53 protein-coding genes and 1 pseudogene (1 of these 54 cut by a window edge) are annotated in these 56780 nt (G+C 71.7%); 20 read left to right on the top strand and 34 right to left on the bottom strand.

Annotated elements, in window-relative coordinates; translation table 11 throughout:
• Positions 1-201 carry the 5' portion of an HNH endonuclease gene (locus ACYU7L_RS21780; RefSeq protein WP_460800987.1) on the bottom strand. Its footprint begins 1308 nt before the window's first position, so only the first 201 of its 1509 coding nucleotides appear in the window; its start codon is at positions 199-201; its stop codon lies off the left edge, out of view.
• Positions 202-456: 255 nt separating this feature from the next.
• Between ACYU7L_RS21780 and ACYU7L_RS21775 the strand changes: the two genes are divergently transcribed.
• Complete coding sequence (locus tag ACYU7L_RS21775; protein ID WP_460800985.1) at positions 457-702, top strand: superinfection immunity protein; 246 nt, start codon at positions 457-459, stop codon at positions 700-702.
• A gap of 2 nt (positions 703-704) precedes the next feature.
• Complete coding sequence (locus tag ACYU7L_RS21770) at positions 705-1256, top strand: 2'-5' RNA ligase family protein (RefSeq protein ID WP_460800982.1); 552 nt, start codon at positions 705-707, stop codon at positions 1254-1256.
• Here ACYU7L_RS21770 and ACYU7L_RS21765 read toward each other — a convergent pair.
• From ACYU7L_RS21765 to ACYU7L_RS21735, 7 genes are all read right to left on the bottom strand, one after another.
• A complete protein-coding gene (locus tag ACYU7L_RS21765) occupies positions 1243-2634 on the bottom strand; it encodes an amidase (protein WP_460800979.1) in 1392 nt (463 codons plus the stop codon). The genes ACYU7L_RS21770 and ACYU7L_RS21765 overlap by 14 nt on opposite strands.
• Positions 2631-3320: an SRPBCC family protein gene (locus ACYU7L_RS21760; protein WP_460800976.1), complete on the bottom strand. Its 690-nt coding sequence runs from the start codon at positions 3318-3320 to the stop codon at positions 2631-2633. The genes ACYU7L_RS21765 and ACYU7L_RS21760 overlap by 4 nt, the downstream gene beginning before the upstream one ends.
• Before the next feature lie 8 nt (positions 3321-3328).
• On the bottom strand, positions 3329-5722 hold the full coding sequence (gene cutA, locus ACYU7L_RS21755) for an aerobic carbon-monoxide dehydrogenase large subunit (protein ID WP_460800974.1): 2394 nt from the start codon (positions 5720-5722) through the stop codon (positions 3329-3331).
• The gene (locus ACYU7L_RS21750; protein ID WP_460800972.1) at positions 5719-6288 is read right to left on the bottom strand and encodes a (2Fe-2S)-binding protein; all 570 of its coding nucleotides are present in this window, start codon (positions 6286-6288) and stop codon (positions 5719-5721) included. The genes cutA and ACYU7L_RS21750 overlap by 4 nt, the downstream gene beginning before the upstream one ends.
• Positions 6285-7190, bottom strand: coding sequence for an FAD binding domain-containing protein (locus tag ACYU7L_RS21745; RefSeq protein ID WP_460800970.1), 906 nt, complete (start codon positions 7188-7190; stop codon positions 6285-6287). Before ACYU7L_RS21745 ends, ACYU7L_RS21750 begins: the two co-directional genes overlap by 4 nt.
• 11 nt (positions 7191-7201) lie before the next feature.
• A complete protein-coding gene (locus ACYU7L_RS21740) occupies positions 7202-8650 on the bottom strand; it encodes a uracil-xanthine permease family protein (protein WP_460800968.1) in 1449 nt (482 codons plus the stop codon).
• Between the two features lie 266 nt (positions 8651-8916).
• Positions 8917-10218, bottom strand: a complete 1302-nt coding sequence (locus ACYU7L_RS21735) for a PucR family transcriptional regulator (RefSeq protein WP_460800965.1) — start codon at positions 10216-10218, stop codon at positions 8917-8919.
• A 79-nt stretch (positions 10219-10297) separates the two neighbouring features.
• Between ACYU7L_RS21735 and ACYU7L_RS21730 the strand changes: the two genes are divergently transcribed.
• From ACYU7L_RS21730 to ACYU7L_RS21720, 3 genes are read left to right on the top strand one after another with little or no spacing between them, the layout of a single operon-like run.
• Positions 10298-11110, top strand: coding sequence for an oxamate carbamoyltransferase subunit AllH family protein (locus ACYU7L_RS21730; RefSeq protein WP_460800962.1), 813 nt, complete (start codon positions 10298-10300; stop codon positions 11108-11110).
• Positions 11107-12603 (top strand): FdrA family protein, encoded by a 1497-nt coding sequence (locus ACYU7L_RS21725; RefSeq protein WP_460800960.1) that lies wholly within the window; start codon positions 11107-11109, stop codon positions 12601-12603. The genes ACYU7L_RS21730 and ACYU7L_RS21725 overlap by 4 nt, the downstream gene beginning before the upstream one ends.
• Positions 12600-14054, top strand: a complete 1455-nt coding sequence (locus ACYU7L_RS21720; protein WP_460800958.1) for a YlbE family protein — start codon at positions 12600-12602, stop codon at positions 14052-14054. Before ACYU7L_RS21725 ends, ACYU7L_RS21720 begins: the two co-directional genes overlap by 4 nt.
• 69 nt (positions 14055-14123) lie before the next feature.
• Here ACYU7L_RS21720 and ACYU7L_RS21715 read toward each other — a convergent pair whose 3' ends face one another.
• The 4 genes from ACYU7L_RS21715 to moeZ all read right to left on the bottom strand — a co-directional run bounded on the left by ACYU7L_RS21715 (position 14124) and on the right by moeZ (position 17606).
• Positions 14124-14450, bottom strand: coding sequence for an MGMT family protein (locus tag ACYU7L_RS21715; protein WP_460800956.1), 327 nt, complete (start codon positions 14448-14450; stop codon positions 14124-14126).
• Between the two features lie 9 nt (positions 14451-14459).
• Positions 14460-15323, bottom strand: coding sequence for a hypothetical protein (locus tag ACYU7L_RS21710; RefSeq protein ID WP_460800953.1), 864 nt, complete (start codon positions 15321-15323; stop codon positions 14460-14462).
• Positions 15324-15365: 42 nt separating this feature from the next.
• Positions 15366-16265: a serine protease family protein gene (locus ACYU7L_RS21705; protein WP_460800951.1), complete on the bottom strand. Its 900-nt coding sequence runs from the start codon at positions 16263-16265 to the stop codon at positions 15366-15368.
• A 123-nt stretch (positions 16266-16388) separates the two neighbouring features.
• Positions 16389-17606 carry an adenylyltransferase/sulfurtransferase MoeZ gene (gene moeZ / locus ACYU7L_RS21700; protein ID WP_460800949.1) on the bottom strand — a complete coding sequence of 406 codons (1218 nt, stop codon included), beginning with the start codon at positions 17604-17606 and terminating at the stop codon, positions 16389-16391.
• Between the two features lie 230 nt (positions 17607-17836).
• Here moeZ and ACYU7L_RS21695 point away from each other — a divergent pair, with 230 nt between their 5' ends.
• Together ACYU7L_RS21695 and ACYU7L_RS21690 are read left to right on the top strand one after the other, a co-directional pair.
• On the top strand, positions 17837-18424 hold the full coding sequence (locus ACYU7L_RS21695) for a TetR/AcrR family transcriptional regulator (RefSeq protein ID WP_460801738.1): 588 nt from the start codon (positions 17837-17839) through the stop codon (positions 18422-18424).
• A gap of 56 nt (positions 18425-18480) precedes the next feature.
• Positions 18481-18702: a DUF3107 domain-containing protein gene (locus ACYU7L_RS21690; protein ID WP_460800946.1), complete on the top strand. Its 222-nt coding sequence runs from the start codon at positions 18481-18483 to the stop codon at positions 18700-18702.
• A gap of 105 nt (positions 18703-18807) precedes the next feature.
• On the opposite strand, the gene ACYU7L_RS21685 is transcribed toward ACYU7L_RS21690, so the two are convergent.
• A complete protein-coding gene (locus tag ACYU7L_RS21685; protein WP_460800944.1) occupies positions 18808-19512 on the bottom strand; it encodes a ferritin-like fold-containing protein in 705 nt (234 codons plus the stop codon).
• A 303-nt stretch (positions 19513-19815) separates the two neighbouring features.
• Here ACYU7L_RS21685 and ACYU7L_RS21680 point away from each other — a divergent pair, with 303 nt between their 5' ends.
• Positions 19816-21306 carry a DEAD/DEAH box helicase gene (locus ACYU7L_RS21680; protein WP_460800942.1) on the top strand — a complete coding sequence of 497 codons (1491 nt, stop codon included), beginning with the start codon at positions 19816-19818 and terminating at the stop codon, positions 21304-21306.
• Positions 21307-21387: 81 nt separating this feature from the next.
• Here ACYU7L_RS21680 and ACYU7L_RS21675 read toward each other — a convergent pair whose 3' ends face one another.
• Positions 21388-22104, bottom strand: a complete 717-nt coding sequence (locus tag ACYU7L_RS21675; RefSeq protein ID WP_460800939.1) for a L,D-transpeptidase — start codon at positions 22102-22104, stop codon at positions 21388-21390.
• A 4-nt stretch (positions 22105-22108) separates the two neighbouring features.
• A complete protein-coding gene (locus tag ACYU7L_RS21670) occupies positions 22109-22903 on the bottom strand; it encodes a ParA family protein (protein ID WP_460800937.1) in 795 nt (264 codons plus the stop codon).
• Positions 22904-22962: 59 nt separating this feature from the next.
• Between ACYU7L_RS21670 and ACYU7L_RS21665 the strand changes: the two genes are divergently transcribed.
• Complete coding sequence (locus ACYU7L_RS21665) at positions 22963-23829, top strand: SDR family NAD(P)-dependent oxidoreductase (RefSeq protein WP_460800935.1); 867 nt, start codon at positions 22963-22965, stop codon at positions 23827-23829.
• Here the strand turns inward: ACYU7L_RS21665 and ACYU7L_RS21660 are convergent.
• Together ACYU7L_RS21660 and ACYU7L_RS21655 are read right to left on the bottom strand one after the other, a co-directional pair.
• Entirely contained in the window at positions 23826-24446 is a 621-nt protein-coding gene (locus tag ACYU7L_RS21660) for a MarC family protein (RefSeq protein WP_460800933.1), read from the bottom strand. The genes ACYU7L_RS21665 and ACYU7L_RS21660 overlap by 4 nt on opposite strands.
• Positions 24443-25351 (bottom strand): PHP domain-containing protein, encoded by a 909-nt coding sequence (locus ACYU7L_RS21655; RefSeq protein ID WP_460800931.1) that lies wholly within the window; start codon positions 25349-25351, stop codon positions 24443-24445. The genes ACYU7L_RS21660 and ACYU7L_RS21655 overlap by 4 nt, the downstream gene beginning before the upstream one ends.
• Before the next feature lie 177 nt (positions 25352-25528).
• Between ACYU7L_RS21655 and ACYU7L_RS21650 the strand changes: the two genes are divergently transcribed.
• The 4 genes and pseudogenes from ACYU7L_RS21650 to ACYU7L_RS21635 all read left to right on the top strand — a co-directional run.
• Positions 25529-27118, top strand: a complete 1590-nt coding sequence (locus ACYU7L_RS21650; RefSeq protein ID WP_460800929.1) for a sensor histidine kinase — start codon at positions 25529-25531, stop codon at positions 27116-27118.
• Positions 27100-27792, top strand: a complete 693-nt coding sequence (locus ACYU7L_RS21645) for a LuxR C-terminal-related transcriptional regulator (RefSeq protein ID WP_460800927.1) — start codon at positions 27100-27102, stop codon at positions 27790-27792. The genes ACYU7L_RS21650 and ACYU7L_RS21645 overlap by 19 nt, the downstream gene beginning before the upstream one ends.
• 135 nt (positions 27793-27927) lie before the next feature.
• Positions 27928-29484 (top strand): sugar transferase, encoded by a 1557-nt coding sequence (locus ACYU7L_RS21640; RefSeq protein WP_460800923.1) that lies wholly within the window; start codon positions 27928-27930, stop codon positions 29482-29484.
• Positions 29485-29907: 423 nt separating this feature from the next.
• Positions 29908-30636, top strand: a pseudogene (locus ACYU7L_RS21635) (AfsR/SARP family transcriptional regulator); the annotation flags it as partial.
• A 90-nt stretch (positions 30637-30726) separates the two neighbouring features.
• Here ACYU7L_RS21635 and ACYU7L_RS21630 read toward each other — a convergent pair.
• A complete protein-coding gene (locus ACYU7L_RS21630; RefSeq protein ID WP_460800920.1) occupies positions 30727-31362 on the bottom strand; it encodes a DUF6758 family protein in 636 nt (211 codons plus the stop codon).
• A gap of 83 nt (positions 31363-31445) precedes the next feature.
• Here ACYU7L_RS21630 and ACYU7L_RS21625 point away from each other — a divergent pair, with 83 nt between their 5' ends.
• Complete coding sequence (locus ACYU7L_RS21625; RefSeq protein ID WP_460800916.1) at positions 31446-32627, top strand: MFS transporter; 1182 nt, start codon at positions 31446-31448, stop codon at positions 32625-32627.
• A gap of 81 nt (positions 32628-32708) precedes the next feature.
• Here the strand turns inward: ACYU7L_RS21625 and ACYU7L_RS21620 are convergent, their stop codons facing one another.
• The 3 genes from ACYU7L_RS21620 to ACYU7L_RS21610 all read right to left on the bottom strand — a co-directional run bounded on the left by ACYU7L_RS21620 (position 32709) and on the right by ACYU7L_RS21610 (position 34753).
• Positions 32709-33242 carry a MaoC family dehydratase gene (locus ACYU7L_RS21620; protein WP_460800913.1) on the bottom strand — a complete coding sequence of 178 codons (534 nt, stop codon included), beginning with the start codon at positions 33240-33242 and terminating at the stop codon, positions 32709-32711.
• Between the two features lie 130 nt (positions 33243-33372).
• On the bottom strand, positions 33373-33558 hold the full coding sequence (locus ACYU7L_RS21615; RefSeq protein ID WP_460800911.1) for a DUF5302 domain-containing protein: 186 nt from the start codon (positions 33556-33558) through the stop codon (positions 33373-33375).
• Positions 33559-33637: 79 nt separating this feature from the next.
• On the bottom strand, positions 33638-34753 hold the full coding sequence (locus ACYU7L_RS21610; RefSeq protein WP_460800909.1) for a hypothetical protein: 1116 nt from the start codon (positions 34751-34753) through the stop codon (positions 33638-33640).
• Positions 34754-34937: 184 nt separating this feature from the next.
• Here ACYU7L_RS21610 and ACYU7L_RS21605 point away from each other — a divergent pair, with 184 nt between their 5' ends.
• Positions 34938-35987: an endonuclease/exonuclease/phosphatase family protein gene (locus ACYU7L_RS21605; RefSeq protein WP_460800907.1), complete on the top strand. Its 1050-nt coding sequence runs from the start codon at positions 34938-34940 to the stop codon at positions 35985-35987.
• 39 nt (positions 35988-36026) lie between these two features.
• Here the strand turns inward: ACYU7L_RS21605 and ACYU7L_RS21600 are convergent, their stop codons facing one another.
• The 13 genes from ACYU7L_RS21600 to ACYU7L_RS21540 all read right to left on the bottom strand — a co-directional run bounded on the left by ACYU7L_RS21600 (position 36027) and on the right by ACYU7L_RS21540 (position 51724).
• Positions 36027-36914 carry a glycosyltransferase family 2 protein gene (locus tag ACYU7L_RS21600; RefSeq protein ID WP_460800905.1) on the bottom strand — a complete coding sequence of 296 codons (888 nt, stop codon included), beginning with the start codon at positions 36912-36914 and terminating at the stop codon, positions 36027-36029.
• A 4-nt stretch (positions 36915-36918) separates the two neighbouring features.
• Entirely contained in the window at positions 36919-38055 is a 1137-nt protein-coding gene (locus tag ACYU7L_RS21595) for a hypothetical protein (protein ID WP_460800903.1), read from the bottom strand.
• Between the two features lie 25 nt (positions 38056-38080).
• Positions 38081-39082 (bottom strand): hypothetical protein, encoded by a 1002-nt coding sequence (locus ACYU7L_RS21590; RefSeq protein ID WP_460800900.1) that lies wholly within the window; start codon positions 39080-39082, stop codon positions 38081-38083.
• A 102-nt stretch (positions 39083-39184) separates the two neighbouring features.
• A complete protein-coding gene (locus tag ACYU7L_RS21585) occupies positions 39185-40378 on the bottom strand; it encodes an acyl-CoA dehydrogenase family protein (RefSeq protein ID WP_460800898.1) in 1194 nt (397 codons plus the stop codon).
• Positions 40379-40502: 124 nt separating this feature from the next.
• Positions 40503-41405 (bottom strand): glycosyltransferase family 2 protein, encoded by a 903-nt coding sequence (locus tag ACYU7L_RS21580; RefSeq protein WP_460800896.1) that lies wholly within the window; start codon positions 41403-41405, stop codon positions 40503-40505.
• Positions 41402-42451, bottom strand: a complete 1050-nt coding sequence (locus ACYU7L_RS21575) for a hypothetical protein (RefSeq protein ID WP_460800893.1) — start codon at positions 42449-42451, stop codon at positions 41402-41404. The genes ACYU7L_RS21580 and ACYU7L_RS21575 overlap by 4 nt, the downstream gene beginning before the upstream one ends.
• Positions 42451-42669: a hypothetical protein gene (locus ACYU7L_RS21570; RefSeq protein ID WP_460800890.1), complete on the bottom strand. Its 219-nt coding sequence runs from the start codon at positions 42667-42669 to the stop codon at positions 42451-42453. Before ACYU7L_RS21570 ends, ACYU7L_RS21575 begins: the two co-directional genes overlap by 1 nt.
• Entirely contained in the window at positions 42666-44003 is a 1338-nt protein-coding gene (locus tag ACYU7L_RS21565) for a DUF6752 domain-containing protein (RefSeq protein WP_460800888.1), read from the bottom strand. Before ACYU7L_RS21565 ends, ACYU7L_RS21570 begins: the two co-directional genes overlap by 4 nt.
• A gap of 19 nt (positions 44004-44022) precedes the next feature.
• Positions 44023-45528: a LicD family protein gene (locus ACYU7L_RS21560; protein WP_460800886.1), complete on the bottom strand. Its 1506-nt coding sequence runs from the start codon at positions 45526-45528 to the stop codon at positions 44023-44025.
• Positions 45529-45566: 38 nt separating this feature from the next.
• Entirely contained in the window at positions 45567-48533 is a 2967-nt protein-coding gene (locus ACYU7L_RS21555) for an RCC1 domain-containing protein (protein WP_460801737.1), read from the bottom strand.
• Between the two features lie 54 nt (positions 48534-48587).
• Positions 48588-49979 (bottom strand): phospholipase D-like domain-containing protein, encoded by a 1392-nt coding sequence (locus tag ACYU7L_RS21550; RefSeq protein ID WP_460800884.1) that lies wholly within the window; start codon positions 49977-49979, stop codon positions 48588-48590.
• A gap of 94 nt (positions 49980-50073) precedes the next feature.
• Positions 50074-50514 (bottom strand): hypothetical protein, encoded by a 441-nt coding sequence (locus ACYU7L_RS21545; protein ID WP_460800882.1) that lies wholly within the window; start codon positions 50512-50514, stop codon positions 50074-50076.
• A gap of 64 nt (positions 50515-50578) precedes the next feature.
• Positions 50579-51724, bottom strand: a complete 1146-nt coding sequence (locus ACYU7L_RS21540) for a hypothetical protein (RefSeq protein ID WP_460800880.1) — start codon at positions 51722-51724, stop codon at positions 50579-50581.
• A gap of 43 nt (positions 51725-51767) precedes the next feature.
• On the opposite strand from ACYU7L_RS21540, the gene ACYU7L_RS21535 reads away from it, so the two are divergent.
• The 5 genes from ACYU7L_RS21535 to ACYU7L_RS21515 all read left to right on the top strand — a co-directional run.
• Entirely contained in the window at positions 51768-53054 is a 1287-nt protein-coding gene (locus tag ACYU7L_RS21535) for a magnesium transporter MgtE N-terminal domain-containing protein (protein WP_460800878.1), read from the top strand.
• Between the two features lie 3 nt (positions 53055-53057).
• Positions 53058-53618 (top strand): DUF1003 domain-containing protein, encoded by a 561-nt coding sequence (locus tag ACYU7L_RS21530; RefSeq protein WP_460800876.1) that lies wholly within the window; start codon positions 53058-53060, stop codon positions 53616-53618.
• 25 nt (positions 53619-53643) lie between these two features.
• Positions 53644-54798, top strand: coding sequence for an Mrp/NBP35 family ATP-binding protein (locus tag ACYU7L_RS21525; RefSeq protein WP_460800874.1), 1155 nt, complete (start codon positions 53644-53646; stop codon positions 54796-54798).
• A gap of 3 nt (positions 54799-54801) precedes the next feature.
• Positions 54802-55140 (top strand): sec-independent translocase, encoded by a 339-nt coding sequence (locus ACYU7L_RS21520; protein WP_460800872.1) that lies wholly within the window; start codon positions 54802-54804, stop codon positions 55138-55140.
• A 102-nt stretch (positions 55141-55242) separates the two neighbouring features.
• Positions 55243-56780, top strand: a 1538-nt coding sequence (locus ACYU7L_RS21515; RefSeq protein ID WP_460800870.1) for a methyl-accepting chemotaxis protein, incomplete at its 3' end; no start/stop codon positions are given.

Raw genomic sequence — 56780 nt, 5'->3', positions numbered from 1 at the left:
CTCCCCGGCGATGGGCAGGCCACGGTCGCCGTACCCGTCGTGGACCAGCGCGGCATCGGCGAGGGAGTCGACCGAATGCATCGCGGCCCAGTCGACAGCGGCTTGAAGCTGCTCCGCCTCCGCACGATCAGCCATCGCGCGACGAACGCGCGCGACCTCCAGCACCGCGGCGGCGGTGTCGGGGGCGGCTGTCTGGGTCATGGATCTATTGGATCAGCGACCACCGACATTCCCAGGGCCAGAAGCAGGGCGACGCGCAGACTGTGGAGAACTTTCTTCGCGGGGTGGGTCTCGACGTCGGTTGCTGCGCAACCTGCTCGACCAGCGAGGGCCCGGGAGTCTCGACGTCGGTTGCTGCGCAACCTGCTCGACCAACGAACCGGCTGCGCAACGTGCTCGACCAAGGACGACGCTGAACCACCGACGGCGCTACCGGCTCGCGCGTAGCGTGGAGGCATGAGCCGGATCGTCACCGACCAGCGCGGGCGCCCTGTCAGCGCGCTGGTGAGCATCGTCGTCACTGTGCTGACCCTGGGCTACATGCTGCCGTGGATGGTCGCGGCGCTGCGGGGGAAGTCCAACGCCTGGCCCATCTTCTGGCTGACGCTGTTCCTGGGTTGGACCGCGATCGGCTGGGTCGTGGCGCTGGTGCTCGCGTGCATGCCGCACCAGGCCATCGCGGTGCGCGACCCCTACCGCTGAGCGTGCAGTCCCTCGAGCTGCTGCTGGACGCCGCGAGCGAGGAGCGGATCCGGCGTCAGTGGGAGCTGCTCGCCGAGGCGGGGCTCCCGAGCCTCGCCCACCACACCTCGGAGACCAACCGCCCCCACCTCACCCTCGACGCCCGCGACACCGTGAGCCCCGAAGCGGAGGCCCGGCTCCCCGAGGTGGCGGCGCTGCTTCCGGTGGAGGTGCGCATCGGTGCGCCGTTGCTCTTCCACAACCGTCGCGGTCACGTGCTCGTGCGTCACGTGCTCGTGACGCCGGAGCTGATGGCGCTGCACGCGCGGGCGCATGCCGTCCTCGGCCCCGGCGGCTCCCCGCTGAGCGCACCAGGGGCCTGGGTGCCGCACGTGAGCCTCGCGCACGGCCTTAGCAGCGCTCAGGTGGCCGCCGCCCTCGACCTGCTGACCGAGCACGCCCCGGTGCTGGCGACGGCGAGCAGGCTGCGCCGCTGGGACAGCCCCGGCAAACGCGCCTGGACGGTCGCGCCCGCCGTCGCCCCCACGGAGGCGAGCGACCTCAGCGCCCGCTGACCGCCTCGAACGCCGCCGCGATCTCGAGCAGCCGTCGTTCGCCACCGTGGGGCGCGACGATCTGGATGCCGACCGGGAGCCCGTCCGACGTCGTGCCGGCCGGTACGGCGATCGCCGGGCAGCCGGTGACGGTGATGAAGTAGGCCGAGCGCATCCAGTCGAGGTACGTCGCCATCGGGCGGCCGTTGATCGCCGACGGGAACTCCTGGTCCGCCGGGAAGGGCGGGACCTGCGAGACCGGCAGCACGAGCACGTCGTACGACTCGAAGAAGACCCGCATCCGCTCCGACAGGGCGGTGCGCTGGGTGTAGGCGCGCGCCACGTCGGCGCCGGTCAGCGCCTCCCCGGCCCGGATGTTGTCGGCCAGCGAGGGCTTGAAGGCGTCGGGGTTCTCGGCGAGCAGTCGGCCGAACTTCGCCTGGAAGTGCCACGCCCGCAGCGTGCGGAAGGTGTCGTCGGCCTCGTGCAGATCCGGGTGCGCCGAGGCGACGTGAGCCCCGGAGCGCGCGAACACCCCCGCGGACTCCTCGACGACCGAGGCGACCTCGTCGTCGACCTCGAAGGCGGCACCCAGGTCGACCGAGACGGCGACCCGGACCCCGGCGAGCGAGCCGGACAGGGGCGGCGCGAACGACGAACCGGGGTCGCCGAGGGCGTGGGGGGCCCGGGCATCAGGGCCGGCGAGCACGGACAGCAGCAGCGCGAGGTCGCCGACGTTGCGCGCCATCGGGCCGCCGACCGACGTGGTCTCCCACTGGTTGTAGAGCGGCCACTCCGGCACCCGCCCGAGCGAGGGCCGCAACCCCACGACCCCGCAGAACGACGCGGGGTTGCGCAGCGATCCGCCCATGTCCGAGCCGTCGGCCAGCGGCACCATCCCGGAGGCCAGCGCGCTCGCCGCTCCCCCGCTCGACCCGCCGGCCGAGCGCGAGGGGTCGTGCGGGTTGAGGGTGGTCCCGAAGACCTTGTTGAAGGTGTGCGACCCGGCCGCGAACTCCGGCACGTTGGTCTTGCCGATCAGCACCGCGCCCGCGCCGCGGATCCGCTCCACGAGGAGCTCGTCGCGCTCGGGGACGTGGTCGGCGAACAGCGGCGAGCCGTACGTCGTGCGCCAGCCCCCGACCGCGTGGGTGTCCTTGACCGCGAAGGGCAGGCCGTGCAGCGGGCCCGTCTCCGCACCGGAGGCCAGCGCCTCGTCGGCGGCCAGCGCACCGGCCCGCGCGCGCTCCTCGTCGAGCGACACGATCGCGTTGAGCTCCGGGTTGCGCTCGGAGATCCGGGTGAGGTGCAGCTCGAGCAGCTCGCGCGCCGAGACCTCCTTGGCCGCGACCGCCGCGGCCATCTCCCGGGCGGTCGAGTCGGTCGTGAGGTCGGTCATCGCCGACGGCCGAGCAGCGACCCGACGACCACGCCCAGGAGCACCAGTCCGGCGCCCAGGCCGACCCCCTTGAGGAAGTCCTCCTGCGATCCGGCTGCGGACGCCTTCGCCGGGGCGGTGAAGACCTGACCCGCGGCGGGGGCCGCGACGGCCCCGCCAGCGGCAGCACCAGCAGCGGGCTGGGCCGCGCCTGCCACGGGAGCGGTGCCTGCGGCGGGCGCCTCGGCGGCCAGCGCGGTCACGCCACCGGCGGCGATCACCTTCTCGACGTTGCCGAACATCTCGCCGGCCATCCGCCGCGAGACGCTGGTGAGCATCCGCTGGCCGACGCCGCCGACCATCCCGCCGACGACCGCGTCGGCGGAGAAGGCGATCAGCGTGGTGCCGTCGGCGGCGTCCGTGAACAGCACGTCCACGGTCGCGTCCACGGTCCCGGGCGCTCCGGCGCCGTCGAGCTTCATCCGCAGCGACTCGTGCTCGACGAGGTCCGACATCGTGCAGGCGCCGTGGTAGGTGCCACGGATCGAGGCGACGCCGGCGGTGACGGTCATCGCGTAGGCGTTCTCACCGGTCGCCTCGAGACGCTCGCAGCCGGGGATGGTCTGCACCAGCACCTGCGGGTCGAGCAGCGCGTCCCAGACGGCCGCCACGGGGGCGTGGAGGACGTGCTCTCCGGAGATCTTCATGGTGCTCCTTAGTCAGTGGGGGTGTGCGCGAGGCGCAGGTCGTAGAGCTCGGAGGGCGAGATCGGCATCGCGACGATGTCGAAGCCCTCGGCGTCCTCGATGGCGGAGGCGAAGACGGCGGAGGTCGGGATGACCCCGGCCTCGCCCGCGCCCTTGATGCCGAGCGGGTTGGACGGGGACGGCGTCTCGAGGTGGTCGATGGCGATGCCGTCGGGGATCTCGGTGACGTAGGGCATCAGGAAGTCCATGAAGGACGCGTTGAGCAGCTGGCCGTTCTCGTCGTAGGCCATCTTCTCGTAGAGCGCCCCGCCGATCCCCTGGGCGACACCGCCGTGGATCTGGCCCTCGACGATCATCGGGTTGATCAGGTGACCGCAGTCGTGGACCACGACGTACTTCACGATCTTGATCTCCGCGGTCAGCGGGTCGGTCTCGACGATCGCGGCGTGCATGCCCGCGGCGTACGTCGCGCCCGTGACGGAGTGGAAGTCCTTGCCCTCCAGGCCCGGCTCCTCGCCCTCGGCCACCGGCGTCTTGTCGGGGTCGCCGACCGAGAACTGGGTGGCCTGCTTGGAGGCCTCGTCGAAGGCGTAGCGCAGCGGGTTGGAGAGCACGGCGACCGTCCCCAGCGCGATCGCCGAGCCCGGCGAGCCCTTGACCCGCACCACGCCGCCGACGATCTCGAGGTCGGCCTCGGCCACCTCGAGCGCGTCCGCGGCGATCCGCAGCGCCTTCTCCTTGGCCTTCTTGGCGGCCTTGTGGATCGCCGAGCCGCTCATCACCGCGGCGCGCGAGGCGAACGTGCCCACGGCGTACGGCATCCGGCGGGTGTCGCCGGTGACGATCTCGACGTCCTCGAACGGCACACCCAGCTCGTCGGCGACGATCTGCGCGAACGCGGTCTGGTGGCCCTGCCCCTGGGTGGTCAGGCCGGTCGCGACCTTGACCTTGCCGGTGGTCTCGATGTGGACGTGGGCGCCCTCGTAGGGACCGACGCCCGTGCCCTCGACGTAGCAGGCCAGGCCGATGCCGAGCTTGCGTCCCTCGGCGGCTGCCGCGGCCTTGATCGCCGGGAACTCGTCCCAGCCGATCAGCGCCTTGGTCTTCTCCAGCATCTGCGGGTAGTCGCCGGAGTCGTAGATCAGCGGCCGGCCGTCCTGGAAGATCAGGCCCTGGTCGAAGGGGAACTCGTCGGGCTGGATGAAGTTGACCTCGCGCACCTCGAGCCGGTCCTTGCCGAGGTAGGCCGCGATCGCGTCCATCGTCCGCTCCATCACGAAGCAGCCCTGCGGGCGCCCGGCGCCGCGGTAGGGCGTGACGATCACGGTGTTGGTGTAGATGCTCTCGAACGTGACCCGGTAGGCCTTGGGCTTGTAGGGCCCGAGCAGCTGGGTCGACGCCACGATCGGCACGATCAGGCCGTACGGCGTGTAGGCGCCGTGGTCGTGCCAGAACATCACGTCGAGGCCGAGGATGCGCCCGTCGTCGTCGAAGCCGACGTCGACGTGGTGCAGCTGACCGCGCTCGTGGGCCGACGAGATGAAGTGCTCGCGACGGTCCTCGGTGAACTTCACCATCCGCCCCAGGGCGCGGGCCGCCAGCGGCACCAGCACCTCCTCGGGCCAGGGGTGGTTGATCTTCACACCGAAGCCACCGCCGGTGTCGGGGGTGATCACGTCGACCTGGCCGAGGTCGAGGCCGAGCTTGGCGGCGACCGCGGCCCGCACGCCGGTGGAGGTCTGGGTCGACGTCCACAGCTGCAGGCGGTTCTGGTCGGCGTCCCAACGAGCGACCGTGCCGCGCCCCTCCATCGGGGTGCAGGCGCTGCGCTCGATGCTCAGGTCCAGCGACAGCGTGTGCGGCGCCTTGGCGATCTCGGCGGGCGCGTCCCCGTTGTGCTGCTCAGTGCGCGCGGCCACGTTGCCGGGGACGTCCTCGTGCACGAGATGCTCGGCGGCGCGGGAGGTCTCGATGCCCACGACGGCCGGGAGCACGTCGTACTTCACCCGGATCCGGCCGACGGCGTCCTCCGCGACGTAGCGGTCCTCCGCCACGACGAAGGCGATCGCCTCGCCGACGTAGTTGACCTCGTCCTTGGCCAGCGCGTACTGCGTGCGGCCGTGGGTGAGCGTCGGGTGCGGGATCAGCAGCGGCAGCGGCTCGGCGGCCGGGCCCTCGAGATCCTCGTAGGTGTAGACGGCGTGGACGCCCTCGACCTCGAGCACGTCGGCGACGTCGATGTCGAGGATCCGGGCGTGGGCGTGCGGGCTGCGCAGCACCGCGGCGTGGAGCATGTCGGTGGCGCTGTCGACGCCGACGTCGTCGACGTAGCGGCCCTGGCCGCGCAGGAAGCGCTGGTCCTCGACGCGGGCGACGCGGGTCCCGAAGAGCTTGGTGGTCATGCCTGCTCCTCCTCCTCGGTCGACTCGGGAGTGGGGGCGGCGGAGCGCTCGGCGATGATCTCCGCCGCGCGCTCGACCGACTTGACGATGTTCTGGTAGCCGGTGCAGCGACACAGGTTGCCGGCGATCATGTCGCGGGCCTGCTCGTGACTGGGGCACGGGTTCTCGCGCAGTCCGGCGGTGATCGTGGTGAGGAAGCCGGGCGTGCAGAAGCCGCACTGCAGGCCGTGGCAGTCGCTGAACGCCTGCTGCACGGGGCTGAGCGACCCGTCGGGCTCGGTGAGGCCCTCGACGGTGGTCAGCTCGGTGCCCTGGGCGGAGACCGCGAACATCAGGCAGGCGCGGATGGGCGTGCCGTCCATCAGGATCGTGCAGGCGCCGCAGACGCCGTGCTCGCAGCCGACGTGGGTGCCGGTGAGGCCGAGGTCGTGGCGCAGCGCGTCGCTGAGCAGCCGGCGGGCCGGGACCTCGATCGCGTAGTCGTCGCCGTTCACGTTGAGCCGGACGGTGTGGAGCTGCTCACCGGTCTGGGGGTCGATCTGCTGCTCTGTCTGCTCGGTGGTCATGCCTGGTCCTCCTTCGCGCCGGCGCCCGCGTCGGCCGAGGCCGCGCGCTGCCGCGCATCGTCGTACGCCGCACGCAGGACGCGCGCGGTGAGCACCCGGGCCAGCTGGGCGCGGTAGGCGGCGGTGCCGTGGATGTCGTCGCCGGGGTCGAGCTGGGCCAGCGCGGTCTCGCCGGCGGCGGCCAGGGACGCGTCGGTGACGCCGCCGGCCAGGTCGGCCGTCAGGTCGACGACGGTGGGGACGTCGCAGACCGAGAGGTAGCCGGCGCGGGCCTCGACGAGGGTGTCACCCTCGAGGCGGACGACCGCGGCGACCCCGCACATGGCGTAGTCGCCGTGGCGGCGCGCGATCTCCTCGAAGGCGACGCCGGCACCGGGTGCAAGAGCGGGGAAGAACGCCTCGACGGCGATCTCGTCGTGGTGGAGCGTGGACTCCAGAGGGCCGAAGAAGAGCTCCTCAGCCGGGATCGTGCGGCGCCCGTTGACCGAGGCGACCTCGAGCGAGCCGCCCAGCAGCCGGAGCACGACGGGCATCTCGGCCGCGGCGTCGGCGTGGGCGATCGAGCCGACCGTGGTGCCGCGGTTGCGGATCGTGGCGTGCGCGACGTTGTCGAGCGCGAGCGCCAGCAGCGGCTGGACGCGCCGGGCGCCGGGGTGGGCGAGCACGGCGGCGTGTCGGGCCAGGGCCCCGACCCGGACCCCGTCAGCGTCGGCGCTGACGTGGTCCAGGCCGGGCACGGCGTTGATGTCGACCAGGGTGCTCGGTGCCGCCAGTCGCATGGACAGCAGTGGCACCAGGCTCTGGCCCCCGGCCAGCACCTTCGCGTCCGGGCTGTTCGCCAGGGTGTGGAGCGCCTCCTCGAGAGTGGCGGGACGGGCGTACGCGAAGGGTGCTGGTTTCACGGGACTTCCTGTCAGTGCTTGGTGTGGTGGTGCGGCGCCGCGTGGTCCTCGGTGTTGGTGCCGGGGCCGCCGACGACGATCAGGCTGCCGTCGGAGTTGCGGGGCGGGGACACCAGACGGGCCAGGTGGTAGCCGAGCACCGCGACGAGCGTGCCGAGGGCGATGCCGCTCAGGACGAAGTCGTCGGTGAACTTCAGCTGCGCGTCGCCGATGGCGATGATGATTCCGGCGGCCAGCGGCACGAGGTTGACCGGGTTGGCGAAGTTGACCTTGTTCTCGGTCCAGATCTTCGCGCCCAGCAGACCGATCATGCCGTAGAGCACCAGGGTGATGCCGCCGAGGACGGCGGGCGGGGTGGCGTTGACGATCGCGCCGAACTTCGGCACCAGACCGAGCAGGATCGCGACGAACGCGGCCACGAAGTAGGCGGCCGTGGAGTAGACCCGGGTCGCAGCCATGACGCCGATGTTCTCGGCGTACGTCGTGGTGGGCGAGCCACCCACGGAGGTGGCGATGACGGTGGCGATGCCGTCGGCGCCGACCGCGCGGCCCATGTAGGGGTCGAGGTCCACCTCGGTCATCTCGGCGACGGCCTTGACGTGGCCGACGTTCTCCGCGACCAGCGCGATGACGGCCGGCAGGACGAGCAGCGTGAAGGTGAGCGAGAAGCTGGGCAGGTGCCAGCCCACGGCGTCCAGGTTGCCGACCAGGGTCTGGTTGCCGACGAGTCCGTCCTCGGTCTTGCCCGGCAGGCCGAACCAGCTGGCGTCCTTGACGGCCGTCCAGTCGACGCGCAGGTGCTCGGTGGCCTCACCGTTGGAGCTGGGCGTGACCGACGTGATCTTGCCGAGCACCTCGTCGGCGAGCCAGGACAGGACGTAGCCGAAGACCAGCCCGAGGACGATCGCGATCCGGCTCAGGAAGCCGCGGAAGGCGACGGCCATGACGATGACGGCGGTCATGGTGATGATCGCGATCCACGGGTCGGCCGGCATGTACGTCTTGGTGGCGACCGGCGCCAGGTTGAAGCCGATCAGCAGCACCACCGCGCCGGTGACGGCGGGGGGCAGCACGGCGTTGACCACGTCGGAGCCGAAGTAGTGGATGACCAGACCGACCAGGGCGAGCAGGATGCCCGCCACCAGGATGGCGCCGGTCACGTCGGCCGGTCCACCGTCCTGGCTGTAGATAGCCGTCGCGCCGCCGACGAAGGCGGCCGAGGTGCCGAGATAGCTGGGGACCTTGCCCTTGACGATCAGCAGGAAGCAGATCGTCGCGATACCGCTCATCATGATCGCGAGGTTGGCGTCCAGCCCCATGACGATCGGGAAGACGAAGGTCGCCCCGAACATCGCGATCACGTGCTGGGCTCCGAGGCCCGTGGTCTTGCCCCAGCTCAGACGCTGGTGCGGGGCTACTGCCTCACCTGGCTTCGGGTCCACGAGATCCCATTTGAACATCGACACTGTGCTGCCTCCTTGCACGAGGACCGTGAGGGTCACGGTCCGGCCACACCCCATGTGGGTGCCGAACCTAGTCGTCCGGACGAGACCTGAGACACGGCGACTGTTGCCGAATGGAGCTCAGGACTCGTGGCAGACATTGTGTTGATGCCCGGGGCGCGCCGCAGGCGAATGCCTCGTTTCTTGCAGCCGTGACCGAACAGTGACCATCTCGCAGCCCTCCGGTGGTCGAGCAGGTTGCGCAGCAACCGACGTCGAGACCCTCAGTCCACGATCTCCAGCACCCGCAGCGCCACCGCCACGTCCAGCCGCAGGTGCGGGTCGGACGACAGCGGCCCCAGCAGGCGCTCGAGCTTGCTGACCCGGTAGCGCATGGTGTTGTAGTGGAAGAACTGCAGCCGCGCGGCCTCCGCCACGTTGAAGTTGGTGTCGAGCAGCACCTGCAGCGTCTCGCGCAGGTCGGTCGCCTCGGTGGTCGTGCCCGCCAGCGGGCCGAGGACGTCGCGAGCGAACGCGCGCAGCTCACCGGTGTCCGGCACCAGCGCGATGAGCCGGTGCACCCCCAGCTGGTCGAAGTGCGTGGTCGATCCTCCCCCGTGCACCCGGCGCCCGACCTCCACCGCCCGGCGGGCCTGGGCGTAGGCCTCCGGGAGCTGGTCCAGCGAGCTCACCACCCGGCTGACCCCCACGGAGAACGCGCGCCGGCCGCCGCCCTTGTCCCCGCGCACGCCCGTCACCAGGCGTTTCACGATCGCCTCCCCGCCGTCCTCGGTCTCGCCGCTGGCCGACAGGGGCACCGGCACGAGCGTGACGACCTCGGAGGAGAAGTCCACGCTCGGCGCCCCCACGTCGTACCCGTGGGCGACCTGGCTCCACGCCGACGAGAAGCGCTCCTGCCAGCGCCGCCGGACCCGGCTGGAGACCGGCGCCTCCTCCGGGCGCAGCGGATCGATCTCGGCGGCGATCACGACCATCGGCCGGTCCAGGTCCCAGCCGAAGCCCTCGGAGTGCTCGATCACGTAGTCGACGTCGCCGGCTCGACCGAGGAACACGTCGCGCAGGAAGTCGCCGCGGTACTTGTTCTCGACGGCGGTCACCGCCTCCTCGCGGGTGATCAGCAGCGCAGCCACCGCCGCAGCCCGCTCCATCGCGTGCACGTCGTCGGAGGAGATCTCCCCGTCCGCCCGGAAGCAGATCAGCCGGGCCAGGTCGGCCCCTCCTGCGACCACGCGCAGCATCCGGACCTGCCCGTCGCCGGCCGGCGCGCCGTACCCGCTCGCCCGCTCGACGCGGAAGCGACCCGTGGGGTCGAAGAGGTCCAGCTCCTCCATCGCGGCCCGCATGTCCGCCTCGAGCACCGCGGCGCGCTCGCGGCCGTCGGTGGAGGTGACGAGCACCCCGACGTCCAGCACGCGTGCGACCTCGGCGGCGATCTGGCTCAGGTTGCCGCCCTCGAGGACGATCTGGGTCAGCGCCGTGTGCAAGGCGTCGACGCGCGCCAGGGCCCAGGCGGCGTTCTCGGCCGTGGCAGGGGCGATGATGGGAGCGGCGGCGGGGGTTATCAACTTCTGCACCTCGATCGGGGATGGTGTTGGCACAACCTCACATCGGCAAACCGTAGCCTGCCCCACTAGCGTCGAACAGGTGAAACCCCTCGCTCTCGCCGTGGCAGCCCCCGAAAGGGTGCGGCTGCTGCTTGCCGTGAGCGACGGGCCGGCGCCGATCGTGCACCGCGGCCTCCATGCCGTGTACGTCGAGCTCGCCGGGCGCTGCGTCGGCGTCGTGTCCACCGGCGCGAGCGCCGTCCCCTGCGCCATGCGGGTCTCCGCCTCCGATGTGCGCGGGCTCTCCGAGGCACGCTCGGCGTGGCTGGCCTACGGCGCGCTCCGCTTCGACGACACGGTGCTGCGGGTGGGTCGGGTGCTGGACGTGGCCGCGCCTGCGGTCGATGCGGCGACCGTCGCCCACCTGGCCGAGCACCTCCGCCCGACCGATGTCGATCACGTGCGTCGTGCCCTCCCCGAGCGTGCGCTCGCCGACCTCGCCGCCGGCGACCCGCTCGCCGTACCGGCTCTGGTCGGTCTGGGAGACGGTCTCACCCCGCTCGGTGACGACGTCCTCTGCGGGTGGCTCGCGCTGCGCCATGCCGCCGGCGCGCCGGTCGCCGCCGTCGAGACCGCTGTCCGCGACTGCCTCGGGCGCACCACGCTCCTCTCCGCGACGCTGCTCGACTGCGCGGCCCAGGGCGAGGTCGTCCCCGAGTTCGCCGCCCTGCTGCGCGCCGCCGACCGGCGCGACGAGACCGGGCTCGGGACCGCCGCGGCGGCCCTGACCCGCGTCGGCCACACCTCCGGCGCCGGCCTGCTGCTCGGGGCGTCGCTGGCGGCCCACTCTCTTTCCACGCGATCCACTCGAACGAACCCCACCAGAATCTCCGAAGGGAGACGTTGCGCATGACCACCAGCTCTGTGGAGCCGAACGCACCTCACGTCGAGCTCAGGCGAGGCGCCTACGCGGACTCGGTCACCCTGCTCCAGGTGAGCCGGACCGTCGCCGCGATCGACGGGGTCGCCGCCGCTCAGGTCGCCATGGCGACCGCCCTCAACCTCGAGGTCCTCGAGCAGATGGGCTTCTCGGTGCCCTCCGACGCCACCGGGAACGACATGGTCGTCGCGATCCGGCTGGCGACCGACGCCGCCGAGGGCGCGCTCGAGGGCGCGCTCGCCGGTGTCGACGCCGCCCTGGCCGCCTCCTCGCGATCCTCGTCCTCGGAGGCCAGCGAGCTCGCCGCGCCGCGCACGACGCGCAGCGCCCTGCGCCGAAGCGGCACCGGTGACGAGGTCGTGCTGATCTCCGTGCCGGGCTCGGCCGCCCTGGTCGAGGCGATGGACGCCCTCGACGCCGGCCGCGACGTGATGATCTTCAGCGACAACGTCCCGCTCGACCACGAGCTGGCGCTCAAGAACACCGCGACCGAGCGGGGTCTGCTCGTGATGGGCCCCGACTGCGGAACGGCGCTCGTCGGCGGCCTCGGCCTCGGCTTCGCCAACATCACCGCGCCCGGACCGGTCGGCATCGTCGCCGCCTCCGGCACCGGCTGCCAGCAGCTGCTGGCGCTCTTCGACCACGCGGGCGTGGGAGTCACCTCCGCCCTCGGCGTCGGCGGCCGCGACCTGTCCACCGACGTGGGCGGCCTCTCCACCCGCACGGCGCTGCGCCGTCTCGACGAGGACCCGGCGGTCGAGATGATCGTGCTGGTCTCCAAGCCCCCGGCCCCCGAGGTGGCCGCCGCGATCACCGAGTTCGCCGCGACCCTGTCCACCCCGGTGGAGCTGGCGCTGCTCGGCGACGGTCAGCCCGACCTCACCGCCGCGGCCGAGCGGGTGCTCACCCGGCTCGGGCACGCCGTACCCACCTGGCCGACGTGGGGCGACCCGGCGATGGTGCCGTCCGGCCCGCTCCTGCGCGGGCTCTTCGCCGGCGGCACGCTGTGCGACGAGGCGATGCTGATCGCCACCGCCGAGCTCGGACCGATCCGAAGCAACATCCCCTTCTCCCCCGATCTCGCGCTGGGCTCGGACCTCACGGCCGACACCCACCTGATGATCGACTTCGGCGACGACGGCCTCACCCAGGGCCGGGCGCACCCGATGATCGACCCGACGCTGCGCCTGGAGCACCTCGCCCGGGCCGCGGCCGACCCGCGCACCGGCGTGCTCCTGCTCGACGTGGTGCTCGGTCACGGCGCCGAGGCCGACCCGGCCACCGCGCTCGCGCCGGCCATCTCCGAGCTCGGCAAGCCCGTCGTGATCGCCCTCGTGGGCACCGCCCTCGACCCGCAGGAGCTCGAGCGCCAGGCCGCGACGCTGGCCGCCGCCGGCGCCGAGGTCCACCTGTCCAACGCCGCCGCGGCCCGCCGCGCGGTCGAGCTGATCGGAGCCGCCCGATGACCACCTCTCCCTCCACCACCAGCACCCCGACCACCAGCACTCCGACCACCAGCACTCCGGGGCACGTCGTCGGCGCCGGCGTCGACCTCTTCGCCGACGCCGTCGCTGCCCAGGCCGTCCCGGTCAGCCGGGTCGACTGGCGCCCGCCGATGCCGGGCACCGAGGCCGACCTCGCCACGGTCGCCGCCGACCCGCTGCGCCACGCCGCCAACCAGAAGGCGCTGGCGGCGATGTTCGCCGTCCAGGCCGTGCTGGTCGACGTCGCCCCCGCCTCCGAGGTGCTCGGCCTGGAGCCCGGCGACTTCCTGCACGCCGGTCCGCCGATCGGCTGGGACACCGCCTCCGGCCCGCTGCGCGGGGCCCTGATGGGCGCCGCCGCGCTCGAGGGCCTCGTCGACGACCCGGAGGACGCGGTCGCGCTCTTCGAGTCCGGCAAGGGCTACACCCTCGGCCCGTGCCACCACCGTGACGCGGTCGGCCCGATGGCCGGCCTGGTCTCCCCCTCGATGTGGATGTTCGTGCTCGAGGACCCCGCCACCGGCAAGCGCACCTACTGCTCGCTCAACGAGGGCCTGGGCAAGGTGCTGCGCTACGGCGCCTACGGTCCCGACGTGCTCGAGCGGCTGCGCTGGATGTCGGGCGTGCTCGGCCCGCTGCTGCAGAAGGCGGTGCGCAGCACCGTCGACTCCAGCGGTCCCGTCGACGTGACCGGCATCCTCACCCAGATGCTGCAGATGGGCGACGAGGCCCACAACCGCAACCGCGCCGGAACGCTGATGATGATGCGCGACCTGGCGCCGGCGATGGTCGAGTCGGGCTTCCTGAACTCCGACATCGCGGACTCGCTGCGCTTCATCGGCGGCAACGACCACTTCTTCCTCAACCTCGCGATGCCGGCCTGCAAGCTGGCCCTCGACGCCGCCCGCGGCATCGACGGCTCGACGATGGTCGTGGCGATGGCCCGCAACGGCACGGAGTTCGGCATCCAGACCGCCGGCACCGGCGACGAGTGGTTCACCGGTCCCGCGCAGGTGGCCGACGGGCTCTACCTGGGCGATTACGGCCCCGACGACGCCAACCCCGACATCGGCGACTCCGCCATCACCGAGACCGCCGGCATCGGCGGCTTCGCGATGGCCACCGCCCCCGCGATCGTGCGACTCGTCGGCGGCACCGTCCCCGACGCGCTGGCCACCACCCGCCGGATGCACGAGATCTGCCTGGGCGAGAGCCCGCGCTGGTCGGTGCCGGTGCTGGAGTTCCAGGGCGTCCCCAGCGGGATCGACGTCACCTCGGTCTGCCGCACCGGCATCCTGCCCCAGATCAACACGGGCATGGCCGGCGCCAAGGCCGGTGTCGGCCAGGTCGGCGCCGGGCTGGTCAACCCGCCCGAGGAGATCTTCCCGAAGGCGCTGGCCGCCCTCGCGCGTCGTACCCGCGAGCGCGCCTGAGCCAGCACCGCCACGAGCCCCCGGCCGGATCCCTCTCGGATCCCGGCCGGGGGCTCGCGTCGTTCTCGCTCAGGCTGGGTCGGCTGGGTGCCAGAACGCCTGACGCAGGTCGATGCGGCCCGAGGGGCGCAGCGCGGTCCCCTCCTCCAGGTAGTGCTCGAGGGCCCGGCCCTCGTGGCACGCCGGCAGCGACCCGTCGGCGCGCACGACCCGCCACCACGGCACCGGCCCGCCGTACGACGCCATCACCGCGCCGACGGTGCGCGGCCCGCCGCCGCCCAGCTCGGCACCGACGACCTCCGCGATCGCGCCGTACGTCGTGACGCGCCCGCGCGGGACCCGCTCGACGCAGGTCAGCACCCGCTCGGCGTACAGCTCGGGGTCGATCCTGCTCATCCGCCCACGCTAGGGGGTGGGGGCGAAGGGCTCTGTCCCCGGGACCAGACGCAGGCCCTTGATCCCTGAGTGGCGCTGGGCGAAGCGCAGCTGGCGGCGCAGGTCGCCCAGGCCGTTGGAGGCGGGCAGCGGAGCCAGCGCGAGGGTGGAGAGGGTGGCGAAGGCCCGCCCGCGCGAGTCCAGGAAGCCGCTGCCGGAGTCACCGGGGATGCCCGGCGTCAGCGTGTAGGCGTCCCAGCCCCAGCCGCCGTAGGTCGACCCGAGCGACAGCCCGATCTTGGGGGAGAGCACCGTCGTGGGGCGCAGGCTCGACTGGCCCCACGAATAGACCACTCCCCCGGCCGGCTCCCCGTCGGCGTCGAGACCGACGGGCCCGCCCCAGAACGGAACGGACGGGTTGACCTTGTGCCGGTGCCTCGCACCGACCCGCACCAGGGCGAAGTCGTTGGCCGCGCACACGCGCGCGTCAGCGGTCCGCCGCTTCGCCATCGTGAGCCAGGAGCTGTAGACCAGCCGCCCGGCCCCCACCGTGGTCCCCTCGGCGTAGGGCGTGACGCCCCGCGCGAAGCGGACCGGTGTGCCGAGCGGCTGCGAGGCGGTCGAGCACCCGTCGGTGTCGGTGGCCTCACCCCGCCCGGCACAGTGAGCGGCATAGCCGACGAAGACGCGGCCGCGCCGGTCGGTGAAGACGAAGTTGCCCGTGCACTGGGCTCCCCGGGTGAGCATCTGCACGCCGGGGTGGATGGTCGCACGTTGCGCGGGCGCCCAGTCGCCGCTGGCGGCGGCTCGTGCGCCTGTCGAGGCCGTTCCCGCCCCGTGACCGGGAACGACGCTCGCCCAGCTCAGCAGCGCGGTCCCCAGGAGGACGCCCACGCAACGCAGCATCGACTTCTCGCTCTCGAGTCCTGGGTCGACTCAGAGGATCGGCGAGAAGGCCTCGGTGCCCGGCACCAGCGCGAGCCCGGCGATGCCGGAGTGCTGCTGGGCGTAGGCGAGCTCGTGTGCCAGGTCGCCCACGCCGTTGGAGGCGGGGAGCGGCGCCAGCGCCAGCGTCGACAGCGTGCCCAGCGCGTTGCCCTCGGCGTCGAGGAAGCCGGACCCTGAGTCTCCGGGCACGCCCGGCGTCATCGTGTAGACCGAGTGGCTCCAACCGTTGCCGGTCGCGCCCAGGCTGAGCCCGACCTTGGGCGACAGGAGCTCGATGCCACCACGCAGGCTGGAGTTGCCGAACGAGTAGACCTTGTCGCCCGCCGCGCTGCCGCCCGAGCTGACCGCCACGGGGCCACCCCAGAAGGGCACGGACGGGTTCACCTTGCTCACGTCTGCGGCGTCGACCTTGACCAGCGCGAAGTCGTTGTAGGCACAGGTGTCCGCATCGCTCTCGCCGCGCTCCTGCATGGTGTTCCAGCTGCTGTAGGCGAGCGTGCCCCCACCGACCGTGGTGCCGGCGCCCAGCAGCGAGCCGCCCTCGACGAAGTCGACCTTGGTGCCCAGCGGGAGCGACGCCGCGTCGCAGCCGTTGGTGTCGGTCGCCTCACCCAGCCCGGCGCAGTGCGCCGCGTAGCCGACGTACGTCGCGCCCGAGCCGTCGGTGAACACGAAGTTGCCGGTGCACTGGGCGCCCTCGGTGTACATCTGCACGCCCGGGTGGATCGCGGCGGAGTCGGCTGGCGCCCAGGTCGGCGCGGCGGACTTCTTGGGCGCGGCGGCGGCGGGCGGGGCAGTGACGAGGGCCGCGGCCAGGGCGGCAGCGCCGGCGAGGCCGACCACCGAGCGGGCGGTACGGCGGGCGGGGAGGGAGCGCAGGGACGTCATCGAGGGGCCTTTCGGGGGGTTCGGCCGGCACCCGAGCGCGCCGGCGCTTGTGACTCCCCTCTCAACGACGACGGCCCACCCGGGTTACGAGAACCGGGGTGGGCCGTGCGGTCGTGCGGTGGCTCAGTACGACGGCTGGCTGGGGTCGATCTGGTTGACCCAGGCCACGACGCCGCCACCGACGTGGACGGCGTCGGCATAGCCGGCGCCCTTCACGATCGCCAGCGTCTCGGCCGAGCGGACGCCGCTCTTGCAGTGCATGACGACCTGCTTGTCGGCCGGGAGCCTCTCGAGGGCGGAGCCGTTGAGGAAGTCGCCCTTGGGGATCAGCACCGAGCCCGGGATCTTGTTGATCTCGTACTCGTTGGGCTCGCGTACGTCGACCAGGACGAAGTCCCGCTCGCCGCTCTCGCGCTCCTTGAGCATCGTCTCGAGCTGGGTCACCGAGATCGTCGAGCCGGCGGCGGCCTCGGCGGCCTCGTCGGAGACCGCGCCGCAGAACGCCTCGTAGTCGATCAGCTCGGTCACCGTCGGGTTGTCACCGCACAGCGCGCACTTGGGGTCCTTGCGCACCCGCAGCTTGCGGTACTCCATCTCGAGGGCGTCGTAGATCATCAGCTTGCCGACGATCGGGTCGCCGATGCCGGTGAGCAGCTTGATCGCCTCGTTGACCTGGATCGAGCCGATCGACGCGCACAGCACGCCCAGCACGCCGCCCTCGGCGCAGGAGGGGACCATGCCCGGCGGGGGCGGCTCGGGGTAGAGGCAGCGGTAGCAGGGCGCCTCGGCGCTCTCGCCGTTCTCCTTCTCCGCGTGCGGCCAGAAGACCGACGCCTGGCCGTCGAAGCGATAGATCGAGCCCCACACGTAGGGGATCTTCAGGAAGTACGCCGCGTCGTTGACCATGTAGCGCGTCGCGAAGTTGTCGGTGCCGTCGACGATCAGGTCGTAGCCCTCGAAGACCGCCATGACGTTGTCGTTGTCGAGCCGCTCGCCGTGCACGACCACGTCGACGTAGGGGTTGGCCTCCTTGATGGAGTCGCGCGCGGACTCCGCCTTGGGGCGCCCGATGTCGGACTGGCCGTGGATGATCTGGCGCTGCAGGTTGGACTCGTCGACCTCGTCGAACTCGGCGATGCCGATCGTTCCGACGCCGGCGGCGGCCAGGTAGAGCAGGGCGGGGCTGCCCAGTCCGCCCGCCCCGATGACCAGGACCTTGGCGTTCTTGAGCCGCTTCTGCCCGGTCATCCCGACGTCCGGGATGATCAGGTGGCGGCTGTAGCGACGTACCTCGTCGATGGTCAGCTCGGCGGCCGGCTCCACGAGCGCGGGAAAGGACACGGCGTTAACTCCTCAGGGCGGACGATCGATGGTCCCGGCACAACACCGGCAACCCGTCTCATGTTCCCGCCCGACGGGGCCGCGACGCGCGGCATCCCGTCATCCGGACGGGGGTTACGGACCGGTAGGCTGCGCGCACAACGTGGGGCACAGACCCGCACCGGCCGAGGAGCACCGAGTTGACCGCTGACCAGTACGACGTGGACCGTCCGCGCCCTCGCGGCGCCCGGATGCCACGCCGTGAGCGTCGTGCCCAGCTGCTCGACTCCGCGCTCGAGGTCTTCGTCGCCCAGGGTTACCACGCGGCGGCGATGGACGACATCGCCGAGCGGGCCGGGGTCTCCAAGCCAGTGCTCTACCAGCACTTCCCGGGCAAGATGGAGCTCTACCTGGCGCTGCTCGACACCTCCTGCGACGCGATCATCGAGAACTGCCGGCTGGCCCTGCTGTCCACCGAGGACAACAAGCACCGCGTGCAGGCCGCGATCAACGTCTTCTACGACTACGTCGCCGGCGAGAGCGGCGCCTTCCGGCTGGTCTTCGAGTCCGACCTCACCAACGAGCCCGCCGTGCGCGAGCACGTGGAGCGGGTGACCACGGAGACCGCCGCGATGATCGCCGATGTCATCCATGACGACACCAGCCTGAGCGAGACCCAGTCGCGACTGCTGGCCGTCTCGCTGGTGGGAATGGCACAGGTCAGCGCGCGGTTCTGGCTCTCGGAGGCGTCCGGCATCACCCAGGACGACGCGGCCGCCCTGGTGGCCGGCCTGGCCTGGCGCGGCATCCGCGGCTACCCGCGCGCCGAGGACAGTTGAACGCCCACCCCGTAGCCTCAACCACACCGCAGCACCGAGAACTTCAGGAGGAGACCGTGGAGGTCAAGATCGGCATCCAGAACGCGCCGCGCGAGCTGCTCGTCGAGAGCGACGAGAGCGCCGAGGCAGTCGAGAAGCTGGTCGCCGAGGCGGTCAGTGGTGAGAGTGTCCTCGCCCTCACCGACAGCCGCGGCCGGCGCGTGCTCGTGCCCGGCTCCCGGATCGCCTACGTCGAGCTCGGCAACCCGAGCGCCAAGCAGGTCGGCTTCCGCAGCTGACCCGTCAGAAGATCGCGCTGACCCGGCGCAACATGCGACCTGACCCGTCAGAGACTCTCACCGAGGTGTGAGCTTCTGACGGGTCAGTCGCACTTTTCTGACGGGTCAGCTGTCGAGGCCGAGGTCGCCCATGCGCTGGTCGTGGCGGTCGGTCATCCGGGTGAACATCCGTCCGATCGCCGCGAGGTCGAGGCCGGGACGGTCGACGCCGCCGGCCAGCAGCGCGGAGAGCGCGTCGCGCTCGGCGACGACCCGCTGCGCCTGGGAGAGGGCCTCCCCCATCAGCCGGCGGCCCCACAGGGCAAGCCGTCCGCCGAGACGCGAGTCCTGGGCGATCCCGGCTCGGACCCGGTCCACCACGAAGTCGGAGTGGCCGGTGCTGCTCAGCGACGAGATCACCAGCTCCCGGGTCTCGGTGTCGACGAACGCCGCGATCTCGCGGTAGAAGTCGGCGGCGAGCCCGTCCCCGACGTACGCCTTGATCAGGCCCTCGAACCAGTCGGCGGGGGCGGTGTGCTCGTGGAAGGAGTCGATGGGCGTCCGGAACGGCGCCATCGCGTCGAACGGGTCCGCCCCCAGCTCCAGCAGGCGCTCGCGCAGCGGCTCGACGTGGTTGAGCTCGGTCGCGGCCATCGCGGCCAGGGCGTACTTGTCCTCCAGCGTGGGAGCGAGCTTGGCGTCCTCGGCGAGCCGCTCGAAGGCGGAGATCTCCCCGTAGGCGATCGCCCCGAGGAGGTCGACGACGGCTGCACGGTACTGCGGGTCCTGGGAGGCCAGAGGGACGTCCGGCCAGACCGGCGATTCAGTCATGCTCGCACCCTACCGATACAGTAGCCCCATCGAGCGCCGCCCACCGGGTCTACCGAGGCGGCCCGCGACCGGCGAGACGGTCCGCACTGTCCCTGACAGGTCCCCCAGCGACCGACACCGCCGAGTATGTGCGCGGCAGGCCCTGTCGAGACGAATTCGATCCCCTTTCGATGAGTCAGCCGCTCAGAAGCCACTCACGAAAGCGAAGAGACACTGACTACCTTCCGAGAGCTCGGGGTCCATCCCGAGATTTGCGAGGCGCTCGAGCGCGCCGGCATCACCACCCCCTTCGCCATCCAGGAGATGACGCTGTCGGTCGCCCTGATGGGCACCGACCTGATCGGCCAGGCCCGCACGGGCACCGGCAAGACCCTCGCCTTCGGCATCCCGGTGCTGCAGCGCAGCGTCTCGCCCAAGGACCCCGACTACGCCCAGCTCCCCCAGGGCAAGCCGCAGGCCCTGATCGTCGCCCCCACCCGTGAGCTGGCGCTCCAGGTGTCCAACGACCTCCACCTCGCCAGCAAGGACCGCGGCCTGCGCGTCCTCACGGTGTACGGCGGCGTCGGCTACGACACCCAGCTCGAGGCTCTCGAGGCGGGCGTGGACATCGTCGTCGGCACCCCGGGCCGGCTCAACGACCTGGCCAACCGCAAGGCCCTCGACCTCTCGCACGTGCACGCGCTCGTGCTCGACGAGGCCGACGAGATGCTGGACCTGGGCTTCCTGCCCGACGTGGAGCGCCTGCTGCGCGAGACGCCCGAGACCCGGCAGACGATGCTGTTCTCCGCGACGATGCCCGCCGCGATCGTCGCGCTGGCGCGCACCCACATGCGCCACCCGATGAACATCCGCGCCGAGTCGTCCTACGACACGACGCTGGTCCCCGCCACGGCTCAGTTCATCTACCAGGCGCACGACCTGGACAAGCCCGAGATCATCGGCCGCATCCTGCAGGCCGAGGGTGCGGGCAAGGTCATCGTGTTCACGCGCACCAAGCGCCAGGCCCAGCGTGTCGCCGACGACCTCGCCGAGCGCGGCTTCTCGGCCAGTCCCCTGCACGGCGACATGGCCCAGGTGGCCCGCGAGAAGGCGCTGGCGAAGTTCCGCGAGGACAAGATCCGCGTCCTGGTCGCCACCGACGTCGCCGCCCGCGGCATCGACGTCGCCGGCGTCTCGCACGTCATCAACTACACCTGCCCCGAGGACGACAAGACCTACGTCCACCGGATCGGCCGCACAGGTCGCGCCGGCGCCACGGGCATCGCGGTCACGTTCGTCGACTGGGGCGACGTGCACCGCTGGAAGATGATCAACAAGGCGCTCGACCTGCCCTTCGACGAGCCGCAGGAGACCTACTCGACCTCCGAGCACCTCTTCCACGACATGGGCATCGCTCCGGGCACCAAGGGCCGGATCGTCGACCCCGCCCCGCAGCCCCCGCGCGAGCGCTCCGAGCGTCCCGAGCGCGGTGGCCGCTCCGGCGGCGGGCGCCCCGAGCGCGGCGGTCGCTCCGAGCGTGGCGACCAGGGCGACGCCCCCCGTGAGGGTGATCGTCCCTCCCGCAACCGCAACCGTCGGCGCACCCGCAGTGGCGAGGCGGCGTCCGGAGGCTCCGGCGCCGAGGGCGCTGCGAGCACGGCTACGACGAGCACGGGCACGACGAGCACCGGTACGACGAGCAAGGCGGCGCCCGTGGCGGCGTCAGGTGACGACGACATGCGCCCCAGCCGCAACCGGCGCCGTCGCCGCACCGGCGGCGCGCGCGAGGCTGGCGAGAGCCCGACCTCCGACTGACCCGGATCTGCCGACGGCCCGCCGCCCCACCGGGGTGGCGGGCCGTCGTCGTCGCCCGTTCGCTCTTCCCGCGGGCGCCCCTCAGGCGGTGACGACGACGGTCGTGCCGACGGGAGCGAACTCCCACAGCGCGATGGCGTCACTGCGCCGCTGCCGGATGCAGCCGTGGGACAGCGGCGTGCCGAGCTGACGGAACGTCTGAACCCGCCTGCCGTCCTGCTCGGGAATGTCGTGGAAGCCGATCGCGGCGTTCTCGCCCCGGGTGAACCGGACGAAGTAGCGCATCGTCCCCGAGTCGTCGATGCCCCAGGCCTGCTCCGAGCGGGAGTAGACCTCGAACGTGCCGGGGTCGAGGTTGTCGTAGACGCTCCCCGACACCAGGTAGGTGCGCTGCACCCGGCCCCGGTCGCCGACGAGCCAGACCCGCTGGCGCGACTCGCTGAACACCACGCGGCGCCCCTCTCCGGAGTCGGCGGGGAGCGAGACGTCGTCACGGAGCACGGCGCTGCTGGCCACGGCCCCCTCGAGGACGCCTGCCACGGCGGATCTCAGGTCGGGGCCGTTCGTGGTCCGGGCTGCGTCCGCCGAGGCGTCGTCCGGCGGGGGCGACGACTCCCTCTCCCCCAGGGTGTTCCCCGCGATGTCCGCCGCCGCGGAGCGCGGCGGGTAGTCGTCGGAGGGCGAGGGCAGCACGCCGACGCCACCGAGCACGGCGACCGCGGTGATGCTCAGCGAGCAGGCGGCCAGCCCGATCCGCCCGTAGCGCGGACGGGTCCTGGCCTGGCGATGACGACCCACCGCCTCAGCCCTTCGACCTGACCCGCGGGCGCTCGGCGCGCACGACCAGGGCCGCCGCCACCTCGCGGTAGGCGCGCGCACCCTTGTTGGACCGGCTGGTCGCGAGGATCGAGCGGCCGGCCGCGGGCGCCTCGGCGAACTTGATGGTCTTCGGGATCGCCGGTTCGAGCACCTCGAGGTCGTAGGTCTCGGAGATCGTCTCCAGGACCGTGCGCGCGTGGTTGGTGCGTCCGTCGTACAGCGTCGGCAGCACGCCCCACACCTCGAGCTTGCGGTTGGTGAAGCGGCGTACGTCGTGGACGGTGTCGAGCAGTTGGCCGACGCCTCGGTGCGAGAGCGTCTCGCACTGCAGCGGGATCAGCACGCCACGGGCCGCGGTGAGCGCGGCGACCGTGAGCACGCCCAGGGAGGGCGGGCAGTCGAGCAGCACCCAGTCATAGCCGGCCTCGGCCTCGTCGAGCTCCTCCAGGACGCCCTTGAGCACGTGCTCGCGCCCTGTGCGGGTGAGCAGATCGGCCTCGGCCCGGGCCAACTCGATGGTGGCCGGCAGGAGGTCGATCCCCTCGTCGGTGGTCACGATGACCTCGGCGGGGTCGAGCCCCTGGGTCAGCACGTGGTGGACCGAGAGCTCGAGGTCCTCGGGGTCGATGCCGAGCGAGAAGGTGAGGCACGCCTGCGGGTCGAGATCCACCAGCAGCACCGAGTGGCCCAGCTCGGCCAGCGCGGCACCGAGCGAGGCGACGGTGGTGGTCTTCGCGACGCCGCCCTTCTGGTTGGCGACCGCCAGTGTCGTGGTCATCGCGCCCCATCATGCCCGACGCGCTTGCTCGCCGGCTGCAGACCCTGTTGGCTCCTGCCATGTCTTTTCCTCTGCGCCCCCACCTGAGCCCCGTCCTGGGGTCCGTCCTGGGGTACCTCGGCGGTCCGGCGGCCGACCCGATCCCCGTGGGCACCGCCCTCATCACCGGCCCCACCGCGGGCATCGGGCATGCCTTCGCACGCCAGCTCGCCGGTCGCGGGCACTCCCTCGTCCTCGTCGCCCGCGACCGCGACCGGCTCGAGACGGTGGCCGCCGGACTGCGCGCGTCGTACGGCGTGGAGGTCGAGGTGCTGCCCGCCGACCTGGCCGATCGCGAGCAGCTCGCGCGGGTCGAGGCGCGGGTGGCCGATCGGGAGCGCCCGGTGGACCTGCTCGTCAACAACGCCGGGTTCGGGCTCAAGGAGCGGTTCTTGACCAACAGCGTCGAGGACGAGCAGCGCATGCACGACGTGCTCGTCACCGCGGTGCTCCGGCTGACCCACGCGGCCCTGGGCCCGATGACCGAGCGCGGCCGGGGCGCGGTGCTCAACGTGTCGAGCGTGGCCGCCTTCCTGCCGCGCGGGACCTACAGTGCGGCGAAGGCGTGGGTGAACAGCTTCAGCACCTGGGCGGCCAACGAGTACCGCGACCAGGGGGTGCGGGTGATGGCGCTGTGCCCGGGGTTCGTGAAGACCGAGTTCCACGAGCGGATGGACGTCTCGCGCGAGTCGGCGCCGTCGTTCCTGTGGCTGGAGGCCGACGACCTGGTGCGCGAGGCGCTCGCCGACCTGGACCGCGGTGTGGTGATGTCGGTGCCGAGCAAGCGCTACAAGGCGATCGTGACCGGGGCGCGCGTCGTCCCGGGGCCGCTTCTCCAGCGCGCCCAGTCACTGGGTCGCCGAGGCGGGAGAGGCGACGGGGACTAGCCCTCGCCGGCCACGAAGGCCCGGACCGCGTCCGCGACCAGCTGGACGGCGATGGCGGAGAGCAGCAGTCCGGCGATCCGGCTGATCAGCAGGACACCGCTGTCCTTGATCACCCGCAGGATCGGCAGCGAGAAGCGCATGGCGCCCCACAGGAACAGGTGGACGCCGATGACACCGGCGCTGACCGCCAGGAGGTCCGCGCTGCCATCGATCTGCTCGACGAACAGCATGGTCGCCACGATGGCTCCCGGGCCGGCCATCAGTGGCGTGCCGAGCGGGACGAGGGCGACGTTGGTGCCCGTGGTCGCCGTCGGCTCCTTGTCCTGCTTGCCTGTGAGCAGCTCGAGCGCGACCAGGAGCAGGAGCAGACCGCCGGCGCACTGCAGCGCGGCCAGTGAGATGTGCAGATAGCTCAGGATCTGCTGCCCGAAGAGCGCGAACGCGACGATGACCGAGAACGAGACCGCGACGGCCTGCCAGGCCGCGCGCCTGGCTGTGTCCGCGGCGCGCCCCGAGGTCAGCGACAGGAAGATCGGCACGGTGCCGATCGGGTCCATGATCACGAACAGGGTCACGAAGACCTCGGTGACCAGGACCAGGCTGATCCAGTCGTTCACGGCGCCACGACCGGCTGCGCGCCCCGTCCGGCGCGGGCCGCGGAGGCCGCCGCCAGCTCGAGGAGGCGGGCGAGCTCGTCCGGGTGCGTGGTGTTGCAGCCGAGGTCGTGGTCGATCTTGCCCGTGCCGTGATAGTCGCTGGACCCCGTCATCAGCAGACCCAGATTGCGCGCGATGGCGCGCAGCCGCTCGCGCTCGCTCGGGTCGTGGTCCTGGTGGTCGACCTCGATCCCGGATAGACCGATGCCCTGCAGTCGCGCCAGCTCTTCCTCCCCCAGCCCCTCGGGACGATGGCGCCCCCACGGATGGGCGATGACGGCGACCCCACCAGCCTCCACCACGAGACGCACCATGTCGTCCAGGGAGGCGGCGTAGCGGTCGACGTAGGCCGGTCGCCCCGGGTTGAGGAAGGTCCGGAACGCCTCGGTGCGATCGGCGACGACGCCGAGGTCGACCAGGGCGTCGGCGATGTGGGGACGCCCCATCGCTGCTGTCGGACCGGCGAGCAGCGCCACCCGGTCGTGCTCCAGCTCGATGCCCAGTCCGGCGAGCGCGGCCAGGATCGCCGGCACGCGGTCGTTGCGGCCGTCCAGGACACGGACGAGGGCAGCGGCCAGGGGCGGGTACGTCGGGTCGGGCAGGTAGGCGAGCAGGTGGACCCCGCGCCGGCGCTGTCGCGGCCCGGTCCCAGGCTCCGCCTCGAGCTGGGTGCTGATCTCCATCCCCGGCACCAGCGTCAGTCCCAGCTCTCGGGCCGTCTGCTCGGCCTCGGCCCAGCCGGCCGCGGTGTCGTGGTCGGTCAGGGCGACGACGTCGAGACCGGCGGCGGCCGCGGCGCGCATCACGTCGGCGGGCGGCTCCGTCCCGTCGCTGACCTGCGAGTGGGTGTGGAGGTCGATGCGCACGGCGCTCAGCGTAGCCGCGCGAGCAGATCTCCACCGACTCGACACAGCCGCCCCTCACCCCGACAACGACACGCAGAGTTCTAGACCGCTTCTGAGCGGAAACGACGCAGATTTTGCGGTCATTTCACGTTCGGTTGAGTAAAACCGTCCCTACTTGTGGTGAGAAGGGGGGACCTCATGAACCTACAGAACGCGGCCAGAGGGTCCGAGATGATCACGGCGCAGGCCCGCCGAGGCACGGGGCATTTCACGCTCCTGTTCCTGGGGGTCGTGCTCGCGCCACCCCTGGTCACCTCCCTGGTGCTGCTGAGCGACGGTGCCCCGTTCGCCTCCGTGCAGGTGATCAGCCGGGCGCTCGGCCAGGTCCTCCTGGGCGCCGCGGGTGTGGCCCTCTACCTCCACTGGCGGCTCGGGAAGCGCGACGTCAGCGGCTGGCTGGCGGCCGCGGTCTTCGCGGCGGCGACCTACGGGATCCCGTTCGCGCTGCTGGATCTCGCCAGTGCCCGGACGTCGGCGACCCTCACCCTGCCCGGCACGGCCGACCTGCTCAGTTCCCTGGCCTCGCTGACCCTCGTCCTGGCGGCGGCACGTCGGGTCCGCGTCCCCGTCTGGCTCGACCCCCTGGCCCTGGGCATGGTGCTCGGGCTCGGGACAGTGGTGCTCCATGTCATCCTGATCTCGGTAGCCGGCGGCATCCAGACGTACCCCGGGTCCTCGCCGATGTTCCAGGCCGCCACGATGGTGGTGGGCCTCGCCATGGCCGCCTCGCTGGCGACGATGCGGGGTCTGCCCCGGTTGGCGCGAGCCCAGCTCAGCATCGGTGTGGGCTTCATGGTCGTGACCGGCACGCTGGCCCCGTCCGTCGGAGGCGGCCCGGTGCTCGGACTCCCGCTCGCCGTACTCCACATCGGCGGAGCCGCCCTCGGCGCCTGGACCGCCGTGACGCTCTGCCGGACCCTGCCCGGCCTGGGCGGGTCGCCGCAGGTCGCGTCCTTCACGCCCCAACGCAGCCTGCCGACCCTCGACTGGGGAGCCGCCCTGGCGGCCGAGGTCCGACACTACGAGGAGACCATGCACGAGCTCCGCTCGACGGTCGCCGGCCTGTCGGCCGCGTCACGCATCCTGCACGACGCGCAGTACGTCGTCCCCGCCGCGGACCGGGCCCGACTCGAGCGGATGCAGGCCGAGGAGATGGCACGTCTGGAGCGGCTCCTCGCCGGGGAGGCCGACGAGCCGCTGCGGGCCGTCGAGCTGGACGACGTCGTCCAACCGGTCGTCACCTCGGTGCGCGCCCGGGGTCACCAGGTCCGGTGCGAGGCGTCGGGGGTGCACGCCCTGGGCCGTCCCGACCACATCGCCGAGGCGGTACACATCCTGCTCGACAACGCGGCGCGACACAGCAGCGGCTCGGGGGTCAGCCTCGAGATCACCACCGTCGACCACCTGGCTCGGATCACGGTGAGCGACGACGGTCCAGGTGTTCCCGACCACCTGGCCGACGCGATCTTCGAGTGGGGCACCCAGCGACCCGACTCCCGGGGACGCGGTATCGGCCTCCACATCGCCCGCCGCCTCGTCGGTGAGCTCGGCGGCACCCTCGAGCTCGATCGCAACCACGGTCCTCGCGGCGCGGCGTTCGTCATCGACCTGCCGCTCATCACCCAGCCGCTCATCACCCCGCCGCTCATCACCCAGCCGAACGGTCCCCGACCGCACGACCCCCGGCAACTCATCACGCAGGAGGCACCATGTCACGCCGCGCACTGACCCGAGTGGTCCTTGTCGAGGACCACCAGCTCTTCGCCGAGTCTCTCGACGTGGCCATGACCATCGAGGGCTACGACGTACGACGGATCGCACCGCCGGACTCCTCAGCCCACGCCCACTCCCTGCTTCCGGCGATCCTGCGCGCGCAGCCCCGCATCGTGCTCCTCGACCTCGACCTCGGCCGAGCCGGCAGCGCCATCCCGCTGATCGAGCCGCTCGTCCGCGCCGGGGTCGCCGTCGTCGTGGTGACGGGCAGCCAGGACAAGGTGCGCTGGGGTGAGTGCCTGCGCCACGGTGCTCGGATCGTCCTCAGCAAGACCGCGCCCCTCAACCGGATCCTCGCCACCGTGCGGCTGATCAACGAGGGGCGATCCGTGCTCTCCCACAGCGAGCGCGAGGAGCTGCTGCGTCTGTTCCACAGCGAGCGCCAGGACGTGCAGGAGATCCGTCGGCGCCTCGACACGCTGACACCGCGGGAGTCGGAGATCCTCGGGCGTCTGATGGCCGGCAACAACGTGCGCGACATCGCAGCCAGCTCGGTGGTCTCGGAGGCCACAGTGCGCACGCAGGTGAAGTCCATCCTGGCCAAGCTGGGGGTCTCCTCGCAGCTGGCAGCCGTCGGGATCGCCCACCGGGCGCACTGGGAGGTGCCCGCCTGGCGCGCCGGCGCCTGAATGCCCAGATTGCGGCATGCGTCACCGCAGCACCCTTCCTAGGGTCAGAGACAGCGTTTCCCCGGAAGCGCAGCACCTGGAAGGAGCCTGGCCGATGACCTTTCTGACACCCGCTCTCACCGGGGACCACGCGCCATGAGCACGGTGCCTCTGGGCGCCCCGGGGAGCACCCCTGGCGCGGTGGGCAGGCAAGGGGCGCTCGTGGCGCTGCCCGGCGCCGGCCGTCCGGCCACCGCCGCACGGCGCATCACCGGAGCCGCTGCCGCGGGCCTCCGGGCCGACACCTGGCTGGGTGGCCGTTGGCTCGGTGCCACCTGTGACGTCGCAGCCGCGACCGCGGGGCTCATGCTGGTCCGAGGCACGCCGTCCGTCGGTCTGCTGGACGGGCTCGTGCTGGCGGTCGTGTGGACGCTGCTGCTCGGAGCCGCCCGGGTCCACGAGACCCGCGGGACGAGGTTCGGCCTGGAGGACGTCCGCCGTGTCGGTCGGGCAGGCGTCGCCCTGGCCCTGCTCGGGTGGGCCGGACTGGCGCTCCTCCCCCAGGCATCCCCCGGCGCCGCACCATCGGCCGATGCGCTCTCGCTGGCCATCGCCACGACGGCCCTGACCGTGGCCACGCGAGCTGTCGTCATCCGCGGAGTCGCACCCCGGCTGCCCCGTCTCAGCGGCGGGCGCACCCGCGTCGTCGTGGCGGGTCATCCGGGCGACGTCGGACAGGTCCTCGCCGCGCTGCGCCGTACTCACGGCCACGGCTTCGAGGTCGTGGCAGCCTGTGTCACCCCGAGCCCACACCGCGACTCTCGAGACCGGTTCGCGGACGCGGACCGCGACGCGGAGTGGGGAGTGCCCGTCATCGACGGTCTTGACGACCTCGACGACGCCGTCTCGGCTCACCGCGCCCAGGGCGTCATCGTGCTGCCCTGCCCGCAGCTGGGCGCCGCGACCGTGCGCCGGCTCGGCTGGAAGCTCGAGGCCGCGGGTCGTCACCTGTTCATCGGCCCCGGACTGGTCGACGTCGAGGTCTCCCGGACCACCCTGGCGCCCGCGGGCGGAATCCCGCTCGTGCACGTGCGCCCCGCAGACCTCCACGGCGTACGACGCCTGGTCAAGGGGTGCCTCGACCGGCTGGTCGCCGCCGCCGCCCTGGTGCTGCTGGCTCCGCTGCTCCTCGGGCTCGCCCTCGCGGTCAGGGCCGACTCCCCCGGCCCCGCCTTGTTCCGGCAGGTGCGCATCGGACGCAGTGGCCGTCCGTTCCGGATGCTCAAGCTGCGCACGATGAGCACGGACGCCGAAGTCCGCCTCCACGGCCTGCGGGACGACGACGAGGGCGCCGGCCTGCTCTTCAAGATGCGGACGGATCCCCGGGTCACGCGGGTCGGCCGCGTCCTGCGCACCTATTCGCTCGATGAGCTGCCCCAGCTGGTCAACGTGGTGCGTGGCGAGATGTCGCTGGTCGGTCCGCGGCCGTCGCTGCCACAGGAGGCCGCTGCCTACGACGGCGACACCCACCGTCGGCTCGCCGTCAAGCCGGGCCTGACCGGGCTGTGGCAGGTCTCGGGGCGCTCCGACCTCCCGTGGGAGGAGGCCGTTCGGCTGGACCTCAGCTATGTCGAGAACTGGTCCTTGGCACTGGACGCGCGGATCGTCTGGCGGACGCTCGGCGCGGTGCTGTCCCACCGCGGCGCGTACTGAGCCGATGAGCCACCCGCGGCCCAGAACCCCTGTATTGGGGATGCCCGGCGGCTCTCAGTCGATGATCGTGGTCATGTCGGGCTCGGGCACGACGCAGTGCCCCGGCTCACCAGCCGTGCCGCTCGGGGTCGCGCGGGCCACGTCACCTCCAGGCCGCTCCGGCGGCCAGATGGCAGACGCTCGTGCACCCCGACGTCCGCCTGTCCCGTCCCCCGACGGGCGGTCACAGCGACACCCAACGGCTGGTGAGCCGGCCACTCATGGGCTGGCTGACGGCCGACCCAGGCTGCAGTCCGAGCCGGACTGCTCCCGACCACGCGACAGAGCTAGGCGCAGGAGGTTACCGTGACAGTGGCATCCCATCCGACGCTTCGTCTCGGGCCCCGTCGCGTCGGGTTGAGCGAGGAGGAACGAGGGGCGCAGATGCACCGTGAGCCGTGGGTCCGGGTCTTCGTGCTCGGCGACTTCGTGGTGCTCCGGCATGACGGTACGTCGATCCCCGAACATGAGTGGCGCACCGGCAAGAACCGGGATCTACTGCGGCTGCTCGCGCTGCAGAACGGCTCCCCGGTGCGGGTAGCAGGCATCATCGACAAGCTCTGGCCCGACGTCCCCGAGGACCGAGCCCGGGCCAGCCTGCGGACGGCGGTCAGCCACCTGCGTCGGGTCCTGGGCCCGCAGTGCATCAGTCGCCGGGACGCGGGACTCGTGCTCGCCCACGCCTGGGTCGACGCCGCCGCCTTCGAGACCCGGGCCACGCAGGTGCACGCCGCCTGGCGTGAGGGGGACTTCGAGACCGCTCTGGCCCTGGCCGAGGCCGCCGAGCACCTCTATGCCGACGACTTCCGCGCCTCCAACGACGACAGCGACTGGGCGGCGCGGGCCCGTGCCGGGCTCGTGAGGCGGCGCCATGACCTGTTGGTGGACGCAGCCGAGGCGGCCCTCGAGCTGGGTCGGTTCCGCCATGCACTGGACCATGCCCGCGCAGCCGTCATCCTCGACGCCACCGCCGAGCGCGCTCAGCGTGCGCTGATGCGCGCCCACGCCGAGCTGGGCGAGGTGGGCAGTGCCCTGCGCGTCTTCGAGGTCTATCGCACCAGCCTCGCCGAGGAGCTCGGCATCGATCCCTCCCCTCAGACCCTCGACTTGCACGTCCAGCTGCTGCGGGGCGCCGGCATGACGAGCCCCGCGGCGACTCCTCCACGACCCCCAGGCCCCGACAGCCGGCCTCGGACCGCACCGTCACAGGACCGGTCGCCGTCCTCCGTAGGGGAGATCGACCAGGGGCGCACCGACCCCGGACACGTCGTGGAGCAGCCAGTCTCCCCGCAGGAGCAGCAGCGCGGACGCGGGGTGCACGATGATCCACAACCACCGTCCCCCCGCCTCTCCGACGAGAACCGAGCGGTCGACTTCACTGGTCCCCGGCCCCGCCGGCACCCACCACAGCGGGACGGACTGTGAGTCGACCCGGACCCGGGTGATCGGCGGTCCCTCGCCCACGTTCGGCCCCGGGTCGTGGCCGGGCATTCCCGCACACCGGGCACCCAGGCCGACTCCCGCCTCCTCGGCGACCACGTAGAGGTCCACCGGCCCGTCCGGCTCGCTGCTGCCCGAGCAGCACATGAGCGTCGCCAGGACCCGCTCGGTCGACTCCGAGACGACCCCGAAGTCCGTGATCGACCAACCGGGGCTCAGTGGCCACGACAGGTAGGTCGCGAACCCGTTCGCAAGGCGCAGGTGCGCCGTGAACGCGTCGTACGACACCTCGTGGGGGCGCCACAGGGGTGGAACCGGCCCGTGCTCCTCGCACGACCAGATGCCTTCCCGCTCCGACACCGGCAAGGCACATCGGGGACACGCGGCTGCGAGCGGCATGGACCTACGGTGCGCGGAGACCGAGGGCGCGTCAAGGGCGCAAAGTGACCCCGAGCGACCTCGGGTCCTGGCACGATGCCTGCGTGCGCGACGAGCCGGATCCGACCACCCGCCTGGGGCGGGCGCGCCTGGCCACCGCGTCGGCGTTCTTCACCCAGGGGCTGGTGTTCATCAGCCTGACCACGCGCCTGCCGGAGGTGAAGGACCGCTGGTCGGTGGACGAGACCGGGCTGTCGCTGCTGCTGCTGATGATGGTGCTGCTCGCCGGCGCCGGCTCGGTGATCAGCGAGCGGCTCTCAGCGCGGCACCCGAGCGCGTCCGTGCTGCGGGGCGGCCTGGTGCTGATGGCACTGGCTGTCCCTGTCCTGGCGCTCGCGCCCACCTTCCCGGTGTTCGTCGCCGGGCTCGCGGCGTACGGCGTGGCTCTCGGTGTCGTGGACGCCTGCGGCAACATGCAGGCCGTCGCCATCGAGCACCTGGCCGGACGTCCGATGCTGCCGTCCTTCCACGGCGCCTGGACCTGGGGCGGTGTCGTGGGTGCGGCCGGCACGCTCGCGCTGGGGGACGCCGGCCTGCGCGTGGTGGCTGTGCTGGCCGTGGTCCCTCTGATCGCGTCACTGGGACCGCTCCTGCCACGGGTGGGCGACCCGGTCGACCCGGCGGTCGCGGTCCCGTGGCGACCGGTCCTGCTCGTGGGTGTCGCCCTGGTGCTCTTCTACATGGTCGACACGGCCGCGGCGACCTGGGGGCCGACCCACCTGGAGGAGACCTTCGGCGCCCCGGATCGCTGGGTCGCGATGGCCACGCTGCCCTACCTGGTGGCGACCGGCGTGATGCGCACCGTCGGAGACGGGCTCGTCGCGCGGCACGGCCCGGTGCGGGTGCTGCGCGCCGGAGCACTCGTCGCCGCCGGCTCCCTCGCCATCGTGGTGCTGGCGCCGACCTGGCAGCTCACGGTCGTCGGCTTCACCCTGCTCGGCCTGGGCGTCGCGGTGATCGCGCCCCTCTCGTTCTCCGCCGCCGCGGCCATTGCCGATGACCCGGCCCTGGCCCCTGCCGAGCGGCGGGCGCGCGTCGACGCGGTCATCGCCCGCTTCAACCAGTTCAACTACGTCGGCGCCCTGCTCGGCTCGGTGCTCACCGGCCTCGTCGGCGCCGGCTCGCTGCGCGTCGGCTTCGCCGTACCGATGGTGCTGATCCTGGGCCTGGTGCCGCTGGCGCGGGCGTTCCGGGTGGGGCCGTCCATTTCACGAGTTAACTCGTGAAATGGGCACTTCCCACGTGAAGGTTCACGTGGGAAGTGCGCGTTTCACGAGTTAACTCGTGAAACGAGAGACGGGTGGGACTCAGTCGGCCTTCACGCCGGGCCAGTTCTTGTCGGGCTGCGGGACGGGGCGGCCGGGCTGCTCGCCGCCGCGGGCGGTGAGGTAGCTGTCCTTGGGGACCATCACCTTGCGGCGGAAGATGCAGACGACCTTGCCGTCCTGGTTGTAGCCGATGGTCTCGACGTGGACGACGCCGCGGTCGTCCTTGGACTTCGACTCCCACTTGTCCAGGACCGTGGTCTCGCCGTAGAGCGTGTCGCCGTGGAAGGTCGGGGCGACGTGGCGCAGCGACTCGATCTCCAGGTTGGCGATGGCCTTGCCGGAGATGTCGGGGACGCTCATGCCGAGCAGGATCGAGTAGACGTAGTTGCCGACCACGACGTTCTTGCCGAACTGCGTCGTCTCCTCGGCATAGTTCGTGTCGAGGTGGAGCGGGTGGTGGTTCATGGTGAGCAGGCAGAACATGTGGTCGTCGAACTCGGTGACCGTCTTGCCTGGCCAGTGCTTGTAGGTCGCTCCGACCTCGAACTCCTCATAGCTGCGGCCGAACTGCACGACGTACTCCTCCTGCTCGACGAACGCCCGCCTCCCGGGCTGGGCCCATCGTGCCGAATGATGGGGCGCAGCGGGAGACGGGACGTCCGTGCGTTATCTCACGCGGGGTCGGGACGGGCTGTCGTCGGGCTCAGGACCCACCGCCGCCGGCCTTGCGGCGGTGCATCTTCGGAGCGCCGCCGATCACCTCGGAGCCGTGCGCCTTCTCCGGCGCCCCCGCAGAATGGTCGACGCCGCGGTCGTTCGCCTGCTTGCGCTCCAGCGCCTCCCGCATCTTGGCCTTGAGGTCGTCGTTCGGGCCGTCGGTCTCAGCCATGGTTCCTCCTCGATCGGGGTGCTTTCCCCCACCCTCCCACCTGGGATGCCTCACCGCACTCGAGTTGGTACGCCGTGGGTCAGCGCCGCCCGACCCGTCGCAGCAACGGCCACCGGCCCGGCCCCCGCTCCTCACCGGCCGTCCGCTCCGCCTTCGCGCGCCGGGGGCCACCACCTCGCGGCATCGGCTCGGCGGCGAGCGCGAAGGCCAGCGCGTCGACGGCGACCCGGGCGACGTCGGCGTCGGAGACCTCGGGCACGGGGGTGAGTCCCACCTCGGCGCGGACCAGCAGGTCCTCGGTGTCGCCGACCACGTGATAGCCGCGACCCACCAGCTCGTCGAGCATCGCGCGGCACTGCTGTCGACACCACTCCACGTGCTCCGGGGGGAGCGGCGCCGAGGCCCCGGAGCGACGCCGCATCGCGCCACCGAGCAGCAGGCGCCGCGCCGCGGGGCGATACTCACGCTCCACATCGCCCAGGCGGTCACCGAGAGCGAGATTCACCCGGCGCAGTGTCTCCGCCTGCTCGTAACCCAGGGAGTTGTTCCGCGGCTTCGTCGAGCCCAGCACGTCCGGGTCGAAGCCCACGACATCGGCGAAGAGCCGGAAGCTCGCGCGCGGGTCCGGGGTCGCCGGCGGTACGGCGATCACGTGCACCCGGTCCGGCGCCAGCCCGGCACCCCAGCGCTGGGCGATCGCGGGCACGTCCTGGCGCTGGAGGAACCACCCGGCTCCGTCGCCCCCGTCGCGGATCTCCCGGACGAAGTCGTGGTACGGCGTGGTCAGCCGCGCCTTGACACCCTGCTGCCACTCCGAGGGGATCTGGCGGGCCCAGTCACGAGCCGTGACGACCACGTGCACGTCGAAGTCCCGCAGGGCCTCGCGCAGGACCGCGATCGCCTGCTCGTCGAGCTCGGCGAGGTCCTCCAGGCTGAGCAGCAGCCTCTCCCCCTCGGCCTGCGCGAGGACACCCTCCAGCTCGCTCATCCGCTGCTGGACCTCGGGGGCGTCACGATCGAGGTCCGGGCCCGCCAGCGGCGTGTAGAGCAGACGCATCTGCTCGGGTCTCGAGGGCAGGGGCAGCCCGACGCCCTGGCGGAGCAGCCCCTCGCGCGACTGGTACACGGACTGCTGCAGGGAGGTCGTCCCCGACTTGCTGCAGCCGACGTGCAGGTACAGGGGGCGTCGCGACACCGGGTGTTCCTCCTGGTCCCTCGGGGACGGGCTTCCTCGAGTGGGCAGGAGCCTACGCGAGAGCGGGGAGGCCCCAGCCGGGGCGTTTCGCTCCCCCCGCGGTGGGAAGGACCCCTGAACCCGCCCAGCAGGTACCGTGGAGGGGCACGCCCGGATCACGACGCGACGAGGAGCACCCCCGCACATGCCCCGACCGACTGAGGTGCTCCCGGTGGTCGCGCTGGTCGCCGCTCTCGTCGGCCTCTTCACGCTCACCAGCGTCGACTCGTGGGACACCGGCACCCCCACGAGCGCTCCGGCTCCCTCCGCGTCGTCCGCACCGATCGTTCCGGGCACCACGCTCGCCCCGGAGGACGAGCCCACCGCGGCCCCCTCAGCGAAGCGCAACAAGCCATCGGCCGAGCAGCGCCGCAAGCAGACCCCGCCGATGGCGAAGACGGCGCGCAAGGCCGAGGAGGCAGCCCGGACCTGTCCTCCTGTCTACGAGGCGACCGAGCTCGACGTCATCACCTACAACATCAAGGGCGGCCGGTCGCGCCACGGGGCGGCCTACAGCATCGACCGGATCGCCGCCGAGCTCGCGGTCTGGGACGCCGACGTCGTCCTGCTGCAGGAGGTGGACCGCTTCCGCAAGCGGTCGAGCCTGCACGACCAGCCCGCCCTGCTGGCCGATCGCCTCGGCATGGACTGGGCCTTCGGAGCCAACGTGACCTTCGGGCCGGCGCGCCGGGATCTGCCACGCCAGGAGTACGGCACGGCCATCCTCTCCAAGCTGCCCATCGTCGAGCACGGCAACCAGTACCTGCCCAACATGCGCGGTCACGAGCAGCGCGGCATGCTGAGCGCCACGGTCGAGACTGCCGGTCGCGAGGTGGAGCTCGTGGTCACCCACCTGCAGCACAACAACGAGCAGGCCCGGGTCAACCAGATCTCCACCATCAAGGGCCAGCTCGCCGGCTCCGACCACCCCTTCGTGTTCGGTGGCGACCTCAACGCCGGACCGAACTCCCCCGTCCTCGGTGTGGCCCGGAGCTTCGCCATCGACACCTGGCTCACCTCCGGCTCGGGCTCGTCGGCGACGATCCCCGGCAAGGACAAGGGACGCATCGACTACCTGATGCACAACACGCAGATCACGCCGGTCATCGCGAAGGTGCTGCCCTCCGGTCACTCCGACCACAACGCCCTCTGGGCGACGTACCGGGTGGAGCCGCTGCCGGCGGCGCCCTGTTGATTCGCTGTCTCCGGCGGGCTGCTGACCCGCCGCCGCGGGTCAGACCATCCCGAGGAAGCGGCTCGGCACCCGCACCAGCGGCTGATCGACCATGGCCTGGAGCTGCCGGGGCCCGGTCGCCGCGTGGCAGCCGTCCCGCTCGCGGACGAGCTCGTTCACGTCGACCTGCCGAGGATCGAACTCCGGCACGTCACCGCTGCCCGCGAGGAACGAGCGGAACTGCTCGACGAGGTCCTGCCCGCTCTGCGCCCAGGCGCTGCGCTCAGTGAGGCCCGCCTCCTCGCGCACGGCGTGCCGAAGGTCGGCGGTGTGGCGCAGGAGGTCGATGTCGGCGAACTTCAGGTGCACCATCAGCAGCCCGGGGTCCGGCACGTAGGGCGCCCGGATGCCGTGGGACGCCTTGACCCAGTCGGCGTCGACGCGCTTGAGCGACGGCTTGCAGATCTTGCTCACGAACTTCGCGTACTGCCGCTGGCCGAGGACCGGCTGGTCCGGCGCGAGTGCCGTCTCCCGGTCCAGGTGGTGGACGACGTTGAGCCCGAGCCCGGCGGCGACCTGGAGCTCGGGGCGCTGGGCCACGAAGTCACGAAGGCCGTCGTAGGAGTCGGGATCGGCCAGCAGGAACTCGTCCGCGTCGCTGAAGACGACTGCGTCGTGGTCCTGGAGCAGCTCGGCGGCGAGCCGGCTGACCAGCACCATCCGAGCCTTCTCGAACCTCCCCTCCGGGAAGCCGTCGTGCTGGATCACCCGACAGGGCAGGCCCGCGGTCGACCCGTCGGTCGAGCGGTCGTCGACCACCACCAGGTTCTCCACCCCGAGCTGGTCGCCGTAGTAGCCGACCCAGCGCGGCAGCATCGCCGCCTCGTCACGCACCACCGTGACGGCCGCGATCCGAGGTCCGGATGCGCGTCGCCGAAAGAGCCTCACCCCGTCACCGTCGCAGCCGACCCCGCCAGCCCGACGTCGACGCCACGGGCTGGTCGTCCGGCGGCCGAGCCTCGTCGGCGGCGAGCGGTGCCACGGGCGGCGCCGCCTCCTCGAGCATCCGGCGGGTCATCTCGGCGAACCTGGCGATCGTCTCGACGGAGGCCCGCGCCACGTCCGCCTCGTCGGCGGGCACCCACGGCTGGGTCCGCGACGGTGAGGGCAGCAGCCCGCCCGGGTCACCGAGCACCCGGAGGCCACGATCCCCCAGCGCGGCGACGACCTCGCGCGCCCGCTCCTGGACCCACGCGAGGTCGGTGTCGGGCAGCAGGATCCGGGGGCTCGCCTCGGTCGGGAGCACCCCCCTGCTGAACGGCAGCCGGATCAGGTCGCGGTAGGCGTCCGCATAGCCGTCGAAGGTCGTCGGCAGCGCATGGTTGACGCGTCGGAACACCTCGGCCTCGACCACGCCGTGGGAGGTGTTGATCGCACGATCGGGGCGCTGGATGAGCGCAGGGTCCAACCCGACCGCCTCCCCCATCAGGCGGAAGACGCCCTCGGGGTCCACGGAGTACGACGGCACCACGATGAGGTGGGTCCGCGACCGGTCGACCGCGCTCCAGCGATCGAGGATGTCCAGGGGGTCCTGGCGGCGCCAGAAGTGCTCCCCCCAGCGTCCGCGGCGCTCTCGCACCTGGGCGATGAAGTCGGGGTAGGTCTCGGTCATCCCGTGCCGGAGGAACTGCTGGTACTCCGACGGGATCTGCTGGGCCCAGTCGCGCAGCGTGACGACGAGCTGGAGGTCGAGGCCGGCGCCGGCGGCCAGCTGCAGGAGCCGGTCGACCGCGTCGGAGTCGAGCTCGACGAGGTCCTCGTTGCTGATCAGGACCCGGTCGCCGGTCGCCTTGCGCAGCCGCCTCCCGGTCCTGGCGAGCGCGTCCTCGTCCCAGGCGTCGACGAACCCCTTCGCCGGGTGCCAGCCGAAGGGGTCGAGCAGGCGCTGGCGATGCGGTCGGCGGCCCACGAAGGGCACCCCCACCCCGGCCTCACCGAGCGCGGGGGCGGACTGCCAGAGGCCGGCCTGGAGCGCCGAGGTGCCGGTCTTGCTGCACCCCACGTGCGCGAAGAGCGGCCGGTTCGTCACGCGGGCGAGTGTACAGCCGGTCGGCTCAGGCCTCGTGGCCGATGCGGTCGGCCACGAGCCCGGCGAGCCCGGACACCGCGGCCGCCGCGATCTCCGCGGGATCCACCTCCGCCGGGTCGATCCCCGGCACCGCCGTCGGCTCCAGGTCGGACCACTCCCCCACCATCCGCAGCCCCGGAGCGGCGCGGAGCTCGTCGAGCGTGGCGGCCGACTGGCGTCGTACCCAGTCAGGCACCGCGAGACCCACGGCGGGCTCGGCGCGGCGCCGCTCGGCCAGGATCGTCTTGGCGAGGACGCCCTTGCGCAGCTGCTGCCCGGCGGGGAAGCGCAGGCCCGCCTCGTCGAGGAGCTCGTTGACCCGGCGCAGCACCTGCACCGAGGCCGCGCCCAGCGACTCGTTGGCCGGGGGCACCGGCGCCATGCCCGAGAGGTCGATCCCGCTCGCGGCCGAGAACCGGCGGTCCAGCTCGTCGCGGTCACCGCCCGGCGGGGGCAGCGTCACCAGCGACACCCGGTCGACGTTCGCGTCGGCGCCCCAGGTGCGTACGACGCGCGCGGCGTCCTGCTGCCGCCAGAAGGTCCCACCGGCTGTCGACCGGTCGACGACGGGATCGGGCCCCGAGGGGCAGCGACGCTGCACGTCCGCGACGTAGTCGGCCCAGGTCCAGCTCCGGCCGTTCTGGATGGTCTCCTGCCACATCGAGACGATGCTGCGGTTGAGGTCGCGCACGGTGAGCACCACGTGCACCTCGCGCCCCGGGAACGAGCCGGCCACCCGTGCCACCGCGCGGGGGCCGGCCGGTCCCAGGAACTCCATCGACACCAGCGAGGTGCCGTCGTGGGCCTGCACCTGCTCGACCAGCGCCTGCCACCGCGAGCGGGGCTGGTCGTCGGCCGGGCGGAGCACGTCGCGCACCGCGCGCACCTGATGTGCCCAGGACTCGCCCGGGACGAGCACCCCTCGCGCGGCCAGCAGTCCCCGGTTGGCGAAGACCAGCGACTGGAGGTGGCTGGTCCCCGACTTCATCAGACCGACGTGCAGGACGACGCGGGGTCTGGTGACAGAGGACGGGATGTCAGGCGGCTGGATGTCAGATGAGTGGGCGGATCCGGGCATGACAGGTCCGACTCAGAGTCGGTAGTCCTCCAGCAGGCGACGACCGATGATCATCCGCTGGATGTCCGCGGTGCCCTCGCCGATGAGCAGCATCGGGGCCTCGCGGTAGAGGCGCTCGATCTCGTACTCCTTGGAGAAGCCGTAGCCACCGTGGATGCGGAACGAGTCCTCGACGACCTGGGAGCAGTACTCGCTCGCGAGGTACTTGGCCATGCCGGCCTCGAGGTCGTTGCGCTGGCCCAGGTCCTTGGTGCGCGCCGCCTTGACCATCATCTGGTGCGCGGCCTCGACCTTGGTGGCCATCTCGGCGAGCCGGAACAGCACCGCCTGGTGCTCGGCGATCTTCTTGCCGAAGGTCTCGCGCTGCTGGGCGTAGGCGACGCCCAGCTCGAAGGCCCGGTTGGCGACGCCGCAGCCGCGGGCCGCGACGTTGACGCGGCCGACCTCGACGCCGTCCATCATCTGGTAAAAGCCCTTGCCGGACTCACCGCCCAGGATCTGGGTCGCGGCGATCCTGTGGCCCTCGAAGATGAGCTCGGTCGTGTCGACGCCCTTGTAGCCCATCTTCTCGATCTTGCCCGGGACGGTGACGCCCTGGGCCGTCTCGCCGAAGCCGGACTCCTTCTCGACCAGGAACGTGGTCATGTTCTTGTAGACCGAGCCGCCACCCTCGTCGGTCTTGACGAGCACCGCGACCAGGTTGGCCGAGCCGCCGTTGGTCAGCCACATCTTCTGGCCGTCGATGGTGTAGTCGCCGTCGGCGCCCTTGGTCGCCTTCGTCTTGATGGCGGAGACGTCCGAGCCGCAGCCCGGCTCCGACATCGAGAAGGCGCCCCGGATCTCGCCGGTGGCCATCTTCGGCAGGTAGTGCTGCTTCTGCTCGTCGGTGCCGTGGTGCATCAGCATCCACGCGACGATGAAGTGCGTGTTGATGACACCGGAGACGCTCATCCAGCCGCGGGCGATCTCCTCGACCGCCAGCGCGTAGGTGAGCAGCGACTCCCCGAGACCGCCGTACTCCTCGGGGATCATCAGGCCGAACACGCCGAGCTCCTTGAGCCCGTCGACGATCTCCTGGGGGTATTCGTCCTTGTGCTCGAGCTCGGTGGCGACCGGGAGGATCTTCTCGTTGACGAACTGACGGATCGTCTTGAGGATCTCCTCCTGGATGTCGGTGAGTCCTTCGGTCTCGCAGAGGCGACCCATGGGGGAACCCTTTCGGCGTGGAGGTGCAGAGGACAGAACGGGAAACAGAACTGGGCGGTAACAAAACTGGGGCGAGTCTAGGCTCCCCGCGACCGCTCATCCGGGCGAGCGACCATGAAAGAGGTCACACGCGACCGATGAACGCCTTCGGGATCCGCACCATCGGGCGGTTGCGCATGGCGGCCACCTGACGGGCCCCGCGCGATCGCCAGATGCCGTCCTCCTCGCGCGGGATCTGCGGGAGCTTGTCCAGCGGCGGCGAGAAGCGTCGTACGTCGTCGAGCACGACGTCGCGCGAGATCTCGTCGAGCAGCGCCACCAGCTCATCGGGACCGTGCCGCCAGTTGGTCGCCTTCGCCCGGCCGAGCTGCTCGACCATCTGCAGGCGATGGTCGGCCACCTCCTGGAGGTGGTCGCGGTCGGCGAACTTCATGTGGAACATGTAGAGGTCGGGGTCCAGCGCGTACGGCGTCTTGATGCCGTGCGAGGCCGCCACCCAGTCCGCGGCGACGAACTTCATCGACGGCTTGCACATCAGCGGCAGGAACTTCGCGAGCTTGCGCTGCCCCAGGATCGGCTTGGTGGGGTCCAGCGGCGGCTCCTGACCGACATGGTGGACGACGTTGAGCCCCAGCACTCCGATCGCGCCCAGGTCCGGCGTCTGACGGGCCGCGACGAAGTGGCGCAGGCTCTCGTGCCGGTCCGGGTGGGCCATCACGAACTCGTCCGCGTCGGTGAACATCACCGCGTCGTAGGCCTCGAGCAGCGCGGCGGACAGCCGGCTGAGCATCGTCATCCGAGCCGGCTCGAACGGCTGCTTCGAGAGCGGCGGGATGCGCAGCACCGGGCAGGGCAGATCGTCCGTGGATCCGTCGTCGGAGTTGTCGTCGATCACCACGAGGTTCTCAGCGCCCACCTCCCGGGAGTAGTGCGCCACCCACCGGGGCAGCATCCGCCCCTCGTTGCGGGCCATGGTGATCACGGCGACGTGCGGCAGGCCCTGGCGGGGCTGACTCGCGAGGCTCATCGGGTGCCCTTCTTCGATCTACGGTTCGCATGGTCGGTCTCCGCCAGCAGCCGCACGGCGCGGGCCAGGCCGTCGACGGCAGCCTCGAGCTGGAGCGAGACGTCGATGTCGCGGGTGTGCACGCCGGGCACGGGGCGCGGCGCCAGCTCGGCGAGGTCGCCGACGATGCGCAGGTCGAGGGCACGCAGCGCGTCGATCTCGCGGTTGCCGCGTCGCTGCACCCACTTCTCGTCGAGCCCCAGGGTCGGCTCGGCGCGCTGACGCGCTGCCAGCCCGCGCTTGGCGAGGGCGTGCTTGACGAAGTTGTGATAGTCCCGCTTCGAGAGCGGGTCGGCGGCCAGCGCCTCGTTGAGCTCGCGCATCACCATCGCGGAGGCGGCCCCGATGGAGGGGTTGGCCAGCACGTCGAGCGAGCAGCTGCCGGGGTCGATGCCGGCGACCTCGGCGAAGCGATGCCACAGCAGGTCGTGCGGCGCCCCCTTGGGGGGCACGGTGATGAGCGTGAACCGGTCGCGGCCGACGCCCTCGACCCAGCGCCTCGCCAGCAGCGAGACCCGCTGGTGCTTCCAGAACCACTTGGCCGGCCCCGGCTTGCCGTCGTCGGCGCGAACCGCCGCCAGGAACTGGTCCCAGGTGACGACCGAGCCGTTCTGGACCGACTCCTGCCACATGGCGGGGATCGAGCGAGCCAGGTCGCGGACCGTGAGGACGACCTGGAGCTCGGTGCCGGGGAACGAGTCGACGACCTGCTGGATCTTCTCGGGCCCGCGCGGCCCCAGGAACTCCATCGAGATCACGGCTGTGTCGGACCACTCCCGCACCTCGGCGGCCAGCCTGTTCCAGGGCCCGTCGGGCGCCATCGGCTCCTGGTCGGCACCGCCGCGGGCGATCAGGTCCTGCACGGCACTGACCTGGGTGCGCCAGCGAGCGCCCGGGAAGAGAACGCCCTGCTCCAGCAGCAACTCGCGGTTGCCGGCGAGCACGTTCTGGATGAAGCTGGTGCCGGACTTCATGGCGCCGACGTGCAGCACGAGTCTGCGCGCCATCAGGCGGTCCTCTCCGCAAGGGCCCGGGCCACCAGCCGCGCCACGACCTGTTCGAGCTCGGCCACGTCTTCCTCACTGCGTCGATTGATCCAGGTGTCCTCGTGGACGGCCTCGGCGAGACGGTCGACCTGCCGGGTGAGCTGCTCGACCGTGCTGCGCCCCGAACTCTCCGCGAGCCGGCCAGACAGGCGGCCAGACAGGCGGTCTGCCAGGCTCACAGCGTCTCCCGGCGATAGGTCTCGAGGCCGGCCCGCAGGGTCTCCTCGTCCCGCGCCCCGTCGGGGAGCAGCAGCTCGGAGACCAGGTCGGTGACCATCGCCAGCCGGGGCTGCAGGGCGCGGCTGCGGGCCAGCTCCGCCTCGAGCTCCTCGACTCGTCCCCTGAGCTCGTCGACTTCGCTGCGCACCCGCGCGGCGTAGGCGCCGGAGACGAGGTTCTTCCCGCGCCCCAGGAGTCCCGCGGGCGGGTTCGCGGCCCCGCCCGGTGCCGCCGCCGGTGAGGACAACGTCTCGTCACCGCCGGCACCTGCGGCTCCGGGTGCGTCTGCCCCCTCACGCAGGCGGAGCAAGACGTCGAGGAGAGCACGTACGGCGACGTCGAGCACCTCCTCGACCGGGACCTCGGCGGGCGTGGGCCCGGATGTCTCGGAGGGGGCCAGGTCTGCGAGGTCACCGTGGACCCGGTAGCCCGCACGCTCGATCGCCGCGCGGCCCGAGGTGTAGTGGTCCTGGGCGTCGGCCAGCTGCGCGGCGGTGATCGCCAGCGGGGTCCCGTCCAGCGGCGCGAGCACCTGATGCGCCAAGACGTCACGCAGCCAGCGGGCCTGCTCGCGGTTGGTGTCCAGGGGCGCCGCGACGTGCTCGTTGACCCGGCGCAGCACCTCGGAGGCGGCGGCGCCCAGTGAGGTGTTGCTGCGCGCCGGGGGGAGCTGCAGGGGGACGGCATCGAGGCCCGTGGCGGCGGCGAACCGCTGCCAGAGCTGCTCCGGCGCGCCGCCCGCGGCACCGGTGACGACGTGGACCTGCCCGGGAGGCAGACCCGCTCCCCAGCGGGCGGTCACCCCGGCCGGGTCCATCGTCCGCCAGCCCCATTCGCTGCGAGCGGCGCTCTCGGGCTTGGGCACCCACTGCTCCAGTGGGGTGGCCAGGGCGAACTTCAGGCGCTCCTGCCAACCCGACGCGACAGCACGGCCGAGGTCGCGACAGGTGACGACGATGTGGACCTCGATGCCGGCCAGATCGTCGATCGCACGCTGGGCCTGCTCCGCGGTGGCGCCGGCGAGCAGCTCATAGCTCACCACTGCCGTGTGTCCCGACCAGTGGCGCACCTCGTCGACGATGCGCTGCCAGGCGCCGCGCGCGCGAGGCGGCAGCTTGTCGAGCCGCGGGTCCTCTCGCAGCACCATGGCGGCATGCACCAGCTCGACCTGGGGGCCGCCGGCCACGAGGACACCTGCCTCTTGGAGACGGGAGCGGTTGTCGCGCAGGACCTGCTGGAGATAGGTGGTACCGGACTTGGGAGCGCCGACGTGGAGGAACACCCGGTCGGTCATGCACCCCTCCCCTGCCGTCTCATGGTCTCGGTCGAGCCCAGTCAAGCAGAATACGCCAGCGGGTGCCCCCGGCACCGATGGGCGTGCCGCTGCGGGCAATCTCACGACCCCCGTGCTCACGCCAGCCGCGCTCGAGCTCGTCGATCCCGACCGGGAACTTGCGGCCCGCGTTTCCGGCGAAGTGGACCCGCTCCTCGACAGGGGCGTCGTCGTCGAACTCGAGATGGACCAGGGACCCGCCCTCGCCCCGCATGAGCGTGGCGCACAGCCGCCAGAAGCCCTCCCGGCCGTCCGGGGACATCGCGTCGACCACATTGCGCGCATAGAGCACCCGCGGCGCCTGGGAGGACCTGGCCAGCTCGGCCGCCTCGGTGAGGGTGTCGCGGAGGTCATAGAGGTTCACCAACCGCGACGAGATCGAGAGGCTCGCTCGGTCCGGGTGGCGGGTGATGGCACGGAACGCCTGGCGTGCGTAGTCGAGCGCGATCACCCGGTGGCCCGCCTCGGCGAACAGCACCGAGTCGTCTCCGCGTCCGGCGCCGACGTCGATCACCGTCGTGCCGGGCACCAGCTGGGCGAGCACCTGGGAGGCGAAGTCCGAGCCGTTGTCGTGCTCGGGTCGCCAGCTGTCGCGCCAGTAGACCTCCCAGTTGCGGCGTTGGCGCATCAGCGTCCCGAACCAGTCGTCGAAGCGCTGGACGACGTCGCGCGACGGGGCGTGCTGGAAGCCCGGATCGGGCGTGCGCCAGCTCGCGCCGTACGACGCGGCCAGCAGGGCGTCGGGGTCCGCGGGCGCCGGGAGCAGGCGGCCCTCGAACTCGATGAGCTGCAACGGGAGGACCGCCTCGCGGGCGACCTCGGCCCTGGCCGTGGCCGTCAGGTGCAGCTTCTCGAACAGGTGGAAGCAGGTGTAGATGTCGATGCTGGCCGGTCCACCGTCCGGCGCCTCGAGCATGACGGTGAGGAACGAGCCGGTCTTGGTGATCACGCTGTAGCCCGCGCGGGTCAGAGCCCGCTTGATGTCGTAGAACTCGACGATCATCTGGGCGGGCGTCTCGAGGTCGCTGAGGTAGCCCAGATCCATGTCGGAGTCGTGGCCGATGGCGCCCCCGTCGCGCACCGCCCCCAGCAGGGTGCCGAAGGCCATCCAGAGCTGGACGCCGCACTCGGCGTCGACCAGACGCACGAGGTCGAGCGCCTGCTCGGTCATGAAGTCGATGACCTCGGATCCCCGATGGGTGAAGGGCCGCTGGATGATCCCCCACTTGTCGATCACGATGGGGATGCCCGCCTTGTCGACGATCGCGACCCGCTCGGTCCGCTGCCCGAAGCGCACCTCGCCGGCGTCGTAGGTCCGCTTGCCACAGCGCACCTGCAGGTGGGTGACGCCGCGCAGGAACGGTCGCAGGTTGGGCGGCCATTCCACCTGGACGCGCTCGGCTCCAGGCTCGGGCTCAGGCTGGAAGGACCACACCGCTCGCCCGTCGAAGAGCGCCTGGCAGGTGCCTGTCGCCTCCGCGGGCACGCGCAGCCCCGATCGATCGGCGGTGACCGCCGCCTCCGTCACGGCAGCGTGACCCGCACGACCGGTACGGCGTGGTCGGTCGAGCGCCGCACCAGCGTCGCGCGGCTCATCTGGAACCCGGCGTAGCTCACGTTCGGCGGCCCGAAGATCCAATCGATGCGCATCCGCTGCTTGGGCAGGGTGCAGGTGCCGCCGGCTCCGGAGCCGCCCATCGGCGAGATCAGGTCGGTCTGGGTGACCACCTTGCAGAAGACGGTCTTCTTCTCGTTGAGATCGCCGATGAAGAAGACCGGGAGCTTGGTGGCGCGCAGCTCCTTGATCAGCGCGATCTCGCGTCGCACCGCGATGTTGCGCTGCTTCTGCAGGTCGCGAGGGGCGTTGTGGGCGTTGATCACCCAGATCTGCTTCCCGGTGGCGCGGTGGCGCAGCCGCACGACCGGCATCGGCCGCTCGCCCTGGATGAAGGGGATCTTCAAGGTGCGCTTGGCGGTCGCCTCCCAGACGCTGGTGCGCCACAGCAGCGACTGCTGGATGCCGCCCGGCTCCTTCAGCTCCGTGCCGGGGAAGGCCGAGAACTGTCCACCGGTGGCCCGCATGATGGACTGGAACTGCTGACGCTCGACCTCGTGCAGGCCGATGACATCGGGGTTGCCGATCGCCGCCAGCGAGTCGGCGAACCACTCCGCGCGGATGCGCGACGGCGCGAACTGGTCGTCGTGCTTGTACGGCGCGGTGTGCACGTCGCCCAGCACGTTGTAGGTCGCCAGGGTGAACGTGGCCGCGTTGGCGCGCGCCCGCCTCGCGGGCGCGGTCGTCCGAGGGCTGGCGTCGGGGGCCCTCAGGTCGCTGTTCGTGCCGTTGCCGAGCTGGCCGCGCTCGTTGTTGCCCCAGCAGCGGAGGCTCTCGGAGACCGTCAGCGCGCACGTGTGCATCCACCCTCCGCTCAGGCCGCGGTAGGCGCCCTGCGTGCGGACCGGGACGTTGCTCGATGCCTGGTTGCCGGTCCCGAGGGCGCCGTAGTCGTTGCCGCCCCAGCACCAGGTGGCGCCATTCGCCGCCGTGGCGCAGGAGTGGACGTCGCCGGTGGCGACCTCACGGGCCTCCAGGCCCCCGCTGACGAGGGTCGGCCTGCGCCGGTCACGCTGGGTGCCGTCGCCGAGCTGCCCACGGTCGTTGCGGCCCCAGCAGCGGACCTCGCCGCCACGGGTCACGCCACAGCTGTGCGACCAGGACGCCGCGACGTCGGCCCAGCCGTCCCCGGCCACCGGGGTGGGCTGCCGGCGGTTGGCGATGGTGCCGTCACCGATCTCGCCGAAGTCGTTGCGTCCCCAGCACGAGAGCGACCCGGCGCCGGTCGTGGCGCAGGTGTGCCATCCCCCGACGTCGACGTTGCGCCAGTCGGCGCCCGGGACCTTGACGGGGGCAAGGCGGCGGGTGGTGGTGCCGTCGCCGATCTGCCCCGCGGAGTTGTCACCCCAGCACCACAGCGAGCCGTCGGTGCGGATCCCACAGGCGCCGAACCAGCCGACGCTGACCTCGCGCCAGTCGGTCGCACTCCCGACCTGAGTCGGCGTGGGACGAGACTTGTTGGTCCCCAGACCGAGCTGTCCGCGGTGGTTGAGGCCCCAGCACCACAGGGACCCGTTGGTGCGGACGGCACAGGTGCTCGCGCCGCCTGCGGAGACGGAGCGCCAGTCGGTGGCGTTCCCCACCTGAACCGGCGCGGTGGCGGCGTTGCCGCCCTGCCCGTGGCCGAGCTGCCCGCGGTCGTTGAGACCCCAGCACCACAGAGTGCCGTCGGTCCGGATGACGCAGCTGTGCTCGCCGCCGGCGGCCACCGACCGGGAGGCCTCGCTCGCGGCCGTGACCTGGATCTGCACCTCACCCGCGACCGGGTGGTCGAAGACCGGCGAGGCGGTGTTCGAGACCGTGTAGCGCAGCGTCCAGCTTCCGGTCGTGGTCGGTGTGCCGCTCAGGACTCCGGCCGAGGAGAGCGAGATGCCGGGAGGGAGATCCTCGGGGCTCAGCGCCGTGAAAGCGACGCGCGAGCGGTCGCCGGCCGCCACCAGCACCGGCAGCTGCTGGTTCATCGGCTCGCTGACGATCGCGGTGCGCGCCGCGAGTCCGGCGACGGGGCGCGCCCAACGCTCGACGTGGCCCCACACCTGGAGCGCGGTGCGGTCCAGCGAGCGTGCGGCCCGCCGCTGGCCATAGCCCTTGTGTACGTTGAGGGCGGCGTCGACGCGTTTGCCGCTCACGTCGCAGACGGCGTCGCCCCGGCTGCACACGCTCCACACGGGGACGGGCGAGCCGGGCCGAGGCACGTCGAGGACCGCCTTGCGGAAGAACGCCTGGACGCCCCGCGCCTGCGTGCCTGCATTCGGCGCCCCCATGGAGCGGGACCTCGTGGCAGGCGTCCGATCACCGTCGGAGACCAACGCGGCTGCCACGACGCGGTCCGTGGCCGCGTCCTGCGGGTGCAGCGCCGACAGCGTCCGGTGCATGGCCATCGCGCCCTGCGCGTAGCCCACCAGGACCACCTGCTGGTCCGGACACGAAGAGGCCGCCGAGGCGACGGCCGAGCGGATCCGGGTCACGTCCGTGGACACCGGCCCCGCCCAGCGCGACACGCTGCGACGGTTGATCGCCTTCGTGGCCGGGCCGGAGGCGCGGCGGGACTTCTTCAGGACCCGGGCCGGCGCGGTGCCACGACCGACGCTGCGCACCTCCACGGTGCGGCCACCCGTCGTCGCGGCAGCGACGAAGCGCTTGCGGAACGGTTCGAGCGAGACCCCGAGCGGCGCACCGGCCCGGGCACCCTCCGCGTTTCCTGCCATGCCCAGGACCAGTACGTCGGTGCACGACGCGTCCGCGCGGGCCTGAGCGGCCGGTGCGGCCACAGCGGCTGCGGCGGTCCCCTGGTCAGAGCCACCGTCGGCGACGAGGACCACCAGCCCTGCGGCCACCAGGAGCGGGGCGAGCAGACCTGCGAGGGTAGGCGGCATCTTCACGTGGATCCTCCGAGCGTGCGGGGCCGAGGCCCAGAGCAGTGCCGGACGTCAGTCCAGCTCGACGTTGGCGTACTTGTGGGCCGTCGCGGGCGTGTAGGTCTCGAGCGGCGCCGCTCCAGACGCGGTGCGGGCGCTGCCGCGGTAGGGGGGCGGGTTGGCGAAGACGTTGTTGATCCAGTTGGCGTAGGTCCGCTCGAGCCCGGCATCGCGCACGAGGAAGCCGGCCTCGTCGCTGTTGATCGACACCTCAGTGAAGTTCTGCGTGCCGGTGTAGACGACGCGGGCGTCGGTCTGGTTGTCGAACACGCCGCTGATCGTCAGGTCCTTCATGTGCAGGTAGCGGTCGTAGTCGCCGTCGGCGTCGAAGTCCTGCACGATGTGGCGGCTGGGCACTCGGCCCCGGGGGCCACCGGCCCACAGCTCCTTGCCGGCTGCTCCCCCCATCACCGCGTAGATGACCTTGATGTTGCAGCCCTGCTGGTAGAGCGAGTTGATCTTGCGCGCGATCTTGATGCCGCGCTCGTTGAGGAACGCGGTCTGGCCGATCCTGATGGCCGTGTTGCCGTTGATCCCTGCGGTGCCGGTCGTTCCCGTGCACAGGACCCTGCTGAGCAGACGCACCACCGGGTCACCCTTGGCCTGGGGACCGTTGTAGGGGAGGAAGTAGCCCTCGAGGTTGCCGTCCTTGAACGTGCGGTACGGGGGCGTGGCCCGGCGGTCGCGGGAAGCCTGCGCGAAGACCTTCTGATACTGGTCGTAGACCTTCTGGCGCCCGACCACCGTGAAGACGCTGTTCCACTGGTTGCGCGCGGCCGCCTCGGTGAGGTTGGCCGAGCTCACCATGACCACGTTGCGGGAGGCACCGGCCTTGCTGAACGTGTAGAACTTCGCGTGCGCGATGCCCTTCGCTCCTCGGCACGACGAGCGACAGGTGCGCACCCAGCTCTTCTGGGCGGCGGTCCGCTTCCTCTGCCCCTTGCTCAGGGCGCTCCTGAGCTGGCGGTAGTCGCCCTGGGCTCCCTGTCCCTCGGCCAGCCCGTTGGACATCAGGATCCGGACGCTGACGCCGCGCTTGTGCGCCGCGATCAGGGCGCGGGAGTGCACCGCACTGTTGATGTTCCAGGAGAAGATCCGGATCCGCTGACCCGCGCGAGTGCTCAGGATGCTCAGCCGGATGTGCTTGTTGATGCGGTGGCTCATCTTCGGCCGCAGGGGATGGTTGAACTTCACCCCCGGGCGTGGGCTGTAGCGGTTTCCTCGCTTGGCGGCGGTCTGCAGTGCGCCGGCCTGCTTGACCGTGTCGACTCGCAGGAGAGACGTCGACACCGACGACTCGGCGGGCGCCGTCGCGGCGCCGGACGTGGCCGGCACGGCGAGCGTGGCGGGGATCGCCACCGCCACCGCCGCGGCGATCGCCATCTTCCAGTGGGACGTTGTCATGGTCTCCCCCGTGCTCCAGGTTCTTGTCGTGTGTGGCGCAGCCGCTGCCTGCCGTCGTCCGGCAGCCCCCAACCTGGCACCCGGAATGCGCGCGTCACGCGGTGCAGATCTCGAAGTCCTGCTGATACTCAGCGCTGTCCTGGAGGGACCCTACGTCACGGATGGCCAGCCCCGGCTGCGCATAGAACCGCTCGGCATAGGTCACCAACGTGGTGCCGAGTGAGCAGATCTGCCGATCCGCGCGCACGCGCTCGTCGCCCTCCATGCAGCCGCGGTAGCCGCGGGGCAGGATGCTCCCGTCCTGCCAGACCTCGTCGCACGCGGCCCAGCCGGCCGCACCGGACGGGGAGCCGCTCGGGCTGCTGGCGTCGGAGCCGCCGGCATCCGGGCTGGGACTCTCCGCCTGAGAGGCCTCGGGAGCCGTCGAGCCGGCACTCGTGGCGCCGTCCTCACCGCTGTCGTCGCCACAGCCCTCCGTCACGGTCGCGGCGAGCGAGACCGTGATGGTCAGCAGGAGGGTCCGCAGCACATGCACCCCACGATGCTATCGCGTCCCTCCTGTCCATCGTGTTATTCGCGACGGACACTTCGTTCGGCCGTCATCTGGCTCTGCCGAGTCTCTCCCGCAGCGCCGGAATCCGCCGGAGGGCTGCCCTCAGGGCGGCCGCGCCCCGCTGCTGGCCGGGCGAGAAGACCTCGCCCGCTCCGCGGATGCTGACGATCTCCTCCAGCAGCCGGGCGATCAGCTCAGGGGTGGCGGCGAGGACGCGGTCCTCAGGGACGTCGCCGGGCTCGGCTCCGCTGTCGTCGAAGTCGAGCGGTGTCAGGTCCGCGAGATCCCCGTGCACGTGCCAGCCGCGCTCCTCGATGGTGCGGACCCACTGGTCGGTGACCTTCTGCAGCGGCTCACGCAGACGCCCCGGCGTCACCGCCCGGGCGGTGCGGTGCTCGCTCAGCGCGTTCTGAGCGAAGAAGCGCTTGACCACGCTGGCGTAGGCCCCGCGATCCATGTCGGGTCCGAGGGCCGCGTTGATCCTGCGCAGCAGCTCGACCTCGGCCGCCCCGAGGGAGGAGTTGTCGGCGACCGGCTTCTTGGTGAAGAGCTCCGGCCCGAGCCCGAACACCCCCTCGAAGCGCCGGAACAGCTCCTCGGGATCACCCCCCGCCGGCGGGCACGTGACGACGTGGATGCGGTCGTCGGGCACGAACTTGGCCCAGTGCCCGAGCACGTGAGGCAGGCCCTGCTCGCGCCAGAAGAACGCCCGGTCGCGCATCCGAGGGCCGATGTCCAGGACGCCCTCGCGCTCCACGAAGCGGTCGAAGGTGTAGTCATGGCCGTTCTTGACCCGCTCCTGCCACACCGCGGTCACCTGCCGGGCCAGGTCGCGCGCCGTGGCGACGATGTGCAGCTCGACGCCCTCCACCTGCTCCAGCTGCTCCATCGCGGGACGGATGTGGCGGGGCATGCATCGGCCGAAGATCTCGTGGCTCACCAGCGTGCGCCCGTCGTACGCCGCGGCCCGGCGCACGAACTCGGCCCAGGTGCCCTCGATCTCCTCGGGCTGGAAGCCCCAGTGGTCGGCCCAGCCCAGGACCTCGACCGCCGCTTGGAACATCCCGTCGGGTCGGACGAACGGGTAGAGGAGCCCGGCGTCCTTCAGGGCAGCGCGATTGGCGCTGAAACGGGCCTGCAGAGCGGTGGTCCCCGTCTTCGGCAGTCCGATGTGCAAGTAGAGCGCGCTCACGCGGTGAGGCTACCCGTGCCGACCCCGGCTAACGTACGAGGTTGTGAGCACCACTCCCACCCGCGTCTACGCCGCCCGGCTCGTCGGCCTCCCGGTCTTCGACCCTCAGGGCGACCAGGTGGGCAAGGTCCGCGACCTCGTCGTGGCACTGCGCACCGAGGCCAACCAGCCCCGGGTCCTCGGGCTGGTCGCCGAGGTCTTCGGCCGACGCCGCATCTTCGTCCCGATGACCCGGGTCACGAACATCGACAGCGGGCAGGTCTACACCACGGGGCTGCTCAACATGCGCCGCTTCGAGCAGCGCCCGACCGAGACCCTCGTGATCGGCCAGATGCTCGACCGTGAGGTCCGGGTCAAGGGCACCGGCACCGTCGGCACGGTCTACGACGTGGCGATGGAGCAGGCCCGCAACCGCGACTGGGTGCTGAGCCGAGTGGCGATCCAGGAGCCCGGCAAGGGCTTCCGCCGCCGCGGCCAGACCCACGTCGTGGACTGGTGGGAGGTCGAGAACCTCACTCAGCGCGAGGAGACCCAGGGGGCCACCCACCTGATCGCCGCCCTCAACGACATGCGCCCCGCCGACGCGGCCAACATGATCCACGACCTGCCCCCCGAGCGGCGCAGCGCCGTGGTCGCCGCCTTGGACGACGAGCGCCTCGCCGACGTCCTCGAGGAGCTTCCCGAGGAGGACCAGGTGGAGATCCTCGAGCACCTCGACTCCCAGCGAGCCGCCGACGTCCTCGAGGAGATGTCGGCCGACGACGCCGCCGACCTGATCGCCGACCTCCCCCCGGAGACCGCCGCGCAGCTGCTCGAGCTGATGCAGCCCTCCGAGGCCGAGGACGTACGGCGCCTGATGTCCTACGCCGAGCACACGGCCGGCGCGATGATGACGCCCGAGCCCGTGATCCTCGGCCCCGACGCGACCATCGCCGACGCCCTGGCCCACGTGCGCAACCCCGAGCTCTCCCCCGCTCTGGCGGCGCTGGTCTACGTCTGCCGCCAGCCGCTGGAGCCGCCGACCGGCAAGCTGCTCGGCGTCGCGCACATCCAGCGGCTGCTGCGGGAGCCGCCCTCCACGCTTGTCGCGGCGGCACTGGACTCCTCCATGGACCCGTTGCGCCCCGAGGCCGGCATCGACGAGGTCGCCGCGCACCTGGCCACCTACAACCTCGTGGCCGCCCCCGTGGTCGACGAGGAGGGTCGCCTGCTGGGCGCGGTCACGGTCGACGACCTGCTCGACCACATGCTCCCCGACGGCTGGCGCGACCGGGTGGCCCGACGCGGCCGGATCGCAGCCCACCGCAAGCCACCGGGAACGGAGGTCTGAGCCATGGCCGAGAGCCGCACCTCCCGGATCCCCCGCCTGGACACGCCCCGCGACACGCGTCGCCGCTTCGTCCGGCGCCCGTCGTACGACTCGGACACGTTCGGCGTCTTCGCCGAGCAGTTCGCCCGGTTCATGGGCACGGCGCGGTTCCTGATGTACATGACGCTGTTCGTGCTCGTCTGGGTCGCCTGGAACTGGGCTGCGCCGGACGACATGGACTTCGACGCCTACCCCTTCATCTTCCTCACGCTGATGTTGAGCCTGCAGGCCTCCTACGCCGCTCCCCTGATCCTGCTCGCGCAGAACCGCCAGGAGATGCGCGACAAGGTCATCGCCGAACAGGACCGGCAGGCCAACGCCCGCGCACACGCCGACATGGAGTTCCTGGCCCGCGAGGTGGCCTCGCTGCGGATGGCGCTGGGCGAGGTCGCGACGCGTGACTACCTGCGCTCGGAGCTGCGCTCCCTGCTGCAGGAGCTCGACGAGCGCGCCCGCCCCGAGGCGGCCGACGAGGTCGACGACGCCTCCCGTCCCTCCGGTCCCCCTCCGAAGCGGGACCGCTGAGGCACACCCTCTACGCTTGGGCATCATGAGCACCCCCACCGTCGAGCAGGTCAACGCTGCGCTCGCGACCGTGAACGACCCGGAGATCAAGCGCCCCATCACCGAACTCGGGATGGTCGATGCGGTCGAGGTCCGCGAGGACGGCACGGTCGCGCTGACCGTGCTGCTCACCGTGGCCGGCTGCCCCATGAAGGACACCATCAACCGCGACGTCGAGGCGGCCCTGCGCCGCGTGCCAGGCGTCACCGGGGTTGACCTGCACCTGGGCGTGATGACCAGCGAGCAGCGCCAGGGGCTCCAGGAGGTGCTGCGCGGCGGCCAGGCCCAGCGCGAGATCCCCTTCGCCCAGCCCGGCTCGCTCACCAAGGTGTTCGCCATCGCGAGCGGCAAGGGCGGGGTCGGCAAGTCCTCGGTGACCGTCAACCTGGCGCTGGCGATGGCCAAGCAGGGGCTGAAGGTCGGGGTCGTCGACGCCGACATCTACGGCCACTCGGTCCCCGCGATGCTCGGCGTCGCGGACTCCCGGCCCACCCAGGTCGAGGACCTGATCATGCCGGTCCCGACCCCCTCGGGCGTCTCGGTGATCTCCATCGGCATGCTGAAGCCGCGCCGCGACCAGGTCGTCGCGTGGCGTGGCCCGATGCTCGACCGGGCCCTGGTCCAGATGCTCTCCGACGTCTACTGGGGCGACATCGACGTGCTCCTGCTCGACCTCCCGCCGGGCACCGGCGACGTCGCGATCTCGCTGGGGCAGCACCTCCCCAACGCCGAGGTCGTGGTGGTCACCACCCCGCAGGAGGCGGCAGCGGAGGTCGCCGAGCGGGCCGGCACGATGGCCTCGATGATGCACCAGCGCGTCGTGGGCGTCGTCGAGAACATGAGCTTCCTGCCCTGCCCCCACTGCGGTCCCGAGCACCGACTCGAGATCTTCGGCGCCGGGGGCGGCGCCCGCGTGGCCAAGACGCTCTCCGAGCGCTTCGGGTACGACGTGCGCGTGCTCGGCGAGATCCCGCTGGACATCTCGCTGCGCGAGGGCGGCGACGCGGGCAAGCCGATCGTCGAGGCCGACCCGACCGCCCCGGCGGCCCAGGTCCTCACCCAGGTCGCCGAGGAGCTGGCCGGCCGTGGCCGTGGACTGGCGGGCATGCAGCTGGGGTTGACACCCACCAGTAAGTTCTAGCGCGTGTGGGGTGTCGGACTGACCGAGCTGGCGGTCATCGCCTTCGTCGCAGTCCTCGTCTTCGGCCCCGACCGGCTGCCCGAGCTCGCCAAGCAGCTCGGCCAGTTCGTGCGCAAGGCGCGTGACTTCGCCAACGCCACCCGCGACGAGCTGCGCTCCGAGCTCGGTCCGGAGTTCGCCGACCTCGAGCTCACCGACCTCGATCCGCGTGCGGTGGTGCGCAAGCACATCATGGAGGCGCTCGAGGACGACGACGAGGACCCGGCCGACGCCCCCGCCCGTCGGGGCCTGCGCCCTCTCGCCGACGGCGAGCTCCCGCCGTACGACGCGGACGCGACCTGACCCGTCTGGGTCGAGAAGGGATCCTCGTCACATATTCCTCTTGGGTGTGGGCCGGTGCGGCCGATAGGGACGAGCACACCTCGTCCGCACCCGGGAGTCCCCATGAAGCGCCCACCCTCCTTCTCGTCGCTCTCCATCCGGGCACGGCTGGTGGCCATCGTGCTGCTCTTCGCCGTCGCGATCACCGCTCTGGCCGCCATCGCCGCCGCCCAGATGGAGGACCGCATCCTCACCGAGCGCAAGGCGGCGACGCGCACGGTCGTCCAGACCGCGCTGGGCGTGATGACCTACTACGGCGACGCGCAGGCCGCCGGTGAGCTGAGCGAGCAGGAGGCTCAGCAGGCCGCTCTGAAGGCCGTGGAGCAGCTGCGCTACTCGGGCGAGGAGTACTTCTGGGTCAACGACATGGGCCCCACCATGGTCATGCACCCGATGAAGCCGGAGCTCAACGGCACCGACCTCTCGGCCAACGAGGACCCGGACGGCAAGCGCCTCTTCGTGGAGATGGTCGATGTCGTGAAGGCCGATGGCGCAGGCTACGTGGACTACCAGTGGCCCAAGCCCGGCGCCGATGCACCGCAGCCGAAGATCTCCTACGTCGCCGGCTACGAGCCGTGGGGCTGGGTCCTCGGATCCGGCATCTACGTCGACGACGTCGCCTCGGTAGCGCGGGCCGAGAGCCTCAAGCTGCTGCTGTCCGGGCTGGCGCTGATCGTCGTGGCCGGTGGAGCGACGCTGCTCGTCGCCCGCTCCATCGTGCGTCCTCTGCGGTCGGCCACCGCTCTGCTGACCAGCGGCGATCTGGCGACCCGCCTGCCGGAGGGGGCAGCGAACAACGAGCTCGAGAAGCTGGCCGTCGCCCTGAATGCCACCCTCGACCGCTCCGCCCGGGTCACCGCCAATGTGGGAGAGGCGGCACGCCAGCTGGACGCGGCGGTGAGCAGCCTGGTCAGCACCAGCGACGGCATCACCGCCAGCGCCACGCGCAGCGCCGACCGCACGGCCGAGGCCACCGCCTCCGCCCAGGAGATCAGCAGCGGCATCGAGCATGTCGCCGCCGGCACCCAGGAGATGGGGGCCTCGATCAACGAGATCGCCCAGAACACGACAGCCGTGGCTCGGATCGCCGCCGAGGCCGTGGAGATCGCCGACGGAACCAACCGCGCGGTCGCCACGCTCGGGCAGTCCTCGGCCGAGATCGGCAGCGTCGTCAATGCCATCACCGCCATCGCCGAGCAGACCAACCTGCTGGCGCTCAACGCCACCATCGAGGCGGCCCGCGCCGGGGATGCGGGCAAGGGGTTCGCGGTCGTCGCCGGCGAGGTCAAGGAGCTCGCCCAGGAGACCGCCCGTGCCACGGGAGACATCTCCACGCGGGTGGAGTCGATCCAGAACGCCGTCGCTGAGGCCGCCACGGAGATCGACCGCATCCAGGAGATCATCGGCCGGATCAACGACTTCCAGACCGCCATCGCCGGCGCCGTGGAGGAGCAGACCGCCACGACGGCCGTGATGGCCGACAGCCTCGCTCAGACCGCCGACCGCGGGCGCGCCATCGCCTCGACGCTGGCCATCGCCGAGCAGGCCTCCCGCGGCACCGGCGACGAGCTGGAGCACATCAGGAGCGCCGCCCACGACCT

It is taken from the genome of Nocardioides pacificus (genome assembly GCF_054775955.1).
Note: the sequence above shows the minus strand (reverse complement) of the source record. Positions and strands in the feature narration are given on the sequence as shown.

Coding starts and splice junctions, on each gene's coding strand:
- ACYU7L_RS21670 (WP_460800937.1), bottom strand. CDS start 22,903: ATGACCACGACACTGGCGGTCGCCAACCAGAAGGGCGGCGTCGCGAAG.
- ACYU7L_RS21525 (WP_460800874.1), top strand. CDS start 53,644: ATGAGCACCCCCACCGTCGAGCAGGTCAACGCTGCGCTCGCGACCGTG.
- ACYU7L_RS21695 (WP_460801738.1), top strand. CDS start 17,837: ATGCCACGCCGTGAGCGTCGTGCCCAGCTGCTCGACTCCGCGCTCGAG.
- ACYU7L_RS21640 (WP_460800923.1), top strand. CDS start 27,928: ATGAGCACGGTGCCTCTGGGCGCCCCGGGGAGCACCCCTGGCGCGGTG.
- ACYU7L_RS21590 (WP_460800900.1), bottom strand. CDS start 39,082: ATGAAGTCGGGGACCAGCCACCTCCAGTCGCTGGTCTTCGCCAACCGG.
- cutA (WP_460800974.1), bottom strand. CDS start 5,722: ATGACCACCAAGCTCTTCGGGACCCGCGTCGCCCGCGTCGAGGACCAG.
- ACYU7L_RS21530 (WP_460800876.1), top strand. CDS start 53,058: ATGGCCGAGAGCCGCACCTCCCGGATCCCCCGCCTGGACACGCCCCGC.
- ACYU7L_RS21605 (WP_460800907.1), top strand. CDS start 34,938: ATGCCCCGACCGACTGAGGTGCTCCCGGTGGTCGCGCTGGTCGCCGCT.
- ACYU7L_RS21565 (WP_460800888.1), bottom strand. CDS start 44,003: ATGACCGACCGGGTGTTCCTCCACGTCGGCGCTCCCAAGTCCGGTACC.
- ACYU7L_RS21720 (WP_460800958.1), top strand. CDS start 12,600: ATGACCACCTCTCCCTCCACCACCAGCACCCCGACCACCAGCACTCCG.
- ACYU7L_RS21550 (WP_460800884.1), bottom strand. CDS start 49,979: ATGACAACGTCCCACTGGAAGATGGCGATCGCCGCGGCGGTGGCGGTG.
- ACYU7L_RS21680 (WP_460800942.1), top strand. CDS start 19,816: ATGACGCTGTCGGTCGCCCTGATGGGCACCGACCTGATCGGCCAGGCC.
- ACYU7L_RS21630 (WP_460800920.1), bottom strand. CDS start 31,362: ATGCCGCTCGCAGCCGCGTGTCCCCGATGTGCCTTGCCGGTGTCGGAG.
- ACYU7L_RS21585 (WP_460800898.1), bottom strand. CDS start 40,378: ATGGGTCGCCTCTGCGAGACCGAAGGACTCACCGACATCCAGGAGGAG.
- ACYU7L_RS21765 (WP_460800979.1), bottom strand. CDS start 2,634: ATGACCGACCTCACGACCGACTCGACCGCCCGGGAGATGGCCGCGGCG.
- ACYU7L_RS21575 (WP_460800893.1), bottom strand. CDS start 42,451: ATGGCGCGCAGACTCGTGCTGCACGTCGGCGCCATGAAGTCCGGCACC.
- ACYU7L_RS21645 (WP_460800927.1), top strand. CDS start 27,100: ATGTCACGCCGCGCACTGACCCGAGTGGTCCTTGTCGAGGACCACCAG.
- ACYU7L_RS21685 (WP_460800944.1), bottom strand. CDS start 19,512: ATGACTGAATCGCCGGTCTGGCCGGACGTCCCTCTGGCCTCCCAGGAC.
- ACYU7L_RS21725 (WP_460800960.1), top strand. CDS start 11,107: ATGACCACCAGCTCTGTGGAGCCGAACGCACCTCACGTCGAGCTCAGG.
- ACYU7L_RS21760 (WP_460800976.1), bottom strand. CDS start 3,320: ATGAAGATCTCCGGAGAGCACGTCCTCCACGCCCCCGTGGCGGCCGTC.
- ACYU7L_RS21580 (WP_460800896.1), bottom strand. CDS start 41,405: ATGAGCCTCGCGAGTCAGCCCCGCCAGGGCCTGCCGCACGTCGCCGTG.
- ACYU7L_RS21615 (WP_460800911.1), bottom strand. CDS start 33,558: ATGGCTGAGACCGACGGCCCGAACGACGACCTCAAGGCCAAGATGCGG.
- ACYU7L_RS21740 (WP_460800968.1), bottom strand. CDS start 8,650: ATGTTCAAATGGGATCTCGTGGACCCGAAGCCAGGTGAGGCAGTAGCC.
- ACYU7L_RS21775 (WP_460800985.1), top strand. CDS start 457: ATGAGCCGGATCGTCACCGACCAGCGCGGGCGCCCTGTCAGCGCGCTG.
- ACYU7L_RS21665 (WP_460800935.1), top strand. CDS start 22,963: ATGTCTTTTCCTCTGCGCCCCCACCTGAGCCCCGTCCTGGGGTCCGTC.
- ACYU7L_RS21715 (WP_460800956.1), bottom strand. CDS start 14,450: ATGAGCAGGATCGACCCCGAGCTGTACGCCGAGCGGGTGCTGACCTGC.
- ACYU7L_RS21650 (WP_460800929.1), top strand. CDS start 25,529: ATGAACCTACAGAACGCGGCCAGAGGGTCCGAGATGATCACGGCGCAG.
- ACYU7L_RS21750 (WP_460800972.1), bottom strand. CDS start 6,288: ATGACCACCGAGCAGACAGAGCAGCAGATCGACCCCCAGACCGGTGAG.
- ACYU7L_RS21555 (WP_460801737.1), bottom strand. CDS start 48,533: ATGCCGCCTACCCTCGCAGGTCTGCTCGCCCCGCTCCTGGTGGCCGCA.
- ACYU7L_RS21705 (WP_460800951.1), bottom strand. CDS start 16,265: ATGACGTCCCTGCGCTCCCTCCCCGCCCGCCGTACCGCCCGCTCGGTG.